Genomic DNA, 57094 nt, shown 5'->3' with positions numbered 1-57094 from the left:
CAACGGCCGAGTCCGGAAGGAGATGCAGCGCTAGATTCTGATTCAATCGGAACCGATAATGCTCTAGACGCGCACTGGCCCCAGCGTCTCGAAATGCCCGCGCTTCTGCAACCAGGCCAGCAGCATCAGGCTCGGGATCGCCACCAGCACGCAGATCACGAAGAACAGCGCCCAGCCGGTCGTCTCCGCGACGAAGCCGGCACCTGACGAAAGATATGTCCGCCCCACCGCTGCGAGCGCAGTGAGCAGCGCATATTGCGTCGCCGTGTGCAGCGGATTCTGGCACAGCGCAGAGAGATAGGCGACGAAGATCACGGTGCCGATGGCGCTGGTGAAGTTCTCGGCGCAGATTGCGAGCGCCAGCGCCCATTGATTGGTGCCGACCACTGCGAGCCAGGAGAAGGACAGGTTGGCCAGCGCCTGCACCACGCCGCCGATCCAGAGCGATGTCGCCAGCGAGTAACGCCGCGCGAAAAAGCCGCCGGCAAAGCCGCCGATCAGCGTTGCGGCGAGGCCGACGCCCTTCACGATCGCCGCATAGTCGTTGCGGGTGAAGCCGAGGTCGATCACGAACGGTGCCGTCATCGTGCCGGAGAATGCATCGGTGAACTTGAACAGCACGACGAAGGCGAGCGCTGCGAGCGCGTCCTTCCGCGACAGGAATTCCGAGAAGGCGCCGATCGCCGCGTGCAGCACGCGCGTGAACGCGGTCTCCGCTTGCGTCGCAGCTTCAGCCCGCACCGATTGCTCGGGCTCGGTCGCGGCCAGCGCCGTGATCGTCCCGATCAGCACCATCGCCGCCATCACCACATAGCCCCACATCCAGGCCGATTGTCGCGTAATGCCGGTGCCCTCGAAGCCGGAGACGATGAACAGCGCGCCCGCGGTCGAGACCAGCATGCCGATGCGATAGGCCGCAACGTAAGCCGCCATGCCGGCGGCCTGCTCGCTCTCGGGCAGGCTCTCGACGCGGAAGGCGTCGACCACGATGTCCTGCGTGGAGGACGTCGTTGCCACCAGCAGCGCGCCGAGCGCGACGTAGAACGGCGAGCGCGCGGGGTCGGTCAGCGCCAGCAGCAGAATCGAGACGATCAGCAGCAACTGCGAGAACACCAGCCAGCCGCGTCGCCGTCCGAAGGTGCGGGTGAACAGTGGCACATGCAGCGCGTCCACCAATGGCGCCCACAGGAATTTCAGCGTGTAGGGCGTGCCGACCAGCGCAAACAGGCCGATGGTCTTGAGATCGACCCCGGCCTCCCGCATCCACACCAGCAGCGTCGAACCCGACAGCGCCAGCGGCAGTCCCGACGAGAAGCCGAGGAACAGCACAATCAGCACCCGCGGCTGCAGGTACACGGCAAGGCTGTCGCGCCATGAGGTCGCGGGGGCGTCGGCGGGGGAGGTCGCGTCGGGTGCGGTCATGGGGAGGTGTTAGCAGATTCTGGGGGAAAAGACTCTGGTGGCGCCAGTGAGGCGGAAGGCCGTTAACACCCCCTTCGGTGTCATCGTCCGCGCAGGCGGACGATCCAGTAATCACCGGCATCTTGGTTCAATCACGGCCGCCGCGGCGTACGGGATGCCCCGCCTTCGCGGGGAATGACCACCTCATGGTGGCCCGGCGATCTCATGATAAAGATCATCCCAATTCGGGTTGTGCTGTTCGATCAAGCGGATCTTCCAGGTTCTGTTCCACTTCTTGAGCCGTTTCTCCCGTTTGATTGCGTTCTCGGGGTCATCGAACTGCTCGAAATAGACCAGCCGCGAGACTTTATATTTTTCCGTGAAGCTCTCGATCAATTTGGACTTGTGCTGCGCCACCCTGCGAATGAGATCGTTCGTGACGCCGATATAGAGCGTGCCGCCAATCTGACTGGCGAGAATGTAGACGTAGTAGCAGCGTCCGCTCATCTGCCGCCCCTCATTCCACCGTCATCGCCCGCGGAGGCAGACGATCCAGTATCACCGGCATCCCGGTTCAATCACGGCCGCCGCGGTGTACTGGATGCCCCGCCTTCGCGGGGCATGACAGTTCACTACAACTCTACTCCCCGGCCTGAAGCTTCCTCGGGAACAGCTCCGGCGCGCCAGTTGCCACCAGCCGCGGGCCCTCGGCCGGCGCATCTGTCTTGCTGAAATCGAGTTCCTCGATTCGCCCCGCACGCTTTTCGATCTTGTCGGCGGAGATCAGCACCTGGCGGACGTCCTCGTTCACGTCGGAAAAATGCTTTTGCAGCTTCAGCACGCGCTCGCGCAGGCGGCCGAGGTCGTCGCCGAGCTTGATCACCTCGGTGCGGATCTGGTCGGCGGCGTCGCGCATGCGCGCATCCTTCATGATCTGCTGCATCACCTGGATAGCGAGCATCAGCAGCGAGGGCGACACCAGCACGACGCGAGCGCGATAGGCCTTCTGGATCACGTCGTCGAAACCGTCATGGATCTCGGCGTAGACCGATTCCGACGGCACGAACATCAGTGCCATCTCCTGGGTCTCGCCGGTGACGAGATATTTTTCGGCGATGTCGCTGACATGCTTCATCACGTCGCCGCGCAGCCGCTGCGATGCGACCCGCCGCGCCTCGTCGCTGCGGGCGTCGTGCAGCGCGGTCATCGCTTCCAGCGGAAACTTTGCGTCGATGCAGAGCGGCCGCTGGTCGGGCAGGAAGACGACGCAGTCGGGCCGCTTGCCGGTCGAGAGCGTGAACTGGAATTCGTAAGAACCCTTCGGCAGGCCGTCCTGGACGATTGCCTCCATCCGCGCCTGGCCGAAGGCGCCGCGCGACTGCTTGTTGGCGAGCACGTCGCGCAGGGTCGTCACCTGCGTGGTGAGGTCTGTGAGGTTCTTGTGCGCGTTGTCGATGATGCCGAGCCGCTCGTGCAGTGCGCGCAGGCTCTCCATGGTGTTGCGGGTCGAGTGTTCCATGGACTGGCCGACGCGATGGGTCACCGAATCAAGCCGCTCGTTGACCGCTCGCGCCATCTCGGCCTGGCGGCCGGCCAGCGCCTGGGTCATGGCGTCGACCCGGCCCGAAGCCTCGCTCTGGGCGTGCAGCACCTGGCTGAGACGCTCCTCGAGCTCGTCGGCCCGGATTGCGTGCGCCATGGCGAGTTCCGCACCGCGCCGGCCCGATCGCGCGATCACCACCGCAATCACCACCAGCAGGATGAGGACAAGGGCCCCGAAGCCGATCAGCGCGTCGATGACGCGCACCGGCCAGTCGCCAGCCATGAAAATGATCTCGTTCATGTCGGCCCTTCTAGCCGATTCGCGTCATTTGGCGAACGAATAGGGAACGCATATGGTTAACAAACCCCTGATTTTTATGGTTAATGAAGTCCTTAGATTTATGGTTAGCGGACCGTTAACGGGTTCCTGGCCGCATTGACCGCATCCGGCGCGGGGCTTAAATCGCCGCCATGGCCCTCAGAGAAATCATCATCCTGCCCGACAAGCAGCTGCGTCTGGTCTCCAAGCCGATCGAGAAGGTCACGCCGGAGATCCGCAAGCTTGCCGACGACATGTTCGAGACCATGTACGACGCGCCCGGCATCGGGCTCGCGGCGATCCAGGTCGCGCAGCCCCTGCGCCTGATCACCATGGATCTCGCCAAACGCGACGAGAACGGCGAGACCAAGCCGCTTCCGCGTGTCTTCATCAATCCGGAGATCATCGCTTCCTCGGAGGAGCTGTCGGTCTACGAGGAAGGCTGCCTGTCGATTCCCGAATATTATGAAGAGGTCGAGCGGCCTGCGAAGGTGCGCGTGCGCTTCACCGATCTCGACGGCAAGGTGCACGAGGAGGACGCCGAAGGCCTCTACGCCACCTGCATCCAGCACGAGATCGATCATCTTAACGGCGTCTTGTTCGTCGACTATCTGTCGAAGCTCAAGCGCGACCGCGTGATGAAGAAGTTCGAGAAAGCCGCCAAGCGCGCGGGGGAGTAAGGTTCTCCGTAAATGCCCCTTCGCCTGATCTTCATGGGCACGCCCGATTTCTCCGTGCCGACGCTGCTCGAACTGGTCGCGCATGGCCACGAGATCGCCGCCGTCTATACCCGGGCGCCGAAGCCGGGCGGTCGGCGTGGGCTGCAATTGCAGCCGACCCCGGTCGAGGAGGCCGCGCGAAAACTCGGCGTTCCCGTGCTGACGCCGAAGACGCTGAGAACACCGGAGGCACTGGAAGAGTTTCGCGCCTTCGACGCCGATGCGGCCGTCGTCGTCGCCTACGGCATGATCCTGCCGCAGGCGATCCTCGATGCGCCGAAGCTCGGCTGCTACAATCTGCACGCTTCGCTCTTGCCGCGGTGGCGCGGCGCGGCGCCGATCAATCGCGCGATCATGGCCGGTGATGCCGAGAGCGGCGTCATGGTGATGAAGATGGATGTCGGCCTCGACACCGGCGACGTCGCCATGGCCGAGCGCATCGCGATCACGGACACCATGACCGCGCTCGACCTGCACGATCGCCTCTCGCGCCTCGGCGCCGATCTGATGGTGCGCGCGATGGCCGCGCTCGCCCGCGGCGGGCTCCAGCTCAGGAAGCAGAGCGAGGATGGCGTCTCCTATGCCGCCAAGATCGACAAGGCCGAAGCGCGCATCGACTGGACCAGACCCGCGCGCGAGGTGCTGCGCCACATCCACGGCCTGTCGCCGTTTCCCGGCGCCTGGGCGGAACTTGCCGGGGTGAGCGAGAACGCTCGCGTGAAGATCCTGCGCTGTGAGCTGACGAAAGGCTCTGGCGCGCCGGGCGAGGTGCTCGACGACCTCCTCACCATCGCCTGCGGCGACGGCGCGATCCGCATCCTCGAGCTTCAGCGCGAAGGCAAGGCCCGGATGCAGGCCGCGGATTTCCTGCGCGGCGTGCCGCTGAAGGCGGGTGCGAAATTTACCTAACGCTGTCATACCCCGCGAAGGCGGAGTATCCAGTACGCCGAGACTTCTCGGTTGAACGGAAAGGCCGCGGCGTACTGGATCGCCCGCTCAAGGCGGGCGATGACAGCGAAACTGGACAAGATGCCCCGCTACAAGCTCACCATCGAATATGACGGCGCGCCGTTCTACGGCTGGCAGGTGCAGGAGACGCTACCGTCGGTGCAGGGCGCGTTGGAAGCGGCTGTGAAGGCGATGACCGGCGCGGATGCGCGGGTGCATGGCGCCGGCCGCACCGATGCCGGCGTGCATGCGCGTGGCCAGGTCGCGCATGTCGACATCGCCAAGGAGTTTCGTGCCGACCGTTTTCGCGACGGCCTCAATGCGCATCTGCGCCCGCATCCGGTCGCGGTGCTCGAAGCCGAGATCGTCCCTGATACTTTCGAGGCCCGCTTCTCGGCGGTCAAGCGCCACTACCGCTACCGCATCGTCAACACCCGCGCCAATCTCGCGCTCGACGTCGGCCACGCCTGGCGGGTGCCGCGGCGGCTCGACTCCGACGCGATGCGTGCGGCCGCGCAGCGCCTCATCGGCAAGCACGATTTCACCACTTTTCGCGACACCGAGTGCCAGGCCAAGTCGCCGGAGAAGACCCTGGACCAGCTCGATGTGCTCCGCGATGGCCGCGAGGTGACGGTTATCACCTCGGCGCGCTCCTTCCTGCACAGCCAGGTGCGCTCGATGGTGGGATCGCTGGTCTGGGTCGGCGAAGGCCGCTGGTCCGCGGACGATCTCTCCGCAGCGCTCGAAGCCCGCAACCGCGCGGCGTGCGGCATCGTCGCGCCGCCTGAGGGGCTGTACCTGGTGAAGGTGGATTATTGATGCCTGATGCCACCAATGGCGTCATGGCCAGGCTTGTCCCGGCCATCCACGTCCTTTCTTACCAGACGTGCCGAAGAACGTGGATGCCCGGGACAAGCCCGGGCATGACGGCGGAGTAAGCGGCGACGACGGAGGAAGGCGATAGCCGCGCCCTACCCAAAATACCTTGCCAAAATTCCCCGATAGACCTTCGTCAATTTCTCCAGATCGACCACCGGCACGCGCTCGTCGACCTGGTGCATGGTCTGGCCGACCAGGCCGAACTCGATCACTGGACAGTAGCTCGAGATGAAGCGTGCGTCCGAGGTGCCGCCTGAGGTCGACAGCTCGGGCTTGCGGCCGGTCACCTCCTCGATCGCGGACACCGCGAGGTCAGTGAACGGGCCGGGCTTGGTCACGAACACGTTGGAGTTTGAGGGATCCCAGACGATGCGAGCGCGGATGCGATTGCCGCACGCCTTTGCCAGGCGCGTTTCGACCAGCTCGCGCAGGCTGGCCTGGGTGTGATTGTCGTTGTAGCGGATGTTGAACTTTGCGCGCGCCTCGCCGGGGATGACGTTGCTGGCCTTGTTGCCGACGTCGACCGAGGTGAATTCGAGATTGGAGGCCTGGAACTGCGCGCTGCCATGGTCCAGCGGCTCGTCGGAGATCGCTACGATCAGCCGCGAAATGTCCGGCACCGGGTTGGAGGCGCGATGCGGGTAGGCGACATGGCCCTGAACGCCATCGACATACAGCGTACCGGATTGCGAGCCGCGGCGGCCGACCTTGATGGTGTCGCCGAGCGCCTCGACATTGGAGGGTTCGCCCAGCACGCAATGGTCGAACTTTTCCCCGCGCTCGGCCGCCCATTTGAGCAGCTTGATCGTGCCGTTGATGGAGACGTCCTCCTCGTCGCCGGTGATCAGGAACGAGATCGAGCCCGTGCCGTCCGTGCGCGGCTTGCCGTCATTGGCGGCGAGATGCTCCAGCACCGCGGCAACCGAGCAGGCGATGCCGCCCTTCATGTCGACTGCCCCGCGCCCGTGCAGGAAACCGTCCTTCACCTCGCCGGAGAATGCGCCGACGCTCCAGGCGCTCTCGTCCCCGGGCGGCACCACGTCGGTGTGCCCGGCAAAGGTGATGTGCGGCCCTTCGCTGCCGATCCGTGCATAGAGATTGTCGACATCGGCGGTGCCGCTTTCCGAAAACGTCACGCGGTGGCAGGTGAAGCCGGCAGCGTCGAGGGCTTTTTCAAGCACCCCCAACGCACCGGCATCGGCCGGGGTCACCGAGGGGCAGCGGATGAGATCGCGGGCAATGGAAAGGGCATCGGTCATGAGCCCCGCTTAACATGCATTCCGCCGGGTGGGCTAGCACTGGGCGGGACAAATTCGATCTCGCGCAGCTGGTCCCAGCCTTTCGCGAGGGGCGAGGCGGCCTTGCCCTCGACCTTGGCCAGTGGATCGGGACCGAACCGGTTGTGGCCTGACGTGCCGGGCACGCAGAACATTTCGACCAAGCCCCACAGCCACAGGATGGAAGCAGAGAGATCGAATGGAAGCGTCCAATGGGAGTCGGGCAGCAGGTCCGAGAACTGGCTGTAGAGGCCGGGAATGAAGAAGAACGCAACGATCCACCAGCCGCTCTTGTTGCGGTCGTGCAGCCGCTTGATTGTCGTCGCCAGGAAAATCCATGAGAACAGCGCCAGGCCGGACCCCTTCAGGATCAGATCCGAGCGATCAAGGGACGGCGGCGAGCGATAGGCCCGGGGATCGACCAGCTTGAAGAGATCGTCGAGGCCGAAGTTGAAATCGAGCTTGATGGACAGCTTCAACGCCCCCTCGGCGCTGAGGAGGTGAACCACCTGACCGATCACCCCAAGCAGGGCCGCCAGCACCGCGACGATCAGCAGCGCCTGCCACAGCAGGGCGCGGTTGATGCGGCCGTCGAAGCGGAAGAGATACCAGGTCCAGTCCATGGGACAGCGCTCCGGGCGGCAAAACCGCCCGGATATTGGTCGTGCCGGAAGGAAGGCGGGTTCGATCCGCTATCAGTCGATTGCGCGGCTTAGAGTGCCTGCAGCAACTCGTTGGCTGCCCTGATATCCGCAGTCTCGGAGCCCTCGACGACGCCTTCGAGAGCCGATTGAAGCAACAATTTTGCGTCCCTGCGGCGCCGCTGCTTGCCAAGAAGCTGCGCAAGATCGATCGCGGTTCGCAGTTCCCAGGCTCTCGCGCCCTTGCGACGGCCAAGCTCCAGCGATTGCATCAGGTGGCCTTCGGCTTCCCCGGGATCCGGCTCCGGGAGAACCAGCAGGACCCCGGCTTTCAAGCGCAGCAGTTCCGGCATGTACAGATGATCGCCGCTCTCATCGACGAGGTGGATCGCCTCATCGATGAGGCCGGCGCTCTGCTCGACCTCTCCGAGCGCCAGCAGGCCCTGAACAAGCGCGATGTTGAAGGTCGTGGTGAGCAGCTCGTAGCCTGCGTCGTGAAGCTCGCGCAGACAGGCTCTGATCGTCTCGACGCCGGCAGCGGCGTCGCCGCGCCGGATTGCCAGCTCGCCTTTGACGCCTCGGCCGACGGCGAGATAAGGGCCCATTGAGCGCGACTCGGCATGGGCGATGAAGCGGTCGATGTTCTCTTCCGCGCCGTCGAGGTCTCCGCTCCAGAGATCGATCGAGACCGCCCAGATCAGCGCGATGCAGAGCGTGATCGGGTGATCCATCTGCGCAGCATCCGCGACCGTCTGCCGTGCCAGCTGCAACGCTTCCGCGGACCGGCCTTGCAACCAAAACTCTCGCGCGAGCGAGATGCCGGCCCGATTGCGGTGGTCGAAGCCATAGACCGTGCTGATCCGTTCCGTGCCCGGACCCTGCCATGCGGCCTCCAGCATGTTCAGCGCATCGCGATGTTCGCCGGCAAGATGCAGCGAGACACCCAGGAGCGAATGGGCGAGGGCGATGGAGGCGGCATCGCCCAGCCTCTCGGCGACGGTAAGGCTCTGCCGGGCATAGCCGAGGGCAGCGTCGAACTCTCCCATCCGCTCGTGGAAGATATGCATGCGGCCCAGCAGCTGGAGCTGGTTGATTTCGTCCCCGCGCGCCTCGGCGATTGCAAGACTTCTGCTCAGTGCGCCGCGTGCCGCTTCGCTGCCGCCGCGGGTGAACATCAAGGTCAGTCCGAGTGCGGCCTGGATGTGCATTTCCTCGGCGCTGCCGCGCGACGGGGGATCGATCGCGAGCAGCGCCCGTTCCGACCAGCGCCGGCATTCGATCAGCAATGACATCGCAAGGAAGATCGGTGCCGCCGCAGCGGCGAGCGCAATGCCGATGCTGAAATTGCCGCCGGTGCCGAAGCACCAGTCCAGCGCAGCGCGCACGTTGTGAAGCGCGGAGAAATGGATCGCCCGTTCGTCGGCGCTCGGCACCGTTGCCCATGTCGAGCCGGCCTGCTCCAGCCAGCGCCGGTAATAGCTGGCGTGGCGGGCGGCGAGTGACGCTTCGTTCGGCTCGATCTCGAGCAGATAGGCGCGCGTCGTATCGAGCAGTCGGTAGCGCATCATGGCGCCGATCGGTCGCGGCGCGACCATCGACTTGGCGACGAGGCTGTCGATGGCGTCGAACAGGCGGGAGCGGTCGACGCGCTCGTCCGGGACGACCTCGAGCGCGGCGTCGATGGGGAAGTGACCGGCGAAGACCGCAAGCCTGCGCAGCACGAGGCGCTCGGTATCGGACAAGAGCCCGTAGCTCCAGTCCAGCGTCGCCTGCAATGTTTTCTGCCGTGGCGGTGCGGTACGCTGACCCTGCCAGAGCAGGTTGAGGCGCTCGTCGAGTAGCGCCGCCGTCTGCTCCAGGCCGTAGGCTTCGACCCGGCCGGCAGCCAGCTCGATCGCGAGCGCCATGCCGTCGAGCTTGCGGCAGATGCCCGCGACGATCGCGGCATTGGCGTCGTCGAGAGCGATCTGCGCGCCGCTGGCCGTCGCCCGTTCGAGGAAGAGCTGAAGCGCGGGATAGGTCTGCGCGGCGGTCGCCGTCAGTCCAGCGCTGTCAGGCGGAACGGCAAGCGGCGCCAGTCGATAGACTTGCTCGCCCTCGACGCGCAGGGCCTCGCGACTAGTGGCCAGGATATGAACATGCGGCGCGGCGTGGAAGATCTCCGCAGCCAGCGGAGCGGCCGCCGCCACGACGTGCTCGCAATTGTCGAGGATCAGCAGCATCCGCTTGTCCCGGAGATGCGCGAGCAACGCGGGCATCGGATCGTCGGTCTGTGCCGGCAGGCCGAGCATCAGCAGGATCGAAGTGATCACGAGATCGGGATCGCTGAGCGCGGCAAGGTCCACGAAATGTGCGGCGTCGGAGAATGTTTCGAGCAGGTCGTGGGCGATCGCCACCGCGACCGCGGTCTTGCCGACACCGCCCGGGCCGACGATCGTGACGAAGCGCGAGGTGATGAGCTTGTCCGAGACGGCGGCGACCGCATCGTCGCGTCCCACCATCCGCTGCAGCCGGTTCGGCAGTTTCACAGGCGGCAGGTCCACCCGCGATGCGGAGCGTCGCTCTGTCGAGGCGTCCGCCTTCGTGATCGGCGCCACGAAGCAATAACCGCGCCCGGACAGCGTGGTGATGTAGCGTGCGCCGTCCTTGCCGTCGCCGAGTGCCTTGCGAAGAGCTGCGATATGAAAGCGCAAACTGGCTTCCTCGACGGTCAGGCCGGGCCACACCAGTGCCATCAGATCCCACTTGCTGACGACCTCGTTCGGCCGCGACATCAGCGCGATCAGCATGTCGAAGGCCTTCGCGCCAAGCGGCAGCGCGCCGCCGTCGCGCGTCACCAGCCTCTCGTGCGGCGTCACGACGAATGGTCCGAACGATAGGGGGCCTGCTGCAGACGCGGCCGGTTCAGTCATGGAGAAATCCTGATCCTCTTCAAAGGACCCGATAGCAGATGGCTGCGATCCGGCAAGGCGCCTCGCTGCATCGGCATCAGACCGCGGATGCAGGCCTTGTGAGGCGCGCGGGCTGGGACCTCACAACTTCTCACAAGTCCAAACGGGTGTCCTGCGGCAGCCGCTGCTAGTCAGTTGCGCGACGGCAAGGAGACCTTCATGACGCATGCGGCAAAATTACTCTACACGGCACGGACCCACACCAGCGGCGGTCGACACGACGGCATATCGCGCAGTTCCGACGGCCGCCTTGACGTCAAGTTGTCGCCGCCGGGTGGTGCAGGCATCGGCACCAATCCCGAGCAATTGTTCGCGGCCGGATGGTCGGCGTGTTTCGAAGGCGCGATGGAGATCGCGGCGCGCAAGCGGAAGATCGAGCTTCCCAGGAAATGCGCGATCGATGCCGAGATCGACCTCGTGCTCGACGAGGGTGCCTACTCGCTGCGGGCGCGCCTCAATGTCAGCCTGCCGGGCCTCGATCGCGAGATCGCACGCGGCATCGTCGATGAGGCGCACCAGACTTGCCCTTATTCCAAGGCCGTCCGCGGCAATATCGACGTCACGGTCGCGCTGATCTGACGCGCCACCCCCAACCCTCAACAAGGTAGTAACACCATGAAGCAGATCATCGACCAGCACCGTCGTCAGTTCTTCGGAGTCGCCGCGGGAACCGTTGCCATTGGTCTCGGCGTGATCGATCTCGCCCGCGCCGAGACGGAAGCGCCGCGCTCCTCGGCATCGAATGCGTCCTTCGGCGCGATCAAGCAGATCGAGGCCGGCGTCCTCAACGTCGGCTATGCCGAGGCCGGTCCCTCGAACGGTCCCGTTGCGATCCTGCTGCACGGCTGGCCCTACGACATCCACGCCTTCGTCGATGTCGCGCCGATCCTGGCAAAGGCCGGCTATCGCGTGATCATCCCTTACCTGCGCGGCTACGGCACGACGCATTTTCTCTCCAGTGAGACGCCGCGCAACGGCGAGCCTGTTGCGATGGCCGCCGACATCATCGCGCTGATGGACAAGCTGGACATCAAGAAGGCGGTCGTCGCCGGTTTCGACTGGGGTGCGCGCACGGCCGACATCATCGCCGCGCTATGGCCGGATCGCTGCCGGGCACTGGTGTCGGTCAGCGGCTATCTGATCTCCAGCCAGGCTGCGGGCAACGCACCGCTGCCGCCGTCGGCCGAGCTGCAATGGTGGTATCAATTCTATTTCGCGACCGAGCGCGGCCGCGCCGGGTACGAGAAGTACACGCATGATTTCGCCAAGCTGATCTGGAAGCTCGCCTCGCCGCAGTGGAAGTTCGACGATGCCACCTTTAATCGAAGCGCAGCGGCGCTCGACAACAAGGATCATGTCGCGATCACGATCCACAACTACCGCTGGCGGCTCGGGCTCGCGCAGGGCGAAGCGAAATACGAGCATCTCGAAAAGAAGCTTGCGGCGGCCCCGGTGATCGACGTGCCGACGATCACGATGGAAGGCGACGCCAACGGCGCGCCGCATCCCGACCCGACCGCCTATGCCAAGAAGTTCGCCGGCCGGTATGACTTCCGCCTCATCACCGGCGGCATCGGCCACAATTTGCCGCAGGAAGCACCGCAAGCCTTTGCCAAGGCCGTCATCGACGCTGATGGCGCCTGAAGATTTGTCGTGGCCTCGGTCCGGCCCGGGTTGGACCGAGGACCGCCCGTTGATCCCAGCTTAGTGAAACGTCATGACGCCAACCGAACCTGCAAAAAATAAATCTCGCTACGCCACGATGGCCGTACTCGCCGTGGTCCTGCTCGTCGTACTCCTGACATGCGTCCGATATCTGGTGACGATAGCCTTTGCGGAGGGGCCTGCGGAACGAAGTGCGGCGGACGCTTCGCCGATCTTCGGCGTCACGATTCCGCCAGGCTACAAGCAATGGGAGTTGGTTGCGCCGGCCGAAGAGGCGGCGCCGCTCGACGAGCTTCGCACCGTTGTCGGCAACCAGACCGCGATCGACGCCTATCAGGCCGGAAAGCTTCCGTTCCCGGACGGCACCATTCTGGTCAAGCGCGCGTGGAAGCGGAAACAGTCACCCGAATTTGCGTCCGCGACGATTCCCGGCGCCGCCACCACGGTGCAGGTGATGGTCAAGGATTCCAAGAAATATGCTTCAACGGGCGGCTGGGGCTTTGGCCGCTTCGTCAATGGCAAGCCGGTCGACGAAGCCCAGCACCGCACCTGCTGGGGCTGTCACGAAGCCCGCGCCAAGAGCCGTGACTACGTCTTCACCCGGCTCGCGCCTTGAGCCGCCCGGAGACGAATATGCCGAAGACGTGGTTCATCAGCGGCAGTTCGCGCGGACTTGGCCGCGCGATCACCGAAGCTGCGCTTGTGGCGGGCGACCAGGTCGTGGCCTCGGCTCGCGACACGAAGCCGCTCGAGCCGCTCAGAGAACGCTTCGGTGACAGGCTGCGCCTCGCAAAGCTCGACGTCACCGATGAAGCCGACGCGCGATCGGCCGTCGACCTTACAGCGGAGGCATTCGGCGGCATGGATGTCGTCGTGAACAATGCCGGCTATGGCAATCTCGGATCGGTCGAGGACACGAGCCTGGACTCATTCCGACGACAGATCGAGGCCAATCTGATCGGCACCATCATCGTGACCAAGGTAGCGATCCCCGTGCTGCGTCGGCAGGGCCGCGGACATATCGTGCAAGTCTCATCCGTTGGCGGACGGATCGGTGCTCCGGCGCGCGCGGCGTATTCGGCCGCGAAATGGGGGATCGAAGGCTTTTCGGAATCGCTGGCGCGCGAGATGGCGTTGATCGGCGTCAACGTGACAATCGTCGAACCCGGCGGCTTCCGCACCGGCTTTGCGCAAGCCGCCCATGTGACCGGCGAGGGGCGAGCGGAGTACGACGCGGTCGTTGGGGCGGCCGTCAGGATGCAACGCGACTACGATGGCCGCCAGCCGGGCGACCCCGCGAAGGCTGCCGCGGTTGTGCTGAAGCTCGCCGATATGGATCGTCCGCCGCTACGGATTGCGCTCGGCAGCGACGCCGTGGACGCCATTGCGGCGACGGACCGGCTGCGCCTCGAAGAATTGGAGAAGTGGCGCGCGCTTAGCGTATCAACCGACTACTGACCGGCCGCGTGTCACTCCGCCGCCACCATCTGCTGCGTGCGCCACTGGCCGAGCAGGGCGCGGAGCGAAGCTGGCTTCACCGGTTTGTTCAGCACCGCGACGTTCTCCTCGCGCGCGGCCAGCTGCACGGCGGGACTGCGGTCGGCGGTGATCAGGATAGCGGGAATGGCGTCGCCGAAGCGGCGGCGGATGTCGCGGATGGCGGCGATGCCGTTGCCGCGGTCGAGGTGATAGTCGACCAAAAGACCGGTGACGCGCCGTCCGGCAGCTTCGATCGCGGCGATCGCGCCTTCGGGATCGGCGACCGCGATCACCTCGGCGTCCCAGGCCTTCAGCAGCGTGCGCATGCCGTCTAGGATCGCCGCGTCGTTCTCGATGCAGACGATCAGGGCGCCTGAAATCGGAGTGCGCGCCAGCGGCGTCGCGCTGGTCACCGCGGCCGTGTGGGTGATCGCCTTGGCCGTCGGCACCGTCACCGAGAAGACCGAGCCGCCGCTCGTATTGCCGTCGATCGCGATGCCGTGCTTGAGCACACGCGCCAGCCGCTCGACGATCGACAACCCCAGCCCCAGGCCGCGCGCGATCCGCGCGCCCTGTTCGAGGCGGTGGAATTCCTTGAAGATCTCGCCGCGCTTGACCGGTGGGATGCCGACGCCAGTGTCGTAGACGCAGATCTTGAGCGAGGGGCCCTGGCGGCGGCAACCGACCAGCACACGGCCGCGCGGGGTATATTTGATCGCGTTGGAGATCAGGTTTTGGAGCAGCCGGCGCAGAAGCAGGCGATCCGATTCGACCGGTAGCGAGCAGGGCACGAAGGCGAGCTCTAGGCCCTTGGCCCGCGCGATCGGAGCGAATTCGATCTCCAGCGAGCGCATCAGATCGGCCATCTTGAAGCTCGAGATCGAGGTCGTCATCGCGCCGGCATCCAGCCTGGAGATGTCGAGCAGCGCGCCGAGGATCTCCTCGATCGCCTGGAGCGACTCGTCGATGTTCTCGACCAGCCGCGTCTCCTCGCCGCTGTGCTGGCGCTCGACCAGGCTCGTGACATAGAGCCGCGCCGCGTTCAGCGGTTGGAGGATGTCGTGGCTGGCTGCGGCCAGGAAGCGTGTCTTGGAGATGCTGGCGTCCTCTGCCGTGCTCTTGGCCAGCGCCAGTTCCGAGTTCAGCCGCGTCAATTCCTCGGTGCGGTCGCGCACGCGCTTTTCCAGCGTCGCGTTGGCGCGCTCCAGCGCTTCCGCAGCCTCGAAGGTGGGCGTGACGTCGGTGAAAGTGATGACGAAACCTCCGCCGGGCATGCGGTTGGTGAGCACCTCGATCACCATGTGGCGTTCCGGCAGACGCTCGAGATAGGGCTCGCTGTCGGTGGTGTAGGCCGCAAGCCGCTGCTCGATAATTGCCTCGCGGTCAGCTTGATCGGCCGGATCGCTCACCCCCATGAACTCGAGGATCTCGCGCAGGGGCGTGCCGAACTGGATGAAATGCGGGGGAACGTTGAGGAGGTCGCCGAATTGCCGGTTGGAGCAGATCAGTTGCAAATCGGCATCGAACACCGCGATACCCTGGCGCACATGGTTGAGCGCGGTCTGAAGGATCTCGCGGTTGAAGTGCAGCGCCGCGTGGGAATCGTCGAGCAGTTTCAGCGCGGCCTTCGCCGAGACCGTCCGCTTGCGCAGCAGCAGCGACATCACGAGCCGCGAGGACGCTGCGCCGATCGAGGAGGCGATCAGGTGCTCGGCGTGCTGCAGCAGCTCGAAATCCGCGGGCGCCCCCGGCTCGAGCCGCACATTGCGCCGCGCCGAGAACGCCTCGAACGAGTGCCGGGCGCGGTCGGGCCCGAGATATTGCGCCACCGTGGTCTGGATGTCCTGCACGGTGACGGTGGTGCGCCAGCGGCGGAAGCTCGGGGAGATCGGCGCGAGCGTGTTGGGGACGAACAGATCGGCCTGCACCAGCTCGATGGAAGACGGCCGGCGCGCCAGTGACAGCAACACATAGGTGAGAATGTTGAGCGACAGCGACCAGACGACGCCATGCATCAGCGGCGGCAGGTCGGCGCCGAACAGCGCCTGCGGCCGCAGCGCCTCGATTCCGAACGGTCCGTGCTGGAGCAGCAGGATGCCCGTCGTCGAAGAGTCCATGAAGCTCGGGATGAACAGCGTGTAGAGCCACACTGCGAAGCCGACCAGCATGCCGCCGATCGCGCCGCGCGCGGTCGCGCGCCGCCACAACAATCCGCCGAAAAAGCTCGGCGCGAGCTGGGCGATGGCGGCAAAGGAGAGCAGGCCGATCGCTGCGAGCTGGGTATTGCCGAGCGCACGATAATAGAAATAGGCCATCACCATGATGGCGAAGATCGCGAGTCGCCGCGAGCGCAGCAGGAAGTCGCTGAAATCGGCGCCGCCGGTGCGGCCCTCCGGCCGTCGTTGCAGCACCAGCGGCACCACGAGGTCGTTCGAGACCATGATTGAGAGCGCGACGCATTCGACGATCACCATCGCGGTCGCCGCCGACAGGCCGCCGACGAAGACGGCGACGCTGAGCAGGTCCGCACCGCCCTCGATCGGCAGTGCCAGCACGTACATGTCGGGATCGGCGGCGCCGAACGGGAAGCTGATGAGGCCGGCGAGCGCGATCGGGATCACGAACAAGTTGATCGCGACGAGATAGAGCGGGAACAGCCAGCGTGCGCGGCCGACCTCGGCGTCCGAGGAGTTTTCGACCACGCTGACGTGGAATTGGCGCGGCAGCAGCATGATCGCGCACAGCGACAGCAGCGTCATGGTGAGGAAGTTGCCGATCGACGGCGAGTAGTTGATGGTGCGCACCGCCTCCGGCGTCTTCATGGCGCGCTCGATCAATTCGTGCGGCGAGAACATCCAGAAGGTGACGAAGATGCCGGCGGCGAGGAAGGCGACCAGCTTGACGATCGACTCGGTCGCAATCGCCAGCATCAGGCCGTGCTGGTGCTCGGTGGCGTCGGTCTGCCGCGTGCCGAACAGCACGGCGAAGGCCGCCATCGCCAGCGTCACCATCAGCGCCATGTCGCCGAGGATCGGGATGTGGGAGAACGCCTGGTCTTCGCTCAGGATCGTTCCGAGCGAGGAGGCGACCGCCTTGAGCTGGAGCGCGATATAGGGCACCGAGCCGATGATGGCGATGAGCGCCACCGTCGCCGCCACCGCCTGGCTCTTGCCGTAGCGCGCGCCGATGAAGTCGGCGATCGAGGTGATGTTGTGGGCCTTGGCGAGCTGGATCACGCGGCGCAAGACGCCGGCGCCGAGCCCGATCATCAGGATCGGGCCGACATAGATCGCGAGGAAGTCGGTCGAGGTGCGGGTGGCAAAGCCGACCGAGCCGAAGAAGGTCCAGGAGGTGCAGTAAATTGCCAGCGACAGCGGATAGATCAACCCGGACGCGCGGCCGGCCTTGGCCTGCGAGCGGCGGTCGCCATGGCTCGCCACCAGGAACAGAAAGCCGATGTAGCCGAAGGCGGCGGCGATCACGCCCCAGTCGTGCAGCATGGCGAGCGTGCTTCTCCCTAGGCGCGCACCGGCGCCCGCTCTCATTTTCCCTGCAAATCTAGCGCGTTGCGCAGGAGCAAGCGACAGCGAAATGCTGCGCGGAGGCGGGAACTGGGGTTGTCGTTAAGGTGCGTTGGCGTTCTCGGGGCTGCTCAAAGAGTCCCCGTGTGGCACCCCCCTCCCTGACCCTCCCCCGCAAGGGGGGAGGGAACGGAGAGAGCGTGCCGAGGAACGAAGCAGGTAACGGCACCGTTGAGGCGAAAACGGAGGAATTTGCCATGCTGTCACCAATCCGCCTCGTCTCTGAAGCTGCCGAACTCGCTGCGCGCCGCCACAACGGCATGGCGCGCAAGGGGCGCGGCAACGAGCCCTATATCAATCATCTCGCCGAGGTCGCGAACCTGCTCGCAACCGCGACTGACGGTGCCGACGCCGAGTTGGTCGCGGCCGGCTGGCTGCACGATACGATCGAGGACACCGACACCACGCGCGAGGAGCTCGCGCAGACACTCTCCGAGCGTGTCGCGTCCCTCGTCGCGGAATGCACCGACGACATGAGCCTGCCGAAGGCCGAGCGGCGGCAAAAGCAGATCGAGGGCGCTCCACACAAATCACCGGGCGCGAAACTGATCAAGATCGCCGACAAGATCAGCAATACAGCGGCGCGCATTCAGACCGACCCGAGTGCCGAGGAGCGCGACGATCTCGCCGATTATATCGGGTGGGCCACGCAGGTCGTTGCGGGCTGCCGCGGCGGCAATGCGTGGCTCGACGAGAAATTCGACGATGCCGTGAAAGCAGCGAGGGCCTTGCTGTGACCCACCAAACATTCAAACGCAAACGGGGCTTGTGATGTCCGTCAAGATGAAGCGTTCCGTCTATGCCGACATGTTCGGCCCGACCACCGGCGACAGGGTGCGGCTCGCCGACACCGACCTCATCATCGAGGTGGAGAAGGATTTCACCACCTATGGCGAGGAGGTGAAGTTCGGCGGCGGCAAGGTGATCCGCGACGGCATGGGCCAGTCGCAGGTCACCAACAGGCAGGGCGCGGCCGATACCGTCATCACCAATGCGCTGATCGTCGATCACTGGGGCATCGTGAAAGCCGACGTCGCCATCAAGGACGGTATGATCTCGGCGATCGGCAAGGCCGGCAATCCCGATATCCAGCCGGGCGTCACCATCATCATCGGCCCCGGCACCGACGTGATCGCGGGCGAAGGAAAAATCCTCACGGCCGGCGGCTTCGATAGCCACATCCATTTCATCTGTCCGCAGCAGATCGAGCACGCGCTGATGAGTGGTGTGACCTCGATGCTCGGCGGCGGCACCGGCCCCTCGCACGGCACCTTCGCCACCACCTGCACGCCGGGGCCGTGGCACATGGGGCGGATGATCCAGTCGTTCGACGCCTTCCCGGTCAATCTCGGCATTTCCGGCAAGGGCAATGCCTCGCGGCCGGCCGCGCTGGTCGAGATGATCAAGGGCGGCGCCTGCGCGCTGAAGCTGCACGAGGACTGGGGCACCACGCCAGCCGCGATCGACAACTGCCTGTCGGTGGCCGACGATCATGACATCCAGGTGATGATCCACACCGACACGCTGAACGAATCCGGCTTCGTCGAGGACACGATCAAGGCGTTCAAGGGCCGCACTATCCACGCCTTCCACACCGAAGGCGCCGGCGGCGGTCACGCCCCCGACATCATCAAGGTCGCGGGCCTGAAGAACGTGCTGCCGTCCTCGACCAATCCGACGCGGCCCTTCACGCGCAACACTATCGACGAGCATCTTGACATGCTGATGGTGTGCCACCACCTCGATCCCTCGATCGCGGAAGACCTCGCCTTCGCCGAGAGCCGCATCCGGAAAGAGACCATTGCCGCCGAAGACATCCTGCATGATCTCGGCGCGCTCTCGATGATGTCCTCGGACTCGCAGGCGATGGGCCGTCTCGGCGAGGTCATCATCCGGACCTGGCAGACCGCCGACAAGATGAAGAAGCAGCGCGGGTCGCTGCCGCAGGACAAGGGCAAGGACAACGATAATTTCCGCGTCAAGCGCTACATCGCCAAGTATACGATCAACCCCGCGATCGCCCATGGCGTGTCGAAGCTGATCGGCTCGGTGGAGAAGGGCAAGCTTGCCGATCTCGTGCTGTGGTCGCCGGCCTTCTTCGGCGTCAAGCCCGACTGCATCGTCAAGGGCGGCACGATCGTCGCCGCCCCGATGGGTGATCCCAACGCCTCGATCCCGACGCCGCAGCCGGTGCATTACCAACCGATGTTCGGGGCCTTCGGCAAGGCGCGCACCGCGTCGTCCGTTGTGTTCACCTCGAAGGCCGCCATCACCGGCGGCCTCGCGCGAAAACTTGGCATCGACAAGAAGCTCTATGCGGTCCAGAACACCCGCGGCAAGATCTCGAAGAAGAGCATGATCCACAACGACGCCACGCCCGATATCGAGGTCGATCCGGAGACCTACGAGGTCCGCGCCGACGGCGAGCTGCTCACCTGCGCGCCGGCCGAGGTGCTGCCGATGGCACAACGATATTTCATGTACTGAAATAGCGCCTCAACACATGTCTCCGGCGCATATCCGGAGGCGGCTTTTCCGGTTTTGCGTTCGATCCCGGCTGGTCTAATGTCCCGCCCGGTATCGTAACCAGAGAAGAAAAGCCGGGAGGATTTCTCGTGATCTATGTCGTTGCCACCTTGACCATCAAGCCCGAAACGCGCGCCGAATTCATTGCTGCCGCCACCGCCTGCATCAAGGAGACGCGGAAAGAGCCCGGCAACATCGCCTATGATCTGCATGAGAGCGTCACCGATCCCAGCAAGATGGTGTTCGTCGAGCAGTGGGAGAATGCCGAGGCGCTGGTGCCGCATCGCGCCATGGAGCATATGAAGACGTTCGGCCGCGTCGCGGTGAAGTGCTTCACCGCGCCGCCGAAGATCGAGGTGATCACGCCCGAGAAGGTCGAGACACGGTAACGGGGTAAAAGCGCATGATCCGGGCAACGCAGGTCAAGGGGCAACATCGCTTCGCGGAGGCGCCGGCGGATACGGTCGTGCTCGATTTCGACGATCGGCACCGCCGCCGCATGGCGATGACGGGGACGCGGGGTCTCGAATTCCTGCTCGACCTGGAGAACGCCGTGGCGCTGCGCGGCGGCGATGCGCTGGTGCTGGAGGACGGACGGCTGGTCGAAGTGGTCGCTGCGCCCGAGCCGCTGCTCGAGCTCCGCGGCCGCGATCCCCATCACCTCATCCGCGTCGCCTGGCATCTCGGCAACCGTCATCTGCCGACGCAGATCATGGCCAAGGCCCTGCGCATCCGCCGCGACCACGTCATCGAGGCGATGGTGAAGGGACTCGGCGCGCGCGTGATCGAGATCGAGGCGCCGTTCGATCCTGAAGGCGGCGCCTACGCCGATGCCGGCCATGCGCATGGTCACGATGACCATGCGCATCACGACCACGGCCATGAGCACCACGATCATGGTCACGATCACCATGACCATCACGGCCATGACCATCACGGTCACGATCATCATGGTCACGACCATCACCATCACGATCATGCTGCACATGATCATGGCCACGGTCACCACCATCACCACGACGAGCATTGCGACCACCCCGACCATCACCACGGCCACAAGCATGCTCATGACCACAAATGAGCCGGTCAGCACCGGTGACCTCGCCGGACGCGAGGCGGCGGCGCTGTACCGGTTGATGACCTGGCTGTCGCCGGCCTTTCCGGTCGGCGGCTTCTCCTATTCCAGCGGCATCGAATGGGCGGTCGAGGCGGGCGACATCATCGATACCGCAACACTGGCTGACTGGCTCGATGCGATGCTCGGCGATGGTTCGGGCCTCTGCGATGCGATCTTCCTGGTCCACGCCTATCGCGCCGCCGAGGCCGGCGAGGAAGCGTGCTTGCGCGAGGTCGCGGAGCTCGCTGGCGCCTTCGTGCCGTCGCGCGAGCGGCAGCTCGAGACCACGTCGCAGGGGCGCGCCTTCATCGACATCGCCCGCGCCGCATGGGATGCGGACGGCCTGGATGCCATGGTCGCGGGATGCGGCGCGCCACTGGTCTATCCTGTCGCCGTCGGCGTGGTCGCCGCGACGCATGGCGTGCCGCTGGCGCCGACGCTGCACGCTTTCCTGCATGCGCTGGTCTCGAACTGGATCTCCGCGGCCAGCCGCCTCATCCCGCTCGGCCAGACCGACAGCCAGCGCGTGCTGGCGAGACTGGAAGCGGCTGTCGCCGCGACCGCCGGTCGTGCGCTGAATGCGACATTGGACGATCTCGGCGGCGCGACGTTTCGCGCCGATCTCGCCAGTCTGCGGCACGAGACGCAATATACGCGGCTGTTCCGGTCATGAATGGTGCGGTCGTTAACCCTTCGCCGGACGCCCCCGAAAGTATGAACTGAGGATCTGTCTCATGGCTACGTCTCACGGCCCCCTGCGCGTCGGCGTCGGCGGCCCCGTCGGATCGGGCAAGACCGCGCTGATGGACCTGCTCTGCAAGACCATGCGCGAGCGCTACGACATCGCCGCGATCACCAACGATATTTACACCAAATGGGATGCGGAATTCCTCGTGCGTTCGGGCTCGCTGACGCCGGACCGCATCGCCGGGGTCGAGACCGGCGGTTGCCCGCACACCGCGATCCGTGAGGATGCCTCGATGAACCTGGCCGCGGTTGCGGACATGCGCGCGAAATTCCCCGGGCTCGACCTCGTGCTGATCGAATCCGGCGGCGATAACCTCGCTGCCACTTTTTCCCCGGAGCTCGCCGATCTCACCATCTATGTGATCGATGTGGCGGCCGGGGACAAGATTCCGTCCAAGGGCGGCCCCGGCATCACCCGCTCGGATCTCCTCGTCATCAACAAGATCGACCTTGCGCCCCATGTCGGCGCCTCCCTCGAGAAGATGGAGACGGATGCCAGGCGCATGCGCGGTGCGCGTCCCTTCGTCATGACCAACCTGAAGAAGAGCGAGGGGCTCGACCGCATCGTCAGCTTCATCGAGGCCAAGGGCGGCCTGAAGCGGGCGGGCTGACGGACGCGACGACTTAGCGCAGGCGCTTTTGCCCGTTAACGTCTGGGGCAGGGCCGCGGCCGCGGAACAAATTTCGGACACGGCGATTAAATACCTCCGGTGCCCGGGGCAAATCCGCCCCGGCCGGGTGCCCGGCCGGCCGGATTAAGCTTTTCAGGCGACCCAAGTTGCGTACTGATGCCTCCTCCTCCATTATCTCCGCCACTGGGGTTCACCCTGCTTCGGCACATGGCCGTTCGAGCGGCGTTCATATGCTCCATGTTTATTGCCGACCTCCTGCCTTCGCCTGAGTAGTCGCGTGGTCCGGCTGGGTTTCATTATCGGCTTCATCGCTCTGCTCGGAGCCTTGCTCTCCGGGCTTGCCGCCTATCGCGTGCACGATCAGGAGCTGGCTCTGGACCGGATCGCGCTCGCGCGCGCGATCGACGTCCATGCGAGCCTGGTCCAGGACCGGCTGACCGAGCGCGAGCTGCTCGCGCGTGTCGCCTCAGGCCTGTTCCGCGCGCCGTCCGTGATCAAGCCGAACATGCTGGAGCCGCTGCGCTCGGCGATCTACGCCTTCAAAACGGATTTCGTGGTGGCCTCGTGGATCGCCCGGCTGAAGCCGAACGAGCTTACGGCGGCGCAGGCCGCCATCGCCGGCGCGGGCTTCCCGAATCCGCAGATCCGCACATATGACGACAAGCCGATCGATCTGGCTCGCATCACCCTGCCGATCGACGTGCTGATGGATCTCGAGCCGCGCAGCAACGAAACCAAGGCGCTGCCGGGCCGCAGCTACGACCAGGATCCGGTCCGCAGCGCCATGCTGACGCGTGCGCGGGTCGAGAAGAGGTCGGTTGCCTCGGATCCGGTTCCGCTGCTGCGCGGCAACGGGCCGGTCGGCGTCATCGTGGCCGCGCCCGTCATTCCCGAGGGAGCAACGGAGCCGGCCGGGTTCGTCACCTTTTCCTACGAGCTCGCCTCGCTGATGCTGACCAATGACGACATGTCGTTGTTCTCGGTCGCGCTCAGGGATCCGCGCAAGGAAGGCGGCGAGCTCGTCGCCAATGACCAGGGCATTGTCTCCGCGCGCATGGCGGCGGCAGACGGGCCGGCGCCATCGGCGACGCGCACGGTGAGTTTCGGCGCCCGCGATTGGCAGCTCAGCTATTACGCCAAGACCAACTCGGCGCGTCGCGCCGAGCAGACCGCGATCATCGTCGCCGCGATCGGCTTCGCCATCACCGCGATGGTGTGCGGGCTGTTCGGTTACGTCGCCTACAACAATCTGCGGCTCAGCCGGGAAATCCAGGTGCGGATCGGCTTCGAGCGCCGGCTGACCGCTGTGATCGACGAGCTCAACCACCGGGTCAAGAACATCCTGGCGGTGATCCAGTCGATCGTGACGCGGACGTTACGGCACGGCTCCGACATCGACGTCGCGCGCGAGCTCCTGATCGGCCGCATCCACGCCATGTCCAACGTGGTCTCGCTGCTCAGCGAGAGCCAGTGGCAGGGCGTCAAGCTGAAGGGCCTGTTCGAGGCACGCGCCATCCCGCACGCCGACCGTATCGCCGTCACCGGTCCGGACATCGCCGTCAGCGCGCGCGCGGCGCAGAGTCTGTCGCTGCTGTTCTTCGAGCTCGCCTCGCATTCCGACGAGGGTCTGTCGCTGGTCGGCAAGCATCCGCACATCACCGCCAACTGGACGGTGACGGGCGAGGAGCCCGAGGAGATCTTCCATTTCCGCTGGGAGGAGTTCAACACCAGCGAGGCGACGCGCCGCCCCGACTCGGATTTCGGCCTGATCCTGCTCGACCGCGTCGCGCCCGAAGCGCTCGGCGGCACCGCCAAGCGCTATTTCACCGACGTGTCCTACGTCTATGAATTGACCGCGCCGATGGAGACGGTGGTCGACATGACCGAGCGCGATCGCACGGACAAGATCTCGGCGCCGGTGCGGCCGGTGCGATAGAGCGGCGCCTCAGCCCTTCGGCCGCAGCACCAGGTCGACCAGGCTGCGCGCGTAGGCCGGCGTGACCGGCGCGATGCCGAAGACGTAGCGGTAGAACAGGCCGCCATAGATCGCATCATAGAGATCCTCAGGCGCCCCTTCGGCCAGGATGCTGCCGTCCTTCTGGCCCGCGGCGATCATCGCGACCAGCGCGTCCCGACGGAATTGCAGATAGCGGGCGTAGAACAGCTCTGCCGAGCCGGTCTTCGAGATGCATTCGGAGATGACGGCGAGCTGGACCTTGCCGAACTCGCCCTGGAGCGCCTCGGCATAGGCCGCGGCATGGCGACGTGCGCGCGCCGCCGGCGTGCCGGAGCTCACCGGGGGCAGCGGCAGCATCTGTGCGGCATGATGGAGGAAGGCGTCGATCAGCAGCGCCTCGCGCGACGGCCACCATTTGTAGATCGTCATCTTCGAGACGTTGGAGTGGCGCGCCACCGCATCGATGGTGGTGGTGGCAAGCCCGGTGGCGGCCATCAGTGCATAGGCGCTTTCGAGGATGGAATTGCTGGTCTCGATCGACCGCGGCCGGCCGCGCCGGCGCGCGCTGTCAGCCTCTTCGCCCCCGCTCTTAGCCATCGCCACGCCCGGTCTCCTCCCGCAGAGCCACCCCGCATAGCGCAGCCACGGCTTTCGGCCTAGCAGAATCGCACGATTTTCTCGTTAGGCCTGCTGCCGCAAGGCGGCGGGCAGGTCCTGCCGCCTCGACCAGGAGATGTAGTATGCGACCGCGGTCATCGCCGCGAAGCCAACGAGGCTCACCGCGATCTGCATCGCCACCAGATTGGGGCCGGTGATCAGGATGAGATGGCCGGCAAAGGACAGGAACACGCCGATGCAGAACACGGCGAGCCATTCCTCGCCGCATCTTATGACCGCCTGAAGCGGCTTCCATTCCAGCCCGGGATGATCGGCCGGGATGAGATGGGTGGCGAGGAGGGCGAGCGCCAGGAAGTGGGTCACGCGATAGGGCGCGAGATTTTCCTTGTCGGTCGGCGCGATGCTGTCGAGGATGACCTCCGGCAGGTAGGCGGACAACGCCGGCGAATGCCGCATCAAGGTGACGGCCATCGCGAGGACGAGATAGCTCCCGGCGAGGATCCGCAGCCAGGACATGCCGCGCAGCAGCCGTCCGGGTGCACCCGTCACGGCGAACCAGCCGCCCAGCACCATCAGCATCTGCCAGCACAGCGGATTGAAGGTCCACTCCTGGTCCGGATACACCCGAAAATTCCAGTCGAACCAGCGTGCGGCGAGATACAGCGCGATCGATGCCGCAAGCGTCAGGTTCGGCCACCGCAACAGGCCCCACAGCGCAAACGGAAAGAACGCCATCAGCGGGATCATCAGCTGCAGGAGGTCGAGGTTCAGCGGCTCCTCCTGGAGCACGAGGCCGCGGACCAGGATGCGCAGCGGGTGCTCGAGAATACCGGAGATATTGTATTCGTGGATGATCTCCGGCGCCATCGATTGCGAGGCGACATAGGCGATGGTGTCGATATAGATGACGAACAGCACGACATAGGCGGCGTAGAGCCGCCAGACGCGGCGGAAGATGCGCGTCGCCGCGACGACGTAGCCGCGCTCCAGCGCCATCCTGCCGTGGATGATGGCGACGCCATAGCCGACCACGAACACGAACAGATCCGCAGCCCCGCTGAAGCCGAAGTTACGCAGCGTCAGCAGGTTGACGACGTTGTTCGGAATGTGATCGACGAACACCGACCAGTTGGCGATGCCGAGCGTCAGGTACAGCCTGGCGTCGTGATGGAATGCGGAGAGGTTCGCCTTGACCAACGGTTTCATTGAGTAAAATAGCTTTTTAAATCAGGATGATGCTTTTACCGGCAACTGCCTGCCCATCCGAGTAGCGTTTGCGTGATGGCGGGGACATTTGCGTCGTATGGCGCAAAATTGCGCATTTCGGTCCCGCCGGATTCCGGCAGATGCGTTGGCGACCCGCACGACGAAATTTTCTAACCCGCTTTCGTGGTTACTCGGCGGGTTCGGCCGATGTTTCGTCCGGTACGCCGGCGCGGCTCGCCATGATTCCGAGCGCGACACCGCCGATCGCCAGGATCGGCAACAATCGCTTGATTCCGATGGCGCGGACGATCTGGAGCCCCGTTGCCAGCAGCATCGGGTCCGTGAGCATGCTCTGCGCCGCCGACTTCGCGGCACGCTCGGCCGCGATGCGGGCGCGCTTCTGCACCTCGCGCTTGTAGCCCCAATAGGTGCCAGCAGCCGTGAGCGTCAGCAGGAAGAAGATGCCGGCGCCGGCAAGGCAGGCCTGCACCGGGCCATACTTCTCCAGCACCGAGATGAAGGCGGCGGCGCAGAGGAAGCAGGTCGTCACGAACAGCGCGAATGCCGCGCCCGCGGCCAGCGAGGTCAGCCGGACGGTCGCGCCGGTGGATGCACTGATCCCGTCGATGATGCGCTGAAACATGGCCTTGCTCCTCAATTCCCCACAAGCCGAAGCGTCCGCAAGCCAGCATCGGCGGCGCGGCGGCGCCGCCGTATCGAGGTCCGTTCCGCAAATCCTACCGGCGCCAGGCGAGGCCGATCAGGAAGCCGATCCCGAGCGCGAGCCCGACGGTCGCGAGCGGCCGCTGCGTGATGGCGTCTTCCAGCGTCTCCTCGATCGAGCCGTAGGCATCTTGCGCAGCACCCATCATCGCGCTGCCGCGCTCCGACATGTCGTCGATCGCGGAATCCATGTTCTCGCGCGCCTGGCGATAGCCGCGGCGGGCTTGCTTGCTGGTGGAATTGGCGAAGGTGTTGAGCGCGTCGGTGATCTGGTCGGTGAGGGCGGCGATATCGCTTTTCACAGCTGCTACATCCTTCTCGAGGCGTTCTCTGGTGGCTTTGTCGGTCCAGTCTCTCATCCCGGCTTCGGCATTGGGCGTTGACATAGGAGCTCCGAACTGTTGACGGCTGAGATAGCCGGAAAACGTTTCGTCGTCGGGGAAGTTCCGTTTGCGGAAACCCCTCAGGCCTGCGGGAGCTGCGGCGCATCCGGCGGCAGCAGATGCTCCTTCAGGATCAGCGCGACGATCAGCAGCGGCGACGACAGGAAGGCGCCCATGGGGCCCCACATCCAGGTCCAGAACGCCAGTGCAAGCAGGACCGCGAGTGCATTGAGCGCCAGCCGCCGCCCGATGATGGTCGGCGTGACGAAATGTCCCTCCAGGAAGGTGAGGCCACCAAAGGCGAGCGCCGCCATCAGGCCGCCGCCGATGGTCGGGAAGGCAACGAGCCCCACCACGACCAGCACGGCGAACATCGCGACCGGCCCGATGATCGGAATGAAGTTGAGCGTTGCCGCCAATGCGCCCAGCCCGGCCGGATTGGGCATGCCGGTGAGTGCGCAGATGAGGCCGGTGCCGACGCCGACGCCGACATTGATGAGGGTGACGGTCAAGAGGTAGTTGCCCAGATGGACCTCGATCTCGTTGAGGATCCGGAGCGTGCGCAGCCGCGCGTCGCGGTCGCTGAAAGTCATGATCATTGCCCGCCGCAGGTCGCGCCAGCTCGCGATGAACAGGATGAGGGTGACGAAGAACAGCAGGAATTCGGTAAAGGTCGGCGACAGGAATTCCAGCGTCGGCTGCACCCACTCGATCTTCGGCATCTGGAAGCTCGGCAGTCCCTCCGATCCGCCGAGCATGGCCTGCAGCTCCCGCCACAGCGCCAGCGGCCGGTCGAACACGTGCAGCTTGTCCTTCAATTGCGCGCCGAGCTCCGGCAGGCGTGAGCTCCATTCCATCGCAGGCGAGGCGATCAGCGCCACCACGAACGTGACCACCGTCGTCACCGCGATCACGATCAGGACGGCTCCGAGCGCGCGCGGCACCTTGCATCGCTCGAGGAAGCTCGCCGCCGGCGACAGCATGGTGCCGGTGACGAACGCCATCACCACGGGCAGGAAGAACGCCTTCCCGACATAGAGCACGGCGACGATGGCGATCACGAGCAGGCCTGCGAGCGCGAGCGCGACGAACTCGGTCCGACGGATCACCGGCGGCAGCTCGGCGTGGCTGTCGGGGAGCGGGCTACCTTCGCTGTTGCCGGGAATCAGACGTTCGCTGGGAAGGACGCGCACAATACCTCTCCCGCACGGAAGCTTCGATCCGCGCGCCCGTTGACGGTCAGAAAACGCATGAGGGGCACGACGGTTCCATCGCGGCTTCGTGAAGATGTGCTCGCTTGACTGTGACGTCGCCGCCGCAGGCAGCGGTGGAACCTGAGTCGGTCCGGCCGCGTTTGTTGGAGGCCGCATCACCCAGATGCACACACCCAACGGGGCAGCACATGACAAGCTTATCTCCAGTTCGCCGCCGCTTCTCGCTGCGGGCCATGGCCGCTTCTGCTTTCGCAACCGCGCTGCTCACCGTGCCCTTTGGCAGCGCAAACGCGCAAAGCTTCGGCTATGCGCCGATGCAGCTGCAGCCGTATCCGCAGGACCAGGGCTATTCGCGGGGCTATGGAAGCGAGGCGCCGCAGGCGGCCGACGAGGATGCCCAATTGCCCGACCGGCTGCGCAAGCAGATCGTCAGCTTCGACAGGAGCGAGCCGGCCGGTACCATCGTCATCGATACCAACAACACCTATCTCTACTACGTGCTCGGCCAGGGTCGCGCCATCCGCTACGGTGTCGGCGTCGGCCGCGAGGGCTTCACCTGGTCGGGTGTGCAGAGCGTCAGCCGCAAGGCGGAATGGCCGGACTGGCATCCGCCGGCTGAGATGATCGCGCGCCAGCCCTATCTGCCGCGTTTCGTGGCGGGCGGTCCAGGTAACCCGCTCGGTGCCCGCGCGATGTATCTCGGCTCGAGCGAATACCGCATCCACGGCACCAACGATCCCACGACGATCGGCAAGTTCGTCTCGTCAGGCTGCATCCGCATGACCAACGAGGACGTCATGGATCTCTTCGGCCGCGTCAATGTCGGCGCCAAGGTCGTGGTGCTGCCGAAGAATGCGCCGCTGATGGCGAGAGGCGGGGATGCCGTACGCAAGCATCCGGCGGTGACGACGCAGCCGTCGGGCCGCCAGGCGCTGAACATCTCGGCGTCGTCGGTGAACTAGCGCATGATCCGGAAAAGTGTGCAGCGGTTTTCCGAAAAGATCATGCATCTCGCTTTAGGAGTTGAATGAGTCGCATGCGAAAACGATCGATCGGCAAGCTGGCTGGCGGTGCGGCGGCCTTGTTCATCGTCACCTCCCTCAGCCTCGCGCTGGCGCCGTCGGCGCATGCGGAGGATTTTTTCTCGGCGCTGTTCGGCGCCTTCGGAGCGCGCCCTCCCCAGATCCGGATGCCGTTCCCGAACGACGACATGCCGCGTTACGATGTGCCGCGCCAGCGGGCCGCCTATGGCGGCGGCGCGGCCTATTGCGTGCGCGGCTGCGACGGCCGCTACTTCCCGGCGCAGGGAGCCGATGCCGAGAGCAAGGCACAGTCCTGCAAGAGCTTCTGCCCGGCGTCAGAAACCTCGCTGGTCTATGGCAGCAATATCGACGATGCCACGACGGAGAACGGAAAATCCTATTCCGAGCTGCCGAACGCATTCCGCTATCGCAGCGAGATCGTCGCGGGCTGCACCTGCAACGGCAAGGATCCCGTGGGGCTCGCCCAGATCAAGGTCGAGGACGATCCCACCCTGCGCAAGGGCGACATCGTCGCGGGCAGCGACGGCTTGGTGGTCGCCAACCGCAACGCCAACGACCGCCGCGGCGTCGCGATGAATTTCTCCCCGCTGCCGCAGTCAGTGCGCGCCAGATTCCGCCAGGTGCCGGTGGTGGCGAAGGAGTAGGGGCCGCGACGTCGAATGGGGCGCGGCGCTGCCTCCCCAATCTCCACTGTCGTCCCGGACAAGCGAAGCGCAGATCCGGGACCCATAACCACAGGGAGCAGTTTGGCGAAGATTCGTCGTTGCCGGCTCGCGCCGCAACTTCTCACTGTGGTTATGGGTCCCTGCGTTCGCAGGGACGACACCGAAGGTGTAGTTACAGCCTTCTCTCCAACCCCAACCCTTACGCCGCGCGGATCCTGCCCAGAAAATCGCTGACCTGATGGCCGAGCTGGCGACTTTGCGTCTCCAGCATCTCGGAGGCCTGCTTGACGTTCTCCGCCGCGCCGGCCGCGGTGTCGGCATCGGCCTTCACGCCGGTGATGTTGTCCGAGACGTTCTTGGTACCCTGCGCCGCATATTGGGTGCTGCGGGTGATCTCCTGGGTCGCCGCGCCCTGTTCCTGCACGGCGGCGGCGATCGCGGTCGCGACCTCGTTCACCTCGCCGATGATGCCGCCGATGGTCTGGATCGCGTTGATGGCGTCGCCCGCGACCTTCTGGATGTCGGCGATCTGCTCGGAGATTTCCTCGGTCGCCTTCGCGGTCTGGCTCGCCAGCGACTTCACCTCGGAGGCGACCACGGCGAAGCCGCGGCCGGCTTCGCCGGCGCGCGCCGCCTCGATCGTGGCATTGAGCGCGAGCAGGTTGGTCTGCGCCGCGATGGTGTTGATCAGGCCGACGACCTCGCCGATGCGTCCTGCGGACTTCGCCAGCCCCTGCACCGTTCCGTCGGTCTCGCGGGCCTGCGTGACGGCGCGGCCGGCGATGCCCGCGGCATGGGCGGCCTGCTGGCTGATGTCGTTGATCGAGGCGGAGAGCTCTTCGGCGGCCGCCGCAACGCTGTCGACGCTCATGGAGGCGTCATTGGAGGCCTTGCCGGCGATCTCGACGCGGTCATTGGTCTGGCGCGACACGGCGGACAGATCGCCCGAGGTCTTGCGCATCTGTCCGGAGGCCTCGCTCAATTCGCCGAGCGTCTTGCGCACCATGCCCTCGAACTCGCCGACATAGGCATCGACCGCGCGCTGGCGCGCGGTCGCACCCGCATTGCGCTCGCGCTCCTGCTGCTCGATCTTCAGCTTCTCGGTGGCCTGCTGCTTGAAGGTTTCCAGAGCGCCGGCAAGCGCGCCGATCTCGTCCTGGCGGTCGAGATAGCCGCTGTCGACGGCGAGATCGCCGCCGGCAACCTTCAGCATGGCGTCGCGGATGGTGTTCAAGGGATGGATGACGCGGCGGCTGACCAGCATGATGGCGCCGACGGCAAGGCCGATGGCGAGCATCAGCAGGCCCAGCTGCAGGATGAGCGCGCGCTGTGCGGAACTGCGCTGCTCCAGCGTATGGGCTCGCGCGGCGTCGAGGGCGGCTTCCGCCACCGTGACCGCGCTCGCCAGGCGGCCGACCGTGACCGGGCTCCACTGATTGGCGGTCATCTCGGCCTTTTCGCCCTTCACCAGCGTGTCCGCGAGGCGATCACGCAGGGCGAGATATTGCGGCTCGAAATAGGCAGTCTTGACCGCGGCCATGGCGGACGCCAGCGCAGGCGGCAACTGCATGCCCGAGCTCGACAATTCCAGCGCCTTCCACATCGCCGCCGTGCCGCCGACATATTGGGTATAGGTCTGGCGGGCCTCGGGCGTGATCTTGCCGGCGGCAAGACCCGTCGCGACGATCAGTGAGGCTTCGCCCGCGGTGTTGCGCAAGAGCCAGGCGTTCTGCTTGATCGACAGCAGCTGGTCGATCGCGGCGTCCTGGTGGTTGACGGTGGCGGCCAGCACGTTGGAGAGCTTGTCGAGCGTCTCGAGCAGGCCCTGCGTCGTCTCCATGTATTCCTTCGGCAGGCCGGCGCGGCGCTGGTCCTTGGGCTTGGCGACCTCTTCCCAGAACTGCTTCTGCTCCTCGCCCAGCAATTTGTGGAGGCGCGCGAGCTCCGGCACCAGCGTGCTCGACTGCGGAAAGTCCATGGCCGGCAACAGCTCCAGCGCACGCGCCATCGCGGGCATTTCGGTGTCGCGGATTGCGCGCAGATATTTGTCGATCTCGGCGTCCATCGGCTCGGTCGCGTTCAGCAGCCGGTTGGTGGTGGAGCGGTCGGTGCGCAGGCTGTGCATCGCCTTGAACAGATCGGCGGAGGCGTCGGCGATCTGCGATATACGGTTCGCGGTCTTCAGGCGATCCCAGGACGCGTAGGCGGTGAGCGAGAGCGCGATCACCACGCAGGCCGATGTGATCGCGATCACCGCCTTCAGCAGCGCGGACACGGTCAGACGATTCAGCATCGAAGTCCCCCAATTCCCATTTCAAAAGGTCGCAAGAGGTGCCCCGGCAACATCGAAAACGGGGGCGGTGGCATCGGCAATCGCACGTCGCTTGCGGCTCGCGGCGCAGGCGGCATCGGCATCAGAAAGCAAAAGGGTAAAATTTTAGGCAGTCGGCCCGATCGTAGAAGTACGTAAGTACTAGAAGTTGCAGTGGGTTGCCGCCATGGAACCAGGGCGGGCGAGCGGCGTTAGGACCTCATTGGAATTTGCCTGAAGGGGGCTCAGCGATGCTGATCGGGGTACTCGTCACCTTTCTCGTCGTCATTCTTGTGCTTTATCTCATCAACATGCTGCCGATGGACGGCCGCGCCAAGCAGATCGCGCGCGTGATCGTGATCATCATCGGTGTGGTCTCGCTGCTGAAATACCTCACGGTGTTCTAGGCCGCCAAGGGAGACCTCCCGGCTCTGGCGGGGAAGGCAGCAGAAGTTTTGTCATCCAAGACAGTTGTCCGTCGATGAAACCACCGGCTCGTGAGCCATCACGCACACGAGAAGGAGTTTCACGATGGACGATTGACGCAAGTCCAAGCCACAGCCTGCGGGCCACTCCAATGGGCGCCGAGCCGCAAGCATCATCCTTCTGACGTCTTGCCCTCCGCGACCTGAGAGCAAACAACAGGTCGTGGGTGCATTGCCGGTGGCAGCGCTGCCCATGATCGAGCCTCGTGCCGACCAATCGGCAGCGATCTGTTGCTGCCGGCTGACGGCCGATTGGCGTTGCACGGCGGATCGCCGCGCGATCGTTTGATAACATTTATTATGATATATTTCCTTAATTTGAATGTTAATTTCGGTCGCTAGAGACCCGCCTACCGTCGCAAACATCGACCGAGTAGGAATAGGCATTCTTCCATGAGCAATGACGACATCGACCGCGCTGGAAACGATCGTTCCGGCAGCAGCATTTCCACGCGCCACGTGATCGATCGCCGCGCGGTCCTTCAGGGCGCCGCCAGCCTGTCCGTGCTGGCGCTTGGCGCGGGCGCTGCAAAGGCGCAGACCAGCGCTCCGTCATTGACCAGCTTCACGATCGCGGTGCTGCCCGACACGCAGTTCTATTCGCGTTACGCGACGACGGACGAAAGCCAGCAATTTCAGAAGGCCTATGGCTCAACGCCATACGACGCGCAAACCCAGTGGATCGCCGACAACGCGGCGAAGTACGGCATCCGCTTCGTCATCCACCTGGGCGACGTGGTCGACCAGCAGAACAAGCCGAACCAGTGGATCATAGCCGACGCGGCGATGAAGAAGCTGGAAGATGCCAAGGTCCCTTATTCGATCCTTGCTGGCAACCACGACGTCATCGTCGACACCGACTACCATAACGCATGGGATCAGAATTCCGGCACCGACGCCCAGCGCAGCCTCAATGCCGAGCCCTATTTGAAGTGGTTCCCGAGCAGCCGCGCGGCGCAGCAGTCGACGTTCCGCGAGCGAGACAGCAGCGGCTTCCACGAGTACCACATCTTCCAGGCCAGCGGCGTGAAGTTCATGGTGCTCTCGCTGTCCTGGCGCATTTCGGACGGCGCCATCGCCTGGGCGCGCGACGTGATCGATCGCAACCCGTCGCTGCCGGTCATTCTCTCCAACCACCAATTGCTCAACATCGACAGCGACGGCCTGTCGCCGCTGGAGACCGATTACGGCAAGATGCTGTGGGAAACGCTGATCCGCGACAAGGATCAGATCTTCATGACGTTGAACGGCCATTACCATGGCGCGGCGTATTTCTCCAAGATCAACAATTTCGGCAATCCGGTCCACCAGATGGTGGTCGACTACCAGATGGATTATCAGGGCGGCAACGCCATGATGCGGCTCTACGAAGTCGACTTCACCAACAACAAGATCGATGTGATGTCGTTCTCGCCCTGGGTGGTGCAGAAGCCGAAGAGCACGCTGAACCAGTTCGATCACGCCGAACTGACGGCGCCGAACAACAGGTTCTCGATCCCAATCAATTTCAAGAGCCGCTTCGCCCGGTTTACGCGGTTCAGTCCGAGCAAGGTGCCGACCGGACCGGCGATCATTCCGACCGTGCGCGCCGACCTGCTCGCCGGTTATGTCGATCCGCCGACGCCGGAAGTCGTGCTGCCCGTGGATACCGAGGACTATCCGCACGTGGCAGATACCGTGGCGCACTGGCGCGTGCCCTCCACGATAGTCGATGGTCAGGTCGTTCCGATCGGCGGGATCCTGCCCGACGTCGCCGGCGGCAACAATCTGATGCGTGCGGCGCTCGTCGCATCCGCCCAGCTTGGCGACGTCGTGTGGACCACGGACAAGCACCGTCTGTCCTCCGCTGCGGGCAGCGTCTCGTTTCTCAATACCGACAATACGGTCGGTCGCCTCAACGCCTTCCTGACGGCGTCAGCCGCGTCGCTCAACGGACGCAGCTTCTGGAACGGCTACACGGTCGAGGCTTTTGTGAAGATCCCGGCCGGCTGGACGGCAAACCTGCACAAATGGGGAAATATCCTCGGTCGTGTGGGCAACCGCGGCAACCTTCCGGGCAACTACTGGGGCGGTGATCCGGAGGCGTCGAGCGTCTTGTTCGCCATCTCGAACCTGCGTGAAGTGCAGTGGGAAGTGGTGCCGGCTTCCGTCTCGCACTACGCGCAGACCAACTGGTCGGGCGAGATCATTCGCGATAGCTGGTATCACGTTGCGATCGTAAACGATCCGTCGACCCTCACCACCACTCTGTACATCGACGGCGCGCCGGTGTTGCGCAACGTGGGCAATGCTGCGATCGGCATGCGCTCGCAGAACACGCCGCAGCCATGGATTCTCGGTGCAGGCTGGTGGAATGGCGTGCTGGCCGACGGCTTCTTCGGTGCGGTCGGAGAGATCCGCATGGTCTACCGTCCGATAGGTCGCGACCAATGGCTGACCGCGCGCCGGACCTGACCTGATTCTGTCGAGGCGACACGAGAGCACCGACAATGTGGAGTTCGTTTCGACGAGTTCCACATTTTCTTTTTTCCCCGCAACTGTCTGAGCGTTTCCACGCGGTTCTGCGATGTGTGGACGGCCGCTCGTTGAGGCCTGCATCGAGCGAATGGTTGTGGCCGAACGCTGCGGGCAAGGCGTGGCGGGCAATCACGATGCTTGCACGCATTCGGTTGCAATCCGGACCCCGTGATCACAGCATTCACATAACAAATAACGTACCATCAAATTTATGATATATCGCGATGCAATACGGACGCTCTCGCAACCTTTTGCCGTGGACCGGCGGACGACATCCGCTGTCGGCACAGTTTGAATGAAGGCGATCCAGAACTATGGCTGCTCCCGTTGTAAAAGTCGGCTCCGAACTCTCCGTGAACACCAATGCGACCGGCAGCCAGGAGGCGCCGACCGTCACCGGGCTCGCCAATGGCGGCTTTGTGGTCACTTGGGATGATGCCAGCGGAACGCTGGGCGATGCCAGCGGCACCGGCATCAAGGCGCAGGTCTATGCGGCAGATGGCAGCAAGGTTGGTTCGGAATTCCGCGTCAACACCCAGACCACCGACGGCCAGCTCGCGCCCGTGATCACGGGCCTTTCCAATGGCGGCTTCGTCGTCACCTGGTTCGACAACAGCCAGACGCTCGGCGACAGCGAGGGCACCAGTATCAAGGCACAGGTGTTTTCGGCCGACGGCACACCGGTCGGGTCGGAAACCCTCGTCAACAGCTCGACGTCCTATTCGCAGTTCGCGCCGACCGTCACTGGTCTCGCCAATGGCGGCTTCGCCGTGACCTGGACCGACGACAGTGGCGAGGGCGGCGACGACGACGGCACCAGCATCAAGGCGCAATTGTTCGCGGCCGACGGCAGCAAGGTTGGCTCGGAATTTCTCGTCAACACTGAGACCAGTGGCAGCCAGGACAACGCGACCATCACCGGGCTGGCCAATGGCGGGTTTGTGGTGACATGGGAAGATCTCAGCGGAACGCTCGGCGATGGTGATGCGACCAGCGTCAAGGCGCAGATGTTTGCGGCCGACGGCAGCAAGGTTGGCTCGGAATTCCTGGTCAACACCGCCACCACCTCCGACCAGCTCAAGCCGACCATCTCGGCGCTGCCCAATGGCGGCTTCGTCGTGACCTGGTACGATTTCAGCCAGGCCGGTGGCGACGGCAGCGGCAGCGCCATCAAGGCGCAGATCTATGCGGCCGATGGCAGCAAGGTCGGCAGCGAATTCCGGGTCAACACCACGACGGCCAACTCCCAGTTCACGCCGACGGTGACCGCGCTCAGCAACGGAGATTTCGCCATCGCCTGGCAGGACTGGAGCGGCGCGGGCGGGGATGCCAGCGGCAGCAGCATCAAGCTGCAGGTGTTCACCGCGGATGGGCGCAATGTCGGGTCGGAATTGCTGGTCAACACCAGCACGACGTCCAATCAGCTGCATCCTTCGATCACCGCCTATGCCGACGGCCGCTTCGTCGTCAGCTGGCAGGATGCCAACGGCACCGACGTCAAGGCGCAAATGTTCTCGGTCGATACCGTCAAGCCGGTGCCGGTGCTGTCGGCCGTGGATGCGACAAGCCCGTGGGTTGCCGGGCTCTCGGGTTCGGTTGACGCCGACGCCGCCGGCCAGACCCTCACGTTGCGCGACGGCACGTCGCAAAACGCCGGCTGGAGCACGACGGTGACGGTCGGGAGCAACGGTGCCTGGAACGCCGAGCTGTCCTGGGACCAGTTCAACACTGCGGTCGATCTCGTCGTCACCGACGCCGCCGGCAACACCGGCGTCTCGAACTACGTGTACGGCACCGCCAGCGGCCGCACCTTCGGCGCCGGCAGCCATCAATACATCTACGGCACCGCGACCGATTACGTCATCGGAGACGGTGCGCAGCAGCAGGTCTATGCGGGCGGAACGGTCATCGGCACGACGCTGAACGCCGGCGGCGTGCAGATCGACTGGGGCAACGCCATCGGCACGACCATCGCCGGCGGTACTCAGTATGTCTGGGGCACGGCCAGCAACACCACGATCGTTTCGGGTGCGCAGTACGTCGGTGCCGGCGGCAGCGCCAGCGGCACCACCATTGGTGCGGGTGGTCTCGAATACATCCACGCCGGCGCCACGCTGACCGACGTCACCTTCGGCGGGGCATCGGCGAGGCTGGTGCTCGACCAGTCGTCGGCCTTCAGCGGGACGATTGCCGGCTGGCAGGATGGTGTGGAGCTCGACCTCGGCGACATCGCCTTCGGCGAAACCACCTCGCTCGTCTACGCGGCAAACGCCGGGAACACCGGCGGCACGCTGACGATCACCGACGGCGCTCATACCGCCTCGCTCCTGCTGCTCGGCCAATACAGCGCCGCGGACTTCGCTCTCGCGGCGGACGGCCATGGCGGTTCGCTCGTCACCAATCCGGTAGATCAGCCCCAGGCCCTGCTTTCCATTTCGCACGCGGCGTAAGCCGGGAGCGAAGCCAAGGCTGATCGGCAGGCGTCAGGCCGCCGCCCCAGCCACCTTCCGATCGGGCAACGAGAAAAGCCCCGGCCTGGGCCGGGGCTTGGTTCGAAGCCTGCTTCAGTGCAGCGACTTGAGCCAGTCGTCGACGTCCTGACGAACCTGGTCCTTGGCCTTGCCGTAGCGTTCCTGGATCCGGCCCTCGAGCTGCTCGCGACGACCCTCGATCAATTGGAGATCGTCGTCAGTGAGCTTGCCCCATTTCTCCTTGGCCGATCCCTTGAACTGCTTCCAGTTTCCTTCGATCCGATTCCAGTCCATGACCATCTCCCGTTGGTTGATGGCCGTACAACGCGACCGTCGCGCGGCCGTTCCGCGGCGGAGCGTGACGTTTCGTCCGCTGCGGGCCGGCGTTTCCGTGGGCGCCGGAGGAGCGCTATGGCTTCTTCAACGCCGCGTGCGGCCGGCCGAAATCGGGCGCCGCCGAATCCTGGCCGATCTCGACAATGCCGCGGCGGATCGCGCGGGTTCGGGTGAAGTGATCGAACAGCGCCTCGCCGTCGCCGCGGCGGATCGCGCGGGTGAGTTTTGCCAGATCCTCGGTGAAGGTGCCGAGCATCTCCAGCACGGCCTCCTTGTTGGCGAGGAAGACGTCGCGCCACATCGTCGGATCGGACGCCGCGATGCGGGTGAAATCGCGAAAACCGCCCGCGGAGAACTTGATCACCTCGGACTCCGTCACCTGCGCCAGCTCGTCGGCGGTGCCGACGATGGTGTAGGCGATCAGATGCGGCAGATGGCTGGTGATCGCGAGCACGAGATCATGATGATCAGGCGTCATGACCTCGACCTTGGCGCCCATCGCCGCCCAGAACGCGCGCAGATGCTCGGTGGCCGCTGCGTCGGTCCCTTCCGGCGGGGTGAGGATGCACCAGCGGTTGATGAAGAGCTCGGCGAAACCGGAATCGGGCCCCGAATGCTCGGTGCCGGCGACCGGATGCGCCGGCACGAAATGAATGCCTTTCGGCAGATGCGGCGCCATGTCCCTGACCACCGCGCCCTTGACCGAGCCGACATCGGAGATGATCGCGCCGGGCTTCAGATGCGCAGCGACCTCTTGCACGACCTCGCCGCAGGCGCCGACGGGAATGCAGAGGATGACGAGATCGGCATCCTTCACCGCTTCCGCATTGCTCGCCACGACCTGGTCGACGATGCCGAGCTCGACCACGCGTGCGCGCGTCTTCTCCGAGCGCGCGGTGGTGACGATCTCGCCGGCCAGTCCCTGGAGCTTCGCAGCGCGCGCGATCGAGCCGCCGATCAGGCCGAAGCCGATCAGCGCGACGCGCTGGAAGTGCGGGTTGGTGCTCATTTGCCGGCCATGAAGTCGCGCAGGCCCTCGACGACGAGGCGGTTGGCCTCCTCGGTACCGATGGTCATGCGCAGCGCATGGGGCAGGCCGTAGTTCTTCAAGGCGCGCAGCACCAGCCCGCGCTTGGTGAGGAAGGCGTCGGCGTCATCCGACGTCTTGCCCTTGTCGGTCGGGAAGTGGATGAGGATGAAATTGGCGACGCCCGGCGTCACCTTCAGCCCGAGCTTGCCGATCTCCTCGCTCAGCCAGTTGCGCCAGGTCTCGGTGAACTGCTTCGACATCGCCTGATGCGCGGTGTCCTCGATCGCCGCCACCGCGGCATACATCGCCGGCGTCGACACGTTGAAGGGACCGCGGATGCGGTTGACCGCGTCGATGACGTGCTCGGGCCCGAACATCCAGCCGATGCGCAGCGCGGCGAGGCCGTGGATCTTGGAGAAAGTGTGCGTCACCACCGTGTTCTCGGTGGTGGCGACGAGCTCGATCCCCATCTCGTAGTCGTTGCGCGAGACGTAGTCGGAATAGGCGGCGTCCAGCACCAGCAGCACGTGCGAGGGCAGGCCGGCGCGCAGCCGCTTGACCTCGTCGAACGGCAGATAGGTGCCGGTCGGATTGTTGGGGTTGGCGAGCCAGACCAGCTTCGTGCGCGGCGTCACCGCCTTGAGGATGGCATCGACGTCGGCGGTGAAGTTCTTCTCGGGCGCGACGACATTCTTGGCCCCGTTCGCCATGGTGGCGATCGGGTAGACCAGGAAGCCGTGGGTGGTGGAGATCGCCTCGTCGCCATGGCTGAGATAGGTGTGCGCGAGCAGGTTGAGGATCTCGTCCGAGCCCGCACCGCAGATGATGCGGTTGGGATCGAGCCCGAAGGCGCGGCCGATGGCCTCGCGCAGCACGCGCGAGGTGCCTTCCGGATAGTCCTCCAGATGATCCGCCACGTGCTTGAAGGCCTCGATCGCCTTCGGCGAGGGCCCGAACGGCGTCTCGTTGGCCGAGAGCTTGAACACCTTGCGGCCCGGCTCCGGCACCGGGCTCTTGCCGGGCGTGTAGGGCGCAATATCGAGAATGCCGGGATTCGGCACGGGGCGGGACATCTTCAACTCCGGAATAGCTTAAGCGGTACGCGATTTACGATTTCGGCCCGGTCGGGGGCACCGTATAGCGCGTTGCGTGGCTGCCGACGAGGGCCGTGGAGCGCACCGAGGCCCCCGCCTCGATCAGGGCAGCCCTGATCTTGTCGAGGCTGCTCGCCGCGGTGACCGAGACCAGCAGCGCGGCGCCATCGAAGGCGGTATCGGGCACCGCCACGATCTCGGCCAGCGGCGACAGGGCGCGCGCGATCTCGGCGTTCCACCCTGACACACGCACGCTGAAGGTCTCGACCTCCGTCACCATGGCGCTGTCGGCGACGCGGGAGACCACGAACACGGGCAGCGCCGCCGGATGGTCGGCACGCTCGACGAAGGGCAGCCGCGCGATGATCTTCGGCGCGCCGGTCTCCTCCAGCGACAGCCACCACGGCGTGCGGCTGGAGGTCGCCGAGACCAGCGCCAGGTCGCCCTTGGACTTCGCCACCGCCTCGACCGCCGCCTGCGCGCTGAAATGCGCGACATAGGGCACCGTAAAACCGAAATGGAATCGCGCGGAATCGCGCATCGCCGGCTCGCTCACCGAGATGTCGGCGTGCACGGAGAACGGCGCCTGCACGTAGGTGAAGGTCGAGATGATGACGCGCCAGATGCTCTCCACCGTGTCGAGCGGCAGGATGCCGCGATGACGCTGGACGAGGTCGCGCATCATGGAGGCCTCGCGCGCCGGGCGGAACGCCGAGCCGACCTCCTGGGTCTGCTTCACCTGGATCAGGCGGTCGATGATGTCGCCGCGCTGCATCAGCAGGCGATGCATGCCCTCGTCGATCGCGTCGATCTCCTTGCGCAATTCCTGGAGCGATGGTGGCGCGGGCGGACGTTGGGACATATCTGACAGATGCTGTTGAGAGGCGTTCCAATGCGGGTCGGTCAACGCGATTGATAAGGTCGGACCCGCTGCGGTCAATGTCCTGATTAGGCAGTCGGGGCGGCGAAAGCAAAGAGAAATGACGGCCTCTTTGGTTGGCGGGACAGAGGCAAATCCGGTTCATCCGGACCGCGACTTGACGAAAACCGCCCAAGACAGTAAGTTTTTGCCTGTTCCGTGGTCATTTGAGCCGGCCGGCTTGCAGCCACGTTAAAAAACTCGCTAAACAGGCCGGGGACGCTTCCGATCCCGGCCGAACCTATCGTTCAGGCCGGGTTTTTCATGGCCTGATGTCAGTAGCGATCTGAAGTCTGATCGCCAACGAGGTCGATGGTCAGAGATGGGCAGCGTCACGTCGATTCCGAGTCCCGCGATCAGTGCCGACGATCGGTCGCACGAGGTGGATCATCCAAGTTCGCAAGTCGCGCATTTCGGCGCGGACCAGCCGCTGCGGCTCGATTGCGGCATCGATCTCACCCCGTTTCAGATCGCCTACCAGACCTATGGCGAGCTCAACGCCGACCGCTCCAATGCCATTCTGATCTGCCATGCGCTGACCGGTGACCAGCATGTCGCCAATGTGCATCCCGTCACCGGCAAGCCCGGCTGGTGGGAGACCCTGGTCGGCCCCGGCCGGCCGCTTGATCCGCAGCACTACTTCATCATCTGCGCCAACGTGATCGGCGGTTGCATGGGCTCGACCGGGCCCGCCTCGATCAATCCCGCGACCGGCAAGGTGTGGGGCCTGGATTTCCCCGTCATCACCATTCCCGACATGGTGCGCGCGCAGGCGATGCTGATCGACAGGCTCGGCATCGACACGCTGTTCGCAGTCGTCGGCGGCTCGATGGGCGGCATGCAGGTGCTGCAATGGACCGCGGCCTATCCGAGCCGCGTCTTCTCCGCGCTGGCGATCGCCTGTTCGACGCGGCATTCGGCACAGAACATCGCCTTCCACGAACTCGGCCGCCAGGCTGTGATGGCCGACCCCGATTGGCACAATGGCGGCTATGCCGATCGCGGCATCCATCCGCATCGCGGCCTCGCCGTGGCGCGGATGGCCGCGCACATCACCTATCTCTCCGACGCGGCGCTGCATCGCAAGTTCGGCCGCCGCATGCAGGACCGCGAGCTGCCGACCTTCTCCTTCGACGCCGACTTCCAGGTCGAGAGCTATCTGCGCTACCAGGGCTCGTCCTTCGTCGAGCGCTTCGACGCCAACGCCTATCTCTATCTGACCCGCGCGATGGACTATTTCGACATCGCCGCCGACCATGGTGGCGTGCTGGCGAAGGCGTTCGCCGGCATCAAGACCCGCTTCTGCGTGGTCTCCTTCACCAGTGACTGGCTGTTCCCGACCTCGGAATCGCGCGCGCTGGTGCATGCGCTGAACGCGTCGAGCGCGCGGGTGTCGTTCGCCGAGATCGAGACCGATCGCGGCCACGACGCCTTCCTGCTCGACGTGCCCGAATTCTTCGACATCTCCCGCGCCTTCCTGCATTCGGCGGGCAAGGCACGCGGGCTCACCTCCAGGGACGGCTGACAAGGACGGCTAAACCATGTCTGTACAGGAAGTGCTGCCGCTGAACGGCGTTGCGACCGGGCAGGCCGGCCAGTTTCGCGCCGACCATCTGCTGGTCGCCGAAATGGTCAAGCCGGGCTCGAAGGTGCTCGACGTCGGCTGCGGTGACGGCGATCTGCTTCAGCTGCTGGAGACCCGCGGCATCGATGGCCGCGGTATCGAGCTGTCGCGCGAGGGCGTCAACCGCTGCGTCGCCAAGGGCCTCGCGGTGGTGCAGGGCGACGCCGACACCGACCTTGTCAACTATCCCGACGACGCCTTCGACTATGTGATCCTGTCGCAGACGCTGCAAGCGACGCGGCAGCCGCGTGTGGTGCTGGAGAACCTGCTGCGCATCGGCCGCCACGCCATCGTCTCGTTCCCGAACTTCGGCTTCTGGAAGATGCGGCTCCAGCTCCTGATCGGCGGTCACATGCCGCGCACGGAGAATTTGCCGGCGACCTGGTACGACACCGCCAACATCCACTTCTGCACCATCAAGGATTTCGTGCAGCTCTGCGACGAGATCAACGTCAAGATGGAGCGCTCCGTGGCGCTCGATCTCTACGGCCGCCCGGTGCCGCTGAACCTGCCCTGGTGGGTCTGGAACATGTTCGGCGAGCAGGGCGTGTTTCTGCTCAGCCGGGGCGGGGGAAAGTGACGCCGTAGGCGTCATTCCGGGGCGCGCGGAGCGCGAACCCGGAATCCATTGTGCCTCGGCGTCTGCCGTTCGATGGATTCCGGGCCTGCGCCTTCGGCGCATCCCGGAATGACAGATACTGACGGGCTAATGTGCCGCCGGCGACCGCGGGTCGCGCGCCGGCCATCGTCCCGCCTCCACCAGCGTCACGAACCGCTCCACGCTCGCGTTGAACAGCGCCGGCTCTTCGAGGTTGAGCACGTGGCCCGATTTCGGAAACATCGCGAGCCCCGCCGCCGGCAGATGCTTCTTCAAAAACAGGCTCGGTTCGACACAGGGATCGTCCTCATCGCCGCAGATGATCAGCGCGGGCGTTGCAACGCCTCTGATCGCAACCGTCATCGTGTAGATCGAGGGGCGGCCGCCCTGGAAGCCGCGCATCGTGCGCGCCGAGCCGCTGGCGTCATGTCGCGCCAGCGCGGCGTAGAAATCGGCATGGCCACGCGGGTCCTTCACCAGGAAGGGAATCCGGCTCGGCGCCTCGCGCGTGACCTTGGCGACCTCCGCGGAGCCGAGCGTCTCGAACTGCTCCGCATTGGCGCGGCACTGCTTGCGCCAGGCGTCGAGATTCTCGATCTCCGAGCCCGAGCCGACGCCGGCCAGCGTCATCGACAGTGCGCGCTGCGGCGCGTTCAATCCGATCTGGAGCGAGGAATAGGCGCCCATCGACAGACCGACGAGATGCGCGCGATCGATCTTGAGATGATCGAGCACGGCAAGCGCGTCGGTGTAGAAATGCGTGTAGGTGTAGACCTCGCCATCGGGCACGTCCGACGGCGTGTAACCTCGCGCCGAGTAGGTGATGCAGCGATGGCCGCGCGAGAAGTAGCGCATCTGCGGCTCCCAATTGGTGTGGTCGGCCGCGAACTCGTGCAGAAAAATAATCGGCGTTCCCTGTCCCGCCTCCTCGAAATAGATGCGGACGTCGTCCCTGGTCGTGGCGTGGGGCATTAACCGTTTCCCTCTCTTTCGAGCCGTGTTTGATGATCGCAGTTAATGCTGTTGTCCGCAATGCGGCAGCAACAGACGAGCATCGACGCAAAATCATCGCAGCTATTCGCCGACGTGGCGTCTTTTTCTTGCCACATGGGGCGGCTTAACGGCCAACCGGATGTCGGCCAATGCACGGGCCGGCTGGAAGTGGGGGTGTCAACTAAGGATGAAGAATGTTTGAGTTGTTTGCGTCTCGCCTGTCGCGCTGTGTCATCGCGCTGGCGATCTTCTTCGCGGCGGTTGCCGCGGTCTCGTCTCCTGCCTCAGCACGGTCTCATCGTCATAGCGCACAGCGGCACGCCTACGTGCATCACACCGCGCACCATTTGAGCAGACATCATCATTACCGGCATCATGCACGCAGCTCGCGCTTCGAGCGCAGCGCGGCGCAGTTGCAGGCGAGCGGCTTTGCCGACACCCAGGCCAGCTATGATTCGAACGCCAACAGCGGCGGCATGGCCAATGGCGGTATGGCTGCAAGCGGCGGCTTCGGTGGCGGCTCGGGCCTCGTCTCCGAGGCGCGCCGCTATATCGGTGGCAACCCGACCGGGCGCGGCAGCCTGTGGTGCGCGCGCTTCATGAACATGGTGTTGCAGCACACCGGCCATCAAGGCACCGGCTCCGATATGGCGAGCTCGTTCGCGCGTTACGGCACGCGTGTCTCCGGCCCGCAGGTCGGCGCCATTGCGGTGATGTCGCGTGGCCGCCGGGGCGGTCATGTCGGCATCATCACCGGCGTCGACGCAAAGGGCAATCCGATCATGATCTCCGGCAACAACGGCAACCGCGTCCGCGAAGCGCCGGTCTCGCGCGGCCGGATCTATGCCTATGTGATGCCGAATTGAGGCTCGTCGCCGTCGTCATTGCGAGCGAAGCGAAGCAATCCAGAATCCCTCCGCGGAAATAGTCTGGATTGCTTCGTCGCCAGCGCAAAAATTGCTTCGCAATTTTGTCGCGGGCTCCTCGCAATGACGGAGTGCGTGGAGTCGGTATCCCGTCAAACCAGCTTCGGCTCTTCCACCGCGATCGCGTCACCGACGCCGATGTCGCCGTCGGCGATGACCTCGGCATAGATGCCGCAATCCATGTGGCCGAGATTGCGCGAGAGCGTGGGCGGGATTTCGAGGTCGCGCGCGCCGGTCAAGGGATCGACATTGGTGGCCGGGCAGCGGACGATGCGCTTGACCACCTTCAGCCGGGCCTGACCGATCGCGAGCGTCTCGCCGACGAGGTCCAATTCGGACCAGGCGGGCCAGCCCTTCACGTAGAGATTGCCGCGGAAGCGCAGGGGATGCACGGCGGCGCCGCCGAGCATGGTCTCGATCGCGCGGACGCTGCCGATATTGATGATGGAGACGACCTTGCGGGCGACGTCGGAAAAGCTGTGGCCACGGCCGGACAGGACCTTCGGCGGGCCCTTCAGCTCCGGCTGAAAGTTCTCGGTGAAGTAGCTCTCGATGGCGGCGCGCCCGGCAGCGGTCTCGAGATCGCCGCTGGCGACGATCTGGCCGTCCTTCCGGATGGTCAGGCGGTTGGTCGCGTCCTCGAACCGGCTGTCGAGCGTGGCCAGCCGCTCGTTACGCGCCAGCATCAGAAACTGGATCTTCGGCTTCCATTCGGGCGCCTCGGGATCGAAGCCGCTTGGACCATTCTCGATGGCGTAGCGGCGGTCGGCGGGCAGGGTCTGGCCGACCCGCAAAGGCACGCGGGGCAGGGGCTCTGGTGTCAGGCCTTTGACCGGATAGCGGTACAGGCCGGTGATCTCGGCGGTCTGGCTGGCTGTCATGGCGCTACTTAAGGGATTCGACCCGCTCGCGCCAAGCGGGCGGATCAGCGCACGAAATTGTGAAGTCGCCTCTTCCGATCCGAGGGCCTGCTTCCCACATCGGGGTCAGGCCGGCGCCAGCGCCGGCTGATAACGACCGTTACCGCTTGAGAAACGTCAATGCGGTATTCGGAAACCCAATGAAGATGCCGTTTGGAGTGCCTTAGAGGGCTCCAGGGGCAGGCCGAGGGACAGAAAAGACATGAATATCGACAGATATACCGAACGCTCCAGGGGCTTCATCCAGTCTGCGCAGTCGCTTGCGATTCGCGAGGGGCACCAGCAGTTTTCCACCCTGCACGTCCTGAAAGTCCTCTTGGACGACAATGAGGGGCTGGCTTCCGGTCTGATCGACCGCGCCGGCGGCAATTCCCGTGCGATCCTGAAGGCGACCGAGGAGGCCCTGAACAAGGTGCCGAAGGTCTCCGGCGGTGGCGCCGGGCAGATTTATCTGGCGCCCGAGCTCGCCCGTACCTTCGACGCCGCCGAAAAGGCCGGCGAGAAGGCCGGCGACAGTTTCGTCACTGTCGAGCGGCTGCTGCTCGGGCTGACGCTGGAGAAGACCAGCGAGGCCGGCACGATCCTCAATAAGGGCGGCGTCACCCCGCAAAACCTCAATGCGGCGATCGAAGCCCTGCGCAAGGGCCGCACCGCTGATACGGCCACCGCCGAGAACGCCTATGACGCCCTGAAGAAATATGCCCGCGACCTCACCCAGGCGGCGCGCGACGGCAAGCTCGATCCGGTCATCGGCCGCGACGAGGAGATCCGCCGCACGATCCAGGTGCTGTCGCGCCGGACCAAGAACAATCCCGTGCTGATCGGCGAGCCCGGCGTCGGCAAGACCGCCATCGCCGAGGGCCTCGCGCTGCGCATCGTCAATGGCGACGTGCCCGAGAGCCTGAAGGACAAGAAGCTGCTCTCGCTCGACCTCGGCGCGCTGATCGCTGGCGCGAAATACCGCGGCGAGTTCGAGGAGCGGCTCAAGGCCGTGCTCCAGGAGGTGACCGCGAGCGCGGGCACTTTCATCCTGTTCATCGACGAGATGCACACGCTGATCGGCGCCGGCAAGGGTGACGGCGCGATGGACGCCTCCAACCTGCTCAAGCCGGCGCTCGCCCGCGGCGAGCTGCACTGCATCGGCGCGACCACGCTCGACGAGTATCAGAAGCACGTCGAGAAGGATGCTGCGCTGGCGCGGCGCTTCCAGCCGATCTTCGTCAGCGAACCCTCGGTCGAGGACACCATCTCGATCCTGCGCGGGCTGAAGGACAAGTACGAGCAGCACCACGGCGTGCGGATCACCGATTCCGCGCTCGTGGCTTCCGCGACGCTGTCCAACCGCTACATCACCGATCGCTTCCTCCCCGACAAGGCGATCGACCTCATGGACGAGGCCGCGGCGCGGCTGAAGATGCAGGTCGATTCCAAGCCGGAGGAGCTGGATTCGCTCGATCGCGAGATCATCCGGCTCAAGATCGAGCAGGAGGCGCTGAAGAAGGAAAGCGATCTCGGCTCCAAGTCTCGTCTCGAATCGCTCGAGAGGGAGCTCGCCGAGCTCGAGGAGAAATCTGCGGCGCTGACCTCGCGCTGGAGCGCGGAGAAGAACAAGCTCTCCAACGCCCAGAAGCTGAAGTCGGAGCTCGACGGCTTGCGTGTCGAGCTTGCCAACGCCCAGCGGCGCGGCGAATTCCAGAAGGCCGGCGAGCTGGCCTATGGCAGGATCCCGGAACTGGAGAAGAAGCTCGCGGAGATCGAGGCGAAGGAGAACTCCGGCGAGATGATGGAGGAGGCGGTCACCGCAAACCACATCGCGCAGGTGGTCTCGCGCTGGACCGGTGTGCCCGTCGACAAGATGCTGGAAGGCGAGAAGGAGAAGCTCCTGAAGATGGAGGAGCAGCTCGGCAGGCGCGTCGTCGGCCAGGCCGAGGCCGTGCGTGCGGTCGCGACCGCCGTGCGCCGCTCGCGCGCAGGTCTTCAGGACCCGAACCGGCCGACCGGCTCGTTCATGTTCCTGGGACCCACCGGCGTCGGCAAGACCGAGCTGACGAAAGCGCTCGCCGAGTACCTGTTCAACGACGAGACCGCGATGGTCCGCCTCGACATGTCCGAATACATGGAGAAGCACTCGGTCTCGCGGCTGATCGGCGCGCCTCCCGGCTATGTCGGCTATGACGAGGGCGGCGCGCTCACCGAAGCGGTACGGCGCCGGCCCTATCAGGTGGTGCTGTTCGACGAGATCGAGAAGGCGCATCCCGACGTGTTCAACGTCCTGTTGCAGGTGCTCGACGACGGCCGCCTGACCGACGGTCAGGGCCGCACCGTCGACTTCCGCAACACGCTGATCATCATGACATCGAACCTCGGTTCGGAGTTCCTGGTGAACCAGCCGGAGGGCGAGGACACCTCGGCCGTGCGCGAGCAGGTTATGGGAACGGTGCGGGCGCATTTCCGTCCCGAATTCCTCAACCGCGTCGACGAGATCATCCTGTTCCACCGCCTCCAGAAGAGCGAGATGGGCCGGATCGTCGAGATCCAGTTCGCGCGGCTGCAGAAGCTCCTGACCGATCGCAAGATCGTGCTGACGCTCGATGCCGCCGGCCGCGACTGGCTCGCGGCCAAGGGCTGGGATCCCGCCTACGGCGCAAGGCCGCTGAAGCGGGTGATCCAGCGCTACCTCCAGGATCCGCTCGCCGAGATGATCCTGGCCGGTGACGTCAGGGACGGGGATGCGGTTGCGATCTCGTCCGAAGGCAATGTGCTGACCTTCAACGGCAAGGCGCCCCAGACCGCGGAGATTGCGCAGTTCGAGGCGCCGCTGCCGAAGCGGAAGCTGAACTGAGCGCTTCTGCCGCTTGAGACAACAGACCGCCCCGGAGAGGTTCACGTCTCCGGGGCGAATTGTTTGGTGGGATCTGCTTGCTAGCTGATTGCAGACGCGGAGCCCGGAGAGGCCGGACCTTCCTCCTCCTCCGCCTCGCTCAGCTCCGAGAGAATATCCACCAGCTCGCGCACTCGTCCCTGCGCCAGCGGCCGCAAATCGTTGATCATCGGCTCGTCATTGGCGAGCCAGGCCTGGGCCTCAGCGAGCTCCTCGACGGTCGCGCCGGTCCCGATGATCTGGGCGATGGTGACGTCGTCGGCGCGATCCACGGCCTTGACGACATCGTCGCGTGTGAGGCGGGTCATGGGCGATCCTCCTGCTGATCGGCTTCCCGTCAGCGTGTAACCGGGAACCCGCGTGGGGGTTCCGCGGTCAGGTCCTGCCCTGCGGACGCTACTTCTTCACCACCTTGTAGATCGCGTTCTCGACGTCCGAGCTGAAGTAGATCACTCCGCTTGCCCCGACCCCCACGCCGGTCGGGATGTGCGTCGGCAGGCCGCCGGGCGCGCCCGTCAGGCCGATCGGGAGATTGGCCGCGATCTCGGTGACCTTGCCGCTGTCGGGTGCGATCTCGATCAGCCGCCTGGCGCCGACCTCCGCCACGATCAGCTTGCCGTCGCGCCCGCGCGCGATGCCTTCGGGCATTTTCAACGCCTTGGCCAGCACGGTCTTCTCGCCGTTCTTGTCGATCCGGGACACGGCGCCGGAAAAGGCTTCGGTGACGTAGACCTCGCCAGTCGATCCGCCGACGAGTCCGACCGGGCCTTCGAGGTCGCCGATCAGAGTGGTGCGATCCTTGGCATGCTCGCCGCTGACGCGGACCAGCGACTTGGTGCCGAGCTCGGCCACCAGGATGCTGCCGTCCTCGAGCACGATCGCGTCATGCGGTGCCTTGAAGCCGTGCAGCATGTCGCGCGTTGCGCCGGTCTTGCCGTCGATCACCTGCACGGTGCCGGTGAACCAGCTCGACAGGATCACGTCGTTGCCCTTCGCCGTCGCGCTCATCGGATATTCGAGCGTGACGCCGGCGGCGTGCATGCGCGCCTTCTCGGTGACCTCGCCGCTCGCACCGTCGACCGTGCGATAGGCGAACACGTCGGCGACGTGAATCGTATCCTTGCCGTTCTCCGAGGTGACGCCGATGCCGCCGGGCAAAGCGAGCTTGCCGATGATGACCTGCTTGGCCTGGCCGGTCCCCGGATCGACCTCCTGGATGCCGTTGTCGGCCATGTTGGAAACGTAGATGCGATCCTTGTCGTCGATCGCGAGATTGTCCAGCGACGGCTTCAGTTGCGCGACCACGGTCTTGGTGCCCGACTTGGGATCGACCCGAACGAGCTGGCCGAGTGCGGTGTCGACCACAAAGAGATTGCCCCTGGAATCGAAGTTCACGGCGGCCGGGACCTTGAAGCCGTCGGCGACGACGGTCAGCTCGGCCTTGTCGACGTCGACCTTTGCGACCTGTCCCTTGAACCAGAGCGGGCCATAGAGCTTGTCGTCGGGGCCGAACTCGAAGCCGTTGAGGCCGCCCATCTTCTCCATGATCTGGCGGGGCGGTTTGACGCCCTCGACATCGATCTCATAGAGCGTGTCGCCGAGGAAAACGGTGGTGGCGTAGAGCCTGCCGTCCTTGCGGAAGGCGAGCGAGTTGATGCCGGGAAGACCGCTGGCGAGCTTCTTGATCGGACCGTCGCCCTTGCGCGCATAGAGGTCGCCGGCGAGGAATCCGGTCCAGGCCATGGTGCCATCGGGCGCGAACGCGATGTCGTCGGCCATTCCGACCGGAGCGGGATTGCAACCTTGGCGGTACCGCCTGCGATGTCGACCTCGTACAGCGCGGCGCCCGCGACGCTGCCGGCGAACAGGTGGCCGGCCTTGTCGACCGCAAGTCCGTGCACGCCATGGAATGCGGAGCCCGGGACGAGCTTGGTGACCTCCCACGTTTCGGCCGATGCGCTCGCGACGGAGAAAACCCCAGCGACGAAGGCTGCGGCGAGCCTGGTCTTCATGGCGTGACCTCCCGTTTTTTTGGAAGTATTCGCCCCTCATGCCGCTTTGGCAAACGAAACCTGACGTTGTGACGCCGCGAGGCGAGCCCCGCAGGACACGGTCAATTCCAGAAATTGTGTGAAGATGTCCGGCCGATGTCGGCCGATTGCTATCAGCGGTTGCTGACCTGGAGCGGGCCGCCGGTTGCGTCCGAGATGCGGGCGATGGCGCCGCCGCGGCCGCTCATCATGCCGTCGAGCCGGTCGCGCTCCTTCTCGAAGCTTGCGAGCATCGGACCTTCCAGCGAACGGCCGCGCGGCAGCTTCACGCGGAGCGGATCGACGAAGCGGCCGTTGACCAGGATTTCGTAATGGACGTGCGGGCCGGTCGACTGGCCGGTCGAACCGACGAAGCCGATCACCTGGCCCTGGCGGACCTTCTTGCCGGCTTCCATGCCCTTGGCGAAGGCTGACATGTGGCCGTAGGCCGTCTCGTAGCCGTTATTGTGCTTGATGCGGATATACTTGCCGTAACCGCCTTCGGGGCCGGCCTTCTCGATCACGCCGTTGCCGGAGGCGAAGATCGGCGTGCCGTAGGCGGTGGCCCAGTCGACGCCGGTGTGCATCTTGACGAAGCCCAGGATCGGATGGCGGCGGCCGCCGAAGCCGGAGCGCATGATGGCGTTGTTGACGGGCTTTCTGACCAGGAACTTCTTCGCGCTCTTGCCGGTCTCGTCGTAATAGTCGACGAGGCCGTCGTCGGGGCTCTGGTAGCGGTAGTATTTCTTGGTCTCGCCGCCGACGGTGAGGGAAGCGAACAGCACGTCGTTCTTTTCGCTCGACGTCACGCCCTCGTCTTCGCCGGCGTAGAAGACGTCGAAGGAATCGCCCGGCTGCACCTTGCGCTGGAAATCGACGTCGTAGGAGTAGATCTTGATCATGTCCTCGATGACCGGCATCGGCACCTTGTTGCGCATCGCGGTCTCGTAAATGCTCTGGTAGAGCCGCACGCCGGAGCCGTCATCATCGTCATCGTCGTCGCTGCTGGCGTTGGCCGCAGCGTCCGCGACGGTGTTCATGCTGGAGACGTCGACCGCGACGTATTTGCCGAGATCGGACAGCGCCGCGATCGCCTCGACCATGGTCTCGTTGGCGACGACGACGCGGTAGGGCTGGAGGCGGGCGCCGGGGCTTGCGGGCGCCATCAGGATGCGGAGCTTCTCGCCTTCCTTCAGGCCGCCGTCGCGGCCGCGGGGCCCGAGCGTTGCGGTGATCGCCTTGATCTCCTCGGCGGTGGCGCCGAGATCGCGCAGCACGCCAGCGACGCTGTCGCCCTTCTTGACCATGTGGACGCGTTCGCCGTTGGGATTGCCGCCGGTGATCTGCTCCTTGGTCTTCGGCAGCAGCGTGACGTTTTCCGGCACCACGCGCGTCTCGAAGCCGGCATAGGGATCGGACGACGACGCCTCGGTGGCGTAGGCCATCTTCATGTCGGAGCCGGTCGCGCCGGAGACGTCGGCCGTGGCATTGGCGAGCGAGGCGTAGCGCACCCCGCCATTGCCGCGCCAGTTGGCGGCATCGCGCACCCGCATCAGGATGTCGTCGAGCGCCACCACTGCGGAAATCTTGGCCTTCGGCAGCACCGACGACAGGTCCTTGGTGACAAAGGAGACCTCGGCGTCGGGCTCGACGGCTTCGGGATTGTTGGGGTCGTCCGACGCGGTCTTCGGATCGGCGCCGACATCGGTGAGCAGGCGCTGGGCGTTGAACGGCGGGATCTTCGCCGACAGATCGCTCGTCGTCATCGACAAATTGCCGGCGATCCGGACGAAGGGGCGCACCCGCATCACGTCGCGGTTGCCGACGCGGGCGACCGTCGAGACGCGCATGATGTTGCGCGAAGCCGTGGATTCGTTCGGCGGCGGCAGGCGGTCGCTCTTGTGCAGCGTGGCGGCGCGATCGCCCGCGCCGAACGCACCGCGCAGCGCGCCTTCGACCCGCTCCGGCACCTTGGCGAAGGTCATCTCGCCGTCGAGCGACGCGAAAACGGCGCCGCCGATCAGGGCCGCGCCGCAGAGTCCGGTCAGAATTGTCCCGCTGAACCATTGCACCGAGACGCGACGGCGATCGATGACGGCGGCCTCGGAACCATCGACGGACAGCGGCGGCTCGTGGCCGAGATCGATGATCCCGGTCTCACGCCCGTAAGCGCCGCGTGACGTCCTGTGGCTCAACCCAAGTCCCCCAATCAACGACCCAAGAAGCCCGGTTTCGAACCCTTTCCTGGTCGCCCTCTTCAAGGGGGATCGCCGGAAAAGGCAAGCCGCACAGGCGTCCGCGCTCAGAAAGCCCTGGAACAGGGCCGGCCGAAATTACGAACAACTGGACGGGTAAAGCTCTCTCGATGTCTCTCGAATGTCCAAGGAAGGCCGCGTCATCTGCAAGATCGCCCTCCTCTGACCCTCATGAAAATCGCGGCAGCCCCCACTGGCTTCCCGCGATTCAAGCTTGTCTCTTATCAGAACGCCGCGGGATTGTGGCTCTAGTACGGCGCCAAATATGGAAAAAGTTTCCTGAATGGGCGGGCCCCGCGGGCCACCCGGGGAGGGCGCCCGGAGCCGCTTCAGGAGCCCCTCCGGAGCCCGCTTGGGCGCAAACTTTTTTTGAGATTTTTTGCCGGACAGCTCCCGTCCGGTCGCTCTGCGTCCGTCTAATCGACTGGAATTGCTGGAATATTTTCGACGATCCACTGTGCGACGATTTGTTGACGATTGGCGTTGACAGCCCGGAAGGTGGGGCCTATAACCCCAACCACTGAGCGCGGCGCCGCCGGGTCACTGACCAAGGCGAGCGAACGCGCCACTGATGCTCCTCACCTTGTTGAGTGACACAACAGCCGACACCAGTCGGTTGGAGTTCATTCATCGTCGGTAAGGGTGTCGGAACCCTTCCTCTCAGGAAGGTTGGGGCCTCTCCGGTCCCGGGCTGTTTGACAAGTGAAGATGAAGAAAGAGAAACGTGGACGGCGGAGTCCTTGCGGGTCTCGCTTCTGAAAAGCTTCGGCTTTTCTGATCGAGACCGGACGAAAGACTTCGGCGGTACACGTTTTAAAGGAAACACCATCGTTGCCAGCGATGTGAATCGCAGGCAGCTCGTCGATTTCGGTCGATGAAAAATGGTGGGACCTCGTCAAACGTTGTGATCAGCCGGTTCAAAGTTCAAGTCCAACTTGAGAGTTTGATCCTGGCTCAGAGCGAACGCTGGCGGCAGGCTTAACACATGCAAGTCGAGCGGGCGTAGCAATACGTCAGCGGCAGACGGGTGAGTAACGCGTGGGAACGTACCTTTTGGTTCGGAACAACACAGGGAAACTTGTGCTAATACCGGATAAGCCCTTACGGGGAAAGATTTATCGCCGAAAGATCGGCCCGCGTCTGATTAGCTAGTTGGTGAGGTAATGGCTCACCAAGGCGACGATCAGTAGCTGGTCTGAGAGGATGATCAGCCACATTGGGACTGAGACACGGCCCAAACTCCTACGGGAGGCAGCAGTGGGGAATATTGGACAATGGGGGCAACCCTGATCCAGCCATGCCGCGTGAGTGATGAAGGCCCTAGGGTTGTAAAGCTCTTTTGTGCGGGAAGATAATGACGGTACCGCAAGAATAAGCCCCGGCTAACTTCGTGCCAGCAGCCGCGGTAATACGAAGGGGGCTAGCGTTGCTCGGAATCACTGGGCGTAAAGGGTGCGTAGGCGGGTCTTTAAGTCAGGGGTGAAATCCTGGAGCTCAACTCCAGAACTGCCTTTGATACTGAAGATCTTGAGTTCGGGAGAGGTGAGTGGAACTGCGAGTGTAGAGGTGAAATTCGTAGATATTCGCAAGAACACCAGTGGCGAAGGCGGCTCACTGGCCCGATACTGACGCTGAGGCACGAAAGCGTGGGGAGCAAACAGGATTAGATACCCTGGTAGTCCACGCCGTAAACGATGAATGCCAGCCGTTAGTGGGTTTACTCACTAGTGGCGCAGCTAACGCTTTAAGCATTCCGCCTGGGGAGTACGGTCGCAAGATTAAAACTCAAAGGAATTGACGGGGGCCCGCACAAGCGGTGGAGCATGTGGTTTAATTCGACGCAACGCGCAGAACCTTACCAGCCCTTGACATGTCCAGGACCGGTCGCAGAGATGTGACCCTCTCTTCGGAGCCTGGAACACAGGTGCTGCATGGCTGTCGTCAGCTCGTGTCGTGAGATGTTGGGTTAAGTCCCGCAACGAGCGCAACCCCCGTCCTTAGTTGCTACCATTTAGTTGAGCACTCTAAGGAGACTGCCGGTGATAAGCCGCGAGGAAGGTGGGGATGACGTCAAGTCCTCATGGCCCTTACGGGCTGGGCTACACACGTGCTACAATGGCGGTGACAATGGGAAGCGAAGGGGCAACCCCTAGCAAATCTCAAAAAGCCGTCTCAGTTCGGATTGGGCTCTGCAACTCGAGCCCATGAAGTTGGAATCGCTAGTAATCGTGGATCAGCACGCCACGGTGAATACGTTCCCGGGCCTTGTACACACCGCCCGTCACACCATGGGAGTTGGTTTTACCTGAAGACGGTGCGCTAACCAGCAATGGAGGCAGCCGGCCACGGTAGGGTCAGCGACTGGGGTGAAGTCGTAACAAGGTAGCCGTAGGGGAACCTGCGGCTGGATCACCTCCTTTCTAAGGATGATCCTTCAGCGAGCTCACGCTCACTATCGGATCGTTTTAGAAACATCAGTGGCCAACAGATCGCCAGATCGTTGAGCTGCATTGGCGGGATTTCGCCGTCTTCGTTTCTCTTTCTTCGCGGACGAACACGCGCTGGGGCTGCAGGCTTGCAGGATCCCTGGTCCTTAACAGGATATGCGTTAGGGGCTTGTAGCTCAGTTGGTTAGAGCGCGCGCTTGATAAGCGTGAGGTCGGAAGTTCAAGTCTTCCCAGGCCCACCACTTTCATCGAGTGAGCATTCGTCTTCTGGTTACGGGGCCATAGCTCAGCTGGGAGAGCGCGTGCTTTGCAAGCATGAGGTCGTCGGTTCGATCCCGTCTGGCTCCACCAGATGGTTTGATCACCGAGATCTTGTACCGTCGTCCGCGAAACATCACTTCGCATCTTGCTAGTCTGGATAGACAGCAAGCTGCGTGTTTTCTGACATCGTAAAGAGGAGATCGATCCGAGTTGGGTCGTGCAGCATATCGTTGCGCGAGCCTTCATTATCTCCGGATCATTTCGGCGCTCGCTTTCAGCCGTGAGGTTGAATGCGGGTTGTAAATGATCCTTTTAGCGAAGCTTGACCGCCTCGCTATCGGAACGATCTTACGAAGCAAGCTGGTCTTTCTAGTCAATGTCCGGCTGCAGATAGCGTTCATCGAGGGCGCGTGCCGCAAGGTAGTTCTGCAGACAACATTCTGCCGAGTGTGTGGACATTGATAATGAGAGCAATCAAGTGCCTTAAGGGTGTTCGGTGGATGCCTTGGCGCTGAGAGGCGATGAAGGACGTGCTACGCTGCGATAAGCCGTGGGGAGCTGCGAAGAAGCTTTGATCCATGGATTTCCGAATGGGGAAACCCACCTTCGATAGCCGGAACTCCAAGACCTTTGTCGAAAGACATCGGTGTGGGGTTCGACCAGATAATGGAAGAAGCCAGGCCTTTAGATTTCGATCGAAGAGGTTTTGGATTTCCGGTTATCAAGAGAAGGTATGAGACTTCTGAATACATAGGAGGTTTCA

The 57094-nt window shown here is 64.4% G+C and carries 45 protein-coding genes, 2 tRNA genes, 2 rRNA genes, 1 pseudogene and 1 riboswitch (2 of these 51 only partly in view); of the genes and pseudogenes, 28 read left to right on the top strand and 22 right to left on the bottom strand.

Annotated features, from left to right (window positions below):
* Positions 1–34: the 3' end of a molecular chaperone DnaJ gene (locus GPL20_RS06905; RefSeq protein WP_167532922.1), read on the top strand. 344 nt of this gene lie to the left of the window's left edge; the window shows 34 of its 378 coding nt (coding positions 345–378); its start codon lies beyond the left edge, outside the window; it ends in the stop codon at positions 32–34.
* Positions 35–63: 29 nt separating this feature from the next.
* Here GPL20_RS06905 and GPL20_RS06900 read toward each other — a convergent pair whose 3' ends face one another.
* The 3 genes from GPL20_RS06900 to GPL20_RS06890 form a co-directional block, all read right to left on the bottom strand.
* Positions 64–1422 (bottom strand): AmpG family muropeptide MFS transporter, encoded by a 1359-nt coding sequence (locus tag GPL20_RS06900; protein ID WP_157328830.1) that lies wholly within the window; start codon positions 1420–1422, stop codon positions 64–66.
* Positions 1423–1605: 183 nt separating this feature from the next.
* On the bottom strand, positions 1606–1908 hold the full coding sequence (locus GPL20_RS06895) for a GIY-YIG nuclease family protein (RefSeq protein WP_157328829.1): 303 nt from the start codon (positions 1906–1908) through the stop codon (positions 1606–1608).
* Positions 1909–2041: 133 nt separating this feature from the next.
* Positions 2042–3244 (bottom strand): DNA recombination protein RmuC, encoded by a 1203-nt coding sequence (locus tag GPL20_RS06890; protein WP_157328828.1) that lies wholly within the window; start codon positions 3242–3244, stop codon positions 2042–2044.
* A 170-nt stretch (positions 3245–3414) separates the two neighbouring features.
* Here GPL20_RS06890 and def point away from each other — a divergent pair, with 170 nt between their 5' ends.
* From def to truA, 3 genes are all read left to right on the top strand, one after another.
* Positions 3415–3942, top strand: a complete 528-nt coding sequence (def, locus tag GPL20_RS06885) for a peptide deformylase (RefSeq protein ID WP_157328827.1) — start codon at positions 3415–3417, stop codon at positions 3940–3942.
* A 12-nt stretch (positions 3943–3954) separates the two neighbouring features.
* On the top strand, positions 3955–4890 hold the full coding sequence (fmt, locus tag GPL20_RS06880) for a methionyl-tRNA formyltransferase (protein WP_157328826.1): 936 nt from the start codon (positions 3955–3957) through the stop codon (positions 4888–4890).
* A gap of 120 nt (positions 4891–5010) precedes the next feature.
* Positions 5011–5748, top strand: coding sequence for a tRNA pseudouridine(38-40) synthase TruA (truA, locus tag GPL20_RS06875; RefSeq protein WP_167532929.1), 738 nt, complete (start codon positions 5011–5013; stop codon positions 5746–5748).
* 152 nt (positions 5749–5900) lie between these two features.
* Here truA and dapE read toward each other — a convergent pair whose 3' ends face one another.
* The 3 genes from dapE to GPL20_RS06860 form a co-directional block, all read right to left on the bottom strand.
* Positions 5901–7067 carry a succinyl-diaminopimelate desuccinylase gene (gene dapE, locus GPL20_RS06870; protein ID WP_157328824.1) on the bottom strand — a complete coding sequence of 389 codons (1167 nt, stop codon included), beginning with the start codon at positions 7065–7067 and terminating at the stop codon, positions 5901–5903.
* Positions 7064–7708, bottom strand: a complete 645-nt coding sequence (locus tag GPL20_RS06865; RefSeq protein WP_157328823.1) for a DUF805 domain-containing protein — start codon at positions 7706–7708, stop codon at positions 7064–7066. The genes dapE and GPL20_RS06865 overlap by 4 nt, the downstream gene beginning before the upstream one ends.
* 89 nt (positions 7709–7797) lie before the next feature.
* The gene (locus GPL20_RS06860; RefSeq protein WP_157328822.1) at positions 7798–10638 is read right to left on the bottom strand and encodes an ATP-binding protein; all 2841 of its coding nucleotides are present in this window, start codon (positions 10636–10638) and stop codon (positions 7798–7800) included.
* A 198-nt stretch (positions 10639–10836) separates the two neighbouring features.
* Here GPL20_RS06860 and GPL20_RS06855 point away from each other — a divergent pair, with 198 nt between their 5' ends.
* The 4 genes from GPL20_RS06855 to GPL20_RS06840 all read left to right on the top strand — a co-directional run bounded on the left by GPL20_RS06855 (position 10837) and on the right by GPL20_RS06840 (position 13800).
* The gene (locus GPL20_RS06855; RefSeq protein WP_157328821.1) at positions 10837–11256 is read left to right on the top strand and encodes an organic hydroperoxide resistance protein; all 420 of its coding nucleotides are present in this window, start codon (positions 10837–10839) and stop codon (positions 11254–11256) included.
* A gap of 36 nt (positions 11257–11292) precedes the next feature.
* Entirely contained in the window at positions 11293–12321 is a 1029-nt protein-coding gene (locus GPL20_RS06850) for an alpha/beta fold hydrolase (RefSeq protein WP_157328820.1), read from the top strand.
* A gap of 118 nt (positions 12322–12439) precedes the next feature.
* On the top strand, positions 12440–12958 hold the full coding sequence (locus tag GPL20_RS06845) for a cytochrome P460 family protein (RefSeq protein WP_167532921.1): 519 nt from the start codon (positions 12440–12442) through the stop codon (positions 12956–12958).
* A gap of 17 nt (positions 12959–12975) precedes the next feature.
* On the top strand, positions 12976–13800 hold the full coding sequence (locus GPL20_RS06840) for an SDR family NAD(P)-dependent oxidoreductase (RefSeq protein ID WP_157328818.1): 825 nt from the start codon (positions 12976–12978) through the stop codon (positions 13798–13800).
* 11 nt (positions 13801–13811) lie between these two features.
* On the opposite strand, the gene GPL20_RS06835 is transcribed toward GPL20_RS06840, so the two are convergent.
* The gene (locus tag GPL20_RS06835; RefSeq protein ID WP_157328817.1) at positions 13812–17321 is read right to left on the bottom strand and encodes a PAS domain-containing hybrid sensor histidine kinase/response regulator; all 3510 of its coding nucleotides are present in this window, start codon (positions 17319–17321) and stop codon (positions 13812–13814) included.
* 278 nt (positions 17322–17599) lie between these two features.
* On the opposite strand from GPL20_RS06835, the gene GPL20_RS06830 reads away from it, so the two are divergent.
* The 7 genes from GPL20_RS06830 to GPL20_RS06800 all read left to right on the top strand — a co-directional run bounded on the left by GPL20_RS06830 (position 17600) and on the right by GPL20_RS06800 (position 24360).
* Entirely contained in the window at positions 17600–18139 is a 540-nt protein-coding gene (locus GPL20_RS06830; RefSeq protein ID WP_157328816.1) for an HD domain-containing protein, read from the top strand.
* A gap of 34 nt (positions 18140–18173) precedes the next feature.
* Positions 18174–19889: an urease subunit alpha gene (gene ureC / locus GPL20_RS06825; protein ID WP_157328815.1), complete on the top strand. Its 1716-nt coding sequence runs from the start codon at positions 18174–18176 to the stop codon at positions 19887–19889.
* Positions 19890–20017: 128 nt separating this feature from the next.
* Positions 20018–20317 carry a putative quinol monooxygenase gene (locus tag GPL20_RS06820; RefSeq protein ID WP_027553941.1) on the top strand — a complete coding sequence of 100 codons (300 nt, stop codon included), beginning with the start codon at positions 20018–20020 and terminating at the stop codon, positions 20315–20317.
* 14 nt (positions 20318–20331) lie between these two features.
* Entirely contained in the window at positions 20332–21009 is a 678-nt protein-coding gene (gene ureE, locus GPL20_RS06815; protein WP_157328814.1) for an urease accessory protein UreE, read from the top strand.
* Positions 20990–21718, top strand: coding sequence for an urease accessory protein UreF (locus GPL20_RS06810; RefSeq protein ID WP_157328813.1), 729 nt, complete (start codon positions 20990–20992; stop codon positions 21716–21718). Before ureE ends, GPL20_RS06810 begins: the two co-directional genes overlap by 20 nt.
* Positions 21719–21779: 61 nt before the next feature.
* The gene (ureG, locus tag GPL20_RS06805; protein ID WP_157328812.1) at positions 21780–22403 is read left to right on the top strand and encodes an urease accessory protein UreG; all 624 of its coding nucleotides are present in this window, start codon (positions 21780–21782) and stop codon (positions 22401–22403) included.
* A gap of 298 nt (positions 22404–22701) precedes the next feature.
* Positions 22702–24360, top strand: coding sequence for a CHASE domain-containing protein (locus GPL20_RS06800; protein ID WP_254125267.1), 1659 nt, complete (start codon positions 22702–22704; stop codon positions 24358–24360).
* Positions 24361–24369: 9 nt separating this feature from the next.
* On the opposite strand, the gene GPL20_RS06795 is transcribed toward GPL20_RS06800, so the two are convergent.
* From GPL20_RS06795 to GPL20_RS06775, 5 genes are all read right to left on the bottom strand, one after another.
* The gene (locus tag GPL20_RS06795) at positions 24370–24978 is read right to left on the bottom strand and encodes a TetR/AcrR family transcriptional regulator (protein ID WP_157328878.1); all 609 of its coding nucleotides are present in this window, start codon (positions 24976–24978) and stop codon (positions 24370–24372) included.
* An 84-nt stretch (positions 24979–25062) separates the two neighbouring features.
* Positions 25063–26205: an OpgC domain-containing protein gene (locus GPL20_RS06790; RefSeq protein WP_157328811.1), complete on the bottom strand. Its 1143-nt coding sequence runs from the start codon at positions 26203–26205 to the stop codon at positions 25063–25065.
* Positions 26206–26392: 187 nt separating this feature from the next.
* The gene (locus tag GPL20_RS06785) at positions 26393–26848 is read right to left on the bottom strand and encodes a hypothetical protein (protein WP_157328810.1); all 456 of its coding nucleotides are present in this window, start codon (positions 26846–26848) and stop codon (positions 26393–26395) included.
* Positions 26849–26942: 94 nt separating this feature from the next.
* Positions 26943–27314: an ElaB/YgaM/YqjD family protein gene (locus tag GPL20_RS06780; RefSeq protein WP_167532920.1), complete on the bottom strand. Its 372-nt coding sequence runs from the start codon at positions 27312–27314 to the stop codon at positions 26943–26945.
* 77 nt (positions 27315–27391) lie between these two features.
* Positions 27392–28504: an AI-2E family transporter gene (locus GPL20_RS06775; RefSeq protein WP_254125265.1), complete on the bottom strand. Its 1113-nt coding sequence runs from the start codon at positions 28502–28504 to the stop codon at positions 27392–27394.
* A 209-nt stretch (positions 28505–28713) separates the two neighbouring features.
* On the opposite strand from GPL20_RS06775, the gene GPL20_RS06770 reads away from it, so the two are divergent.
* A complete protein-coding gene (locus GPL20_RS06770; RefSeq protein WP_157328809.1) occupies positions 28714–29487 on the top strand; it encodes a L,D-transpeptidase in 774 nt (257 codons plus the stop codon).
* A 74-nt stretch (positions 29488–29561) separates the two neighbouring features.
* On the top strand, positions 29562–30212 hold the full coding sequence (locus GPL20_RS06765; RefSeq protein ID WP_157328808.1) for a DUF2865 domain-containing protein: 651 nt from the start codon (positions 29562–29564) through the stop codon (positions 30210–30212).
* Positions 30213–30432: 220 nt separating this feature from the next.
* Here the strand turns inward: GPL20_RS06765 and GPL20_RS06760 are convergent, their stop codons facing one another.
* Complete coding sequence (locus tag GPL20_RS06760; protein ID WP_157328807.1) at positions 30433–32526, bottom strand: methyl-accepting chemotaxis protein; 2094 nt, start codon at positions 32524–32526, stop codon at positions 30433–30435.
* A 269-nt stretch (positions 32527–32795) separates the two neighbouring features.
* Between GPL20_RS06760 and GPL20_RS06755 the strand changes: the two genes are divergently transcribed.
* From GPL20_RS06755 to GPL20_RS06745, 3 genes are all read left to right on the top strand, one after another.
* On the top strand, positions 32796–32951 hold the full coding sequence (locus tag GPL20_RS06755) for a Thivi_2564 family membrane protein (RefSeq protein ID WP_130363252.1): 156 nt from the start codon (positions 32796–32798) through the stop codon (positions 32949–32951).
* A gap of 471 nt (positions 32952–33422) precedes the next feature.
* Positions 33423–35483 (top strand): LamG-like jellyroll fold domain-containing protein, encoded by a 2061-nt coding sequence (locus GPL20_RS06750; protein WP_157328806.1) that lies wholly within the window; start codon positions 33423–33425, stop codon positions 35481–35483.
* Between the two features lie 377 nt (positions 35484–35860).
* Positions 35861–37996 (top strand): beta strand repeat-containing protein, encoded by a 2136-nt coding sequence (locus GPL20_RS06745; RefSeq protein WP_157328805.1) that lies wholly within the window; start codon positions 35861–35863, stop codon positions 37994–37996.
* A gap of 114 nt (positions 37997–38110) precedes the next feature.
* Here the strand turns inward: GPL20_RS06745 and GPL20_RS06740 are convergent, their stop codons facing one another.
* The 4 genes from GPL20_RS06740 to GPL20_RS06725 all read right to left on the bottom strand — a co-directional run bounded on the left by GPL20_RS06740 (position 38111) and on the right by GPL20_RS06725 (position 41339).
* Complete coding sequence (locus tag GPL20_RS06740) at positions 38111–38311, bottom strand: CsbD family protein (protein ID WP_026312563.1); 201 nt, start codon at positions 38309–38311, stop codon at positions 38111–38113.
* Positions 38312–38426: 115 nt separating this feature from the next.
* The gene (locus GPL20_RS06735) at positions 38427–39362 is read right to left on the bottom strand and encodes a prephenate/arogenate dehydrogenase family protein (RefSeq protein WP_157328804.1); all 936 of its coding nucleotides are present in this window, start codon (positions 39360–39362) and stop codon (positions 38427–38429) included.
* Positions 39359–40456: a histidinol-phosphate transaminase gene (hisC, locus tag GPL20_RS06730; protein ID WP_157328803.1), complete on the bottom strand. Its 1098-nt coding sequence runs from the start codon at positions 40454–40456 to the stop codon at positions 39359–39361. Before hisC ends, GPL20_RS06735 begins: the two co-directional genes overlap by 4 nt.
* Positions 40457–40490: 34 nt before the next feature.
* A complete protein-coding gene (locus GPL20_RS06725) occupies positions 40491–41339 on the bottom strand; it encodes a chorismate mutase (protein ID WP_157328802.1) in 849 nt (282 codons plus the stop codon).
* Positions 41340–41545: 206 nt separating this feature from the next.
* A riboswitch (SAM riboswitch) is annotated at positions 41546–41625 on the top strand.
* Between the two features lie 93 nt (positions 41626–41718).
* Between GPL20_RS06725 and metX the strand changes: the two genes are divergently transcribed.
* Both metX and metW read left to right on the top strand, forming a co-directional pair.
* The gene (gene metX, locus GPL20_RS06720) at positions 41719–42921 is read left to right on the top strand and encodes a homoserine O-acetyltransferase MetX (protein WP_157328801.1); all 1203 of its coding nucleotides are present in this window, start codon (positions 41719–41721) and stop codon (positions 42919–42921) included.
* A 16-nt stretch (positions 42922–42937) separates the two neighbouring features.
* Complete coding sequence (metW, locus tag GPL20_RS06715) at positions 42938–43600, top strand: methionine biosynthesis protein MetW (protein WP_157328800.1); 663 nt, start codon at positions 42938–42940, stop codon at positions 43598–43600.
* Positions 43601–43726: 126 nt separating this feature from the next.
* On the opposite strand, the gene GPL20_RS06710 is transcribed toward metW, so the two are convergent.
* Positions 43727–44590, bottom strand: a complete 864-nt coding sequence (locus tag GPL20_RS06710; RefSeq protein ID WP_157328799.1) for an alpha/beta fold hydrolase — start codon at positions 44588–44590, stop codon at positions 43727–43729.
* 215 nt (positions 44591–44805) lie between these two features.
* On the opposite strand from GPL20_RS06710, the gene GPL20_RS06705 reads away from it, so the two are divergent.
* Positions 44806–45477 (top strand): TIGR02594 family protein, encoded by a 672-nt coding sequence (locus tag GPL20_RS06705; RefSeq protein ID WP_157328798.1) that lies wholly within the window; start codon positions 44806–44808, stop codon positions 45475–45477.
* A gap of 152 nt (positions 45478–45629) precedes the next feature.
* On the opposite strand, the gene GPL20_RS06700 is transcribed toward GPL20_RS06705, so the two are convergent.
* Positions 45630–46418: an MOSC domain-containing protein gene (locus GPL20_RS06700; protein ID WP_157328797.1), complete on the bottom strand. Its 789-nt coding sequence runs from the start codon at positions 46416–46418 to the stop codon at positions 45630–45632.
* Positions 46419–46659: 241 nt separating this feature from the next.
* On the opposite strand from GPL20_RS06700, the gene clpB reads away from it, so the two are divergent.
* Entirely contained in the window at positions 46660–49299 is a 2640-nt protein-coding gene (clpB, locus tag GPL20_RS06695) for an ATP-dependent chaperone ClpB (protein WP_157328796.1), read from the top strand.
* An 80-nt stretch (positions 49300–49379) separates the two neighbouring features.
* On the opposite strand, the gene GPL20_RS06690 is transcribed toward clpB, so the two are convergent.
* The 3 genes and pseudogenes from GPL20_RS06690 to GPL20_RS06680 form a co-directional block, all read right to left on the bottom strand.
* Positions 49380–49646, bottom strand: a complete 267-nt coding sequence (locus GPL20_RS06690; protein WP_157328795.1) for a hypothetical protein — start codon at positions 49644–49646, stop codon at positions 49380–49382.
* 88 nt (positions 49647–49734) lie between these two features.
* Positions 49735–51350 (bottom strand): annotated as a pseudogene (locus tag GPL20_RS06685) (Vgb family protein).
* Positions 51351–51502: 152 nt separating this feature from the next.
* Complete coding sequence (locus tag GPL20_RS06680) at positions 51503–53563, bottom strand: M23 family metallopeptidase (protein WP_157328794.1); 2061 nt, start codon at positions 53561–53563, stop codon at positions 51503–51505.
* 991 nt (positions 53564–54554) lie between these two features.
* Here GPL20_RS06680 and GPL20_RS06675 point away from each other — a divergent pair.
* The 4 genes from GPL20_RS06675 to GPL20_RS06660 form a co-directional block, all read left to right on the top strand.
* Positions 54555–56043, top strand: a 16S ribosomal RNA gene (locus tag GPL20_RS06675).
* A 192-nt stretch (positions 56044–56235) separates the two neighbouring features.
* Positions 56236–56312 (top strand) — tRNA-Ile (locus GPL20_RS06670).
* Positions 56313–56345: 33 nt separating this feature from the next.
* Positions 56346–56421 (top strand) — tRNA-Ala (locus GPL20_RS06665).
* A 382-nt stretch (positions 56422–56803) separates the two neighbouring features.
* A 23S ribosomal RNA gene (locus GPL20_RS06660) occupies positions 56804–57094 on the top strand (it continues 2582 nt past the right edge of the window).
* The 16S and 23S rRNA genes sit together here with 2 tRNA genes alongside, the layout of an rRNA operon.

The sequence above is a fragment of the Bradyrhizobium cajani genome (assembly GCF_009759665.1).
GTDB lineage: Bacteria > Pseudomonadota > Alphaproteobacteria > Rhizobiales > Xanthobacteraceae > Bradyrhizobium > Bradyrhizobium cajani.
Note: the sequence above shows the minus strand (reverse complement) of the source record. Positions and strands in the feature narration are given on the sequence as shown.

What these genes read in the sequence shown, in the direction of transcription:
- GPL20_RS06900 (WP_157328830.1), bottom strand. Translation starts at nt 1,422, where the DNA reads ATGACCGCACCCGACGCGACCTCCCCCGCCGACGCCCCCGCGACCTCA.
- GPL20_RS06895 (WP_157328829.1), bottom strand. Translation starts at nt 1,908, where the DNA reads ATGAGCGGACGCTGCTACTACGTCTACATTCTCGCCAGTCAGATTGGC.
- GPL20_RS06890 (WP_157328828.1), bottom strand. Translation starts at nt 3,244, where the DNA reads ATGAACGAGATCATTTTCATGGCTGGCGACTGGCCGGTGCGCGTCATC.
- def (WP_157328827.1), top strand. Translation starts at nt 3,415, where the DNA reads ATGGCCCTCAGAGAAATCATCATCCTGCCCGACAAGCAGCTGCGTCTG.
- fmt (WP_157328826.1), top strand. Translation starts at nt 3,955, where the DNA reads ATGCCCCTTCGCCTGATCTTCATGGGCACGCCCGATTTCTCCGTGCCG.
- truA (WP_167532929.1), top strand. Translation starts at nt 5,011, where the DNA reads ATGCCCCGCTACAAGCTCACCATCGAATATGACGGCGCGCCGTTCTAC.
- dapE (WP_157328824.1), bottom strand. Translation starts at nt 7,067, where the DNA reads ATGACCGATGCCCTTTCCATTGCCCGCGATCTCATCCGCTGCCCCTCG.
- GPL20_RS06865 (WP_157328823.1), bottom strand. Translation starts at nt 7,708, where the DNA reads ATGGACTGGACCTGGTATCTCTTCCGCTTCGACGGCCGCATCAACCGC.
- GPL20_RS06860 (WP_157328822.1), bottom strand. Translation starts at nt 10,638, where the DNA reads ATGACTGAACCGGCCGCGTCTGCAGCAGGCCCCCTATCGTTCGGACCA.
- GPL20_RS06855 (WP_157328821.1), top strand. Translation starts at nt 10,837, where the DNA reads ATGACGCATGCGGCAAAATTACTCTACACGGCACGGACCCACACCAGC.
- GPL20_RS06850 (WP_157328820.1), top strand. Translation starts at nt 11,293, where the DNA reads ATGAAGCAGATCATCGACCAGCACCGTCGTCAGTTCTTCGGAGTCGCC.
- GPL20_RS06845 (WP_167532921.1), top strand. Translation starts at nt 12,440, where the DNA reads ATGGCCGTACTCGCCGTGGTCCTGCTCGTCGTACTCCTGACATGCGTC.
- GPL20_RS06840 (WP_157328818.1), top strand. Translation starts at nt 12,976, where the DNA reads ATGCCGAAGACGTGGTTCATCAGCGGCAGTTCGCGCGGACTTGGCCGC.
- GPL20_RS06835 (WP_157328817.1), bottom strand. Translation starts at nt 17,321, where the DNA reads ATGCTGCACGACTGGGGCGTGATCGCCGCCGCCTTCGGCTACATCGGC.
- GPL20_RS06830 (WP_157328816.1), top strand. Translation starts at nt 17,600, where the DNA reads ATGCTGTCACCAATCCGCCTCGTCTCTGAAGCTGCCGAACTCGCTGCG.
- ureC (WP_157328815.1), top strand. Translation starts at nt 18,174, where the DNA reads ATGTCCGTCAAGATGAAGCGTTCCGTCTATGCCGACATGTTCGGCCCG.
- ureE (WP_157328814.1), top strand. Translation starts at nt 20,332, where the DNA reads ATGATCCGGGCAACGCAGGTCAAGGGGCAACATCGCTTCGCGGAGGCG.
- GPL20_RS06810 (WP_157328813.1), top strand. Translation starts at nt 20,990, where the DNA reads ATGCTCATGACCACAAATGAGCCGGTCAGCACCGGTGACCTCGCCGGA.
- ureG (WP_157328812.1), top strand. Translation starts at nt 21,780, where the DNA reads ATGGCTACGTCTCACGGCCCCCTGCGCGTCGGCGTCGGCGGCCCCGTC.
- GPL20_RS06795 (WP_157328878.1), bottom strand. Translation starts at nt 24,978, where the DNA reads ATGGCTAAGAGCGGGGGCGAAGAGGCTGACAGCGCGCGCCGGCGCGGC.
- GPL20_RS06790 (WP_157328811.1), bottom strand. Translation starts at nt 26,205, where the DNA reads ATGAAACCGTTGGTCAAGGCGAACCTCTCCGCATTCCATCACGACGCC.
- GPL20_RS06785 (WP_157328810.1), bottom strand. Translation starts at nt 26,848, where the DNA reads ATGTTTCAGCGCATCATCGACGGGATCAGTGCATCCACCGGCGCGACC.
- GPL20_RS06780 (WP_167532920.1), bottom strand. Translation starts at nt 27,314, where the DNA reads ATGTCAACGCCCAATGCCGAAGCCGGGATGAGAGACTGGACCGACAAA.
- GPL20_RS06770 (WP_157328809.1), top strand. Translation starts at nt 28,714, where the DNA reads ATGACAAGCTTATCTCCAGTTCGCCGCCGCTTCTCGCTGCGGGCCATG.
- GPL20_RS06765 (WP_157328808.1), top strand. Translation starts at nt 29,562, where the DNA reads ATGCGAAAACGATCGATCGGCAAGCTGGCTGGCGGTGCGGCGGCCTTG.
- GPL20_RS06760 (WP_157328807.1), bottom strand. Translation starts at nt 32,526, where the DNA reads ATGCTGAATCGTCTGACCGTGTCCGCGCTGCTGAAGGCGGTGATCGCG.
- GPL20_RS06755 (WP_130363252.1), top strand. Translation starts at nt 32,796, where the DNA reads ATGCTGATCGGGGTACTCGTCACCTTTCTCGTCGTCATTCTTGTGCTT.
- GPL20_RS06750 (WP_157328806.1), top strand. Translation starts at nt 33,423, where the DNA reads ATGAGCAATGACGACATCGACCGCGCTGGAAACGATCGTTCCGGCAGC.
- GPL20_RS06745 (WP_157328805.1), top strand. Translation starts at nt 35,861, where the DNA reads ATGGCTGCTCCCGTTGTAAAAGTCGGCTCCGAACTCTCCGTGAACACC.
- GPL20_RS06740 (WP_026312563.1), bottom strand. Translation starts at nt 38,311, where the DNA reads ATGGACTGGAATCGGATCGAAGGAAACTGGAAGCAGTTCAAGGGATCG.
- GPL20_RS06735 (WP_157328804.1), bottom strand. Translation starts at nt 39,362, where the DNA reads ATGAGCACCAACCCGCACTTCCAGCGCGTCGCGCTGATCGGCTTCGGC.
- hisC (WP_157328803.1), bottom strand. Translation starts at nt 40,456, where the DNA reads ATGTCCCGCCCCGTGCCGAATCCCGGCATTCTCGATATTGCGCCCTAC.
- GPL20_RS06725 (WP_157328802.1), bottom strand. Translation starts at nt 41,339, where the DNA reads ATGTCCCAACGTCCGCCCGCGCCACCATCGCTCCAGGAATTGCGCAAG.
- metX (WP_157328801.1), top strand. Translation starts at nt 41,719, where the DNA reads ATGGGCAGCGTCACGTCGATTCCGAGTCCCGCGATCAGTGCCGACGAT.
- metW (WP_157328800.1), top strand. Translation starts at nt 42,938, where the DNA reads ATGTCTGTACAGGAAGTGCTGCCGCTGAACGGCGTTGCGACCGGGCAG.
- GPL20_RS06710 (WP_157328799.1), bottom strand. Translation starts at nt 44,590, where the DNA reads ATGCCCCACGCCACGACCAGGGACGACGTCCGCATCTATTTCGAGGAG.
- GPL20_RS06705 (WP_157328798.1), top strand. Translation starts at nt 44,806, where the DNA reads ATGTTTGAGTTGTTTGCGTCTCGCCTGTCGCGCTGTGTCATCGCGCTG.
- GPL20_RS06700 (WP_157328797.1), bottom strand. Translation starts at nt 46,418, where the DNA reads ATGACAGCCAGCCAGACCGCCGAGATCACCGGCCTGTACCGCTATCCG.
- clpB (WP_157328796.1), top strand. Translation starts at nt 46,660, where the DNA reads ATGAATATCGACAGATATACCGAACGCTCCAGGGGCTTCATCCAGTCT.
- GPL20_RS06690 (WP_157328795.1), bottom strand. Translation starts at nt 49,646, where the DNA reads ATGACCCGCCTCACACGCGACGATGTCGTCAAGGCCGTGGATCGCGCC.